Genomic DNA, 57671 nt, shown 5'->3' with positions numbered 1-57671 from the left:
CCACGACGACTCCCCTCCGAACGTCTGTGAGAGGGCCGAGGCCCCCGATCACGCTGCTATTCGACGAAGTACGAGTCGTGCCTGTCGAAGAACGCGGCACGCTCCTCCTCCGAGGCATGCGCCAGCTGCGACACCTGTTCGAAGTACTCCTCACGTGGTGCGCCCGGCGTGAACAGCAGCAGCATGTCGGCCGGGGCGTCGGAGTCGTTGCGGAAGGCGTGCAGCCCGCCCTGGGGCACATGCAGGAAATCACCCTTGCGCGTGTCGACCCACTGCACACCGTCGAACACCCGCACCGTGCCGTCCAGGATGTAGAACGACTCCGAGATCCGCTTGTGGAAGTGCTTCTTGGGTCCTCCCGCCCTCGGTCTCATCTCCACCCGGTACAGGCCGAACTCACCCCGCGTGGTGTCAGTGGTCGCCAGATAGTGAGTGGCGTCCTTGCCGGTTCCGCTCTCGCCGATGGCCGGAGGTGTGGTGGCAGGCCGGAAGACGGCGCTGACCTCGCCGTCCTCTCCCCAGTACTTCTGCTCCGGATACGGGTACGACATGTCGCGATTCCTTTCGTGCGACGGACACGCTGTGACGCGTCGGCGCGGGCCGCTGAACAGCGATCCTCTCAACAAAGAGACCGACCAACACCCACCGGTGTGACACAGGGCGCCCCGGGGGAGACGTCAGTCGACGACGTGGGGATGGGCGAACCGCGACACCAGCGGGGGCTCCATCAGCCAACTGTGCGCCCGCCCGCGCAACGGACGACGGGGCGTGTCGGCCTGCCGCAGCGTGCCGAAGGCCACCAACGCCCCGATGGCCAACAGGCCCGCACACAGCGGCATGGCCCGGCTGAACGACGCGTCGAATGCGGCGTCTGATCGGTAGGCGTCCGGACCCATCCCCACCAGCAGTGGCAGCGCTGCCACGGCGACCAGGCCGGAGGCGCGGGCCGCGGTGTTGTTGATGCCACTTGCCAGCCCGGCGTTCGCGGCCTCCACCGAGGACAGCAGAGTGACGCTCAGCGGGGCGACCATGATGACCATGCCGGTGCCCATCACCATCAGGGCGGGCAGGACGTCGTGGAGGTAGGACGTGCCGGGGCCGACCCGCAGCATCATCAGCATGCCGGCCCCGCACAGCAACGGGCCGACGGTGAGGGGGATCCTCGGCCCCAGCCGTTGGGCGAGCATGCCTGCGTGGGAGGAGAACAGCATCATCAGCACCGTATTGGGCAGCATGGCCGCGCCGGCTGCCAGCGCCGAGTACCCGACGACGATCTGCAACTGCAGAGCGGTCAGGAAGTAGAACCCGCCCGTGCCCGCGTACACGCACAGCGTGATCAGGTTGACGGAGCGGAACTGCCGGGACGAGAAGACCGACAACGGCATCATCGGGTCCTTGCTGTGTCCCTCCACCACAAGGAACGCGCAGGCCGCCACGACGCTGCCGACGGCCGCGGCCAGGACCACCGGTCCGCCGTCCCGGGCCTCGGTCAGTGCGTAGGTGGCCAGGGCGAGGGTCACGGCACCCAGCACGGCGCCGGGGATGTCGAAGCCGAGCCGCGCTCTTTCACCGGCGACGACTGCGAGCCTGTCCTGCCGGGGCGTGCCCACGGATTCCGGGACGTGGCGTAGCGCGACGGGCAGGCACACAAGCGCCGGCACCGCGCTGAGCAGGAAGGTCCAGCGCCAGCCGGGGCCGTCCACCAGCCAACCGCCCAGAAACGGCCCGAGGGCCGCGCCGATACCGCCGAATCCCGACCACAGGCCGATCGCGCGGGGCCGGTCGTCCGGGTGGAACGAGGCCTCGATGATCGCCAGTGAGCCGGGGGTGATCAGGGCGCCGCCGACGCCCTGCAGTGCTCGGGCGGTGATCAGCGTGGTGGTGTCGGGGGCCAGACCGCACAGCAGGGATGCCACCGCGAACCACACGATGCCGATGACGAAGAGACGACGCCGTCCGAAACGGTCGCCCAGCGAGCCGCTCAGCAGGATCAGGGCCGCCAGAGTGAGCATGTAGGCGTTCGCGGTCCACTGCAGAACACCGAGGTCGGCATCGAAGTCGGCGCCGATGTGCGGCAACGCGACGTTGGTCACGGTGGAGCCGAGCATCACCACGCTGGATCCCAGAACGGTGGCCAGCAGGGTCCACCGGCCGCGCGCGGTGGCGATACGGAGGGGACCCCGATCGTCCGGAGACGGAGCTGAAGTCATGTCGTGTCCTGGCGTCAGTTGGCGAAGCCGTCGTGTCCGGCGTGTTCCTGTCGCAGGGCGCGCACGTCACGCACGGCGGCTGCGAACGCCTCCGGGCGTTCCTGCGGGAGGTTGTGACCGGCGTCCGGCACTTGCCGGTGCAACCGGGGGCCGGTGAAGTGGTGAGCGCTGGAGGAACCGTCCGTCGACGGGAAGTTGCCGTCGGCCAGGCCGTCGAGGGTGATGGTGGGAACCGTGATCGCGGGCAGCTCGGCGAGACGTCTCTCGAGATCCACGTATGCCTCGGCGCCCGGCGCGAAGCCGAGCCGGTGCCGGTACGAATGGATGACGACGTCGGTGTAGTCGGGATTCCGGAATGCCTCCGCGGCTCGGGCCAGATCTTCTTCCTCGAACGGCCATCGGGGGGAGTTCCGTTTCCAGATGACCCGAGCGACACCCGCGGGATCGGCGGCCAGACCGGCCTCGCCTCGCTCGGTGAGGAAGTAGTAGAAGTACCAGAACCCGGCCTCCAGTTCAGGGGCCACGGGGGTCGTCGCCGCGCCGATGTCCTGGATGAGATAGCTGTTGACCGAGACCAGTCCCAGGATCCGCTCGGGCCACAGGGCCGCGGCGATGTTGGCGGCGCGTCCGCCCCAGTCGTATCCGGCTGCGTAGGCCCGCTCGACGCCCAAAGCGTTCATGAGCGCGATGACGTCGGCTCCCAGGGCGGCCTGCTGACCCGAACGAGGGGACGCTTCGGAGAGGAACGCGGTGGGCCCGTGTCCCCGTAGGTAGGGGACGACGACCCGGAAACCGTCCTCGGCGAGTAGCGGGGCCACGTCGACGTAGCTGTGGACGTCGTAGGGGAAACCATGCAGGAGCAGCACAGTGTCGCCGTCCGCGGGGCCCGTCTCGTAGTAGGCGACCTCCAGCACGTCGGTTCTGACTCGTCGCAGCGGAGCGAGTGCGGGGCGATCTGGCATGAGAGTCCTCTGGGTTCCGGTACGAGTGGGGTGGCCACGGTCCGCGGGCGTGCGGGACACCAGGGCAACATCGGCGGCCGCTCGGCGCGGCGTCCGTCTCCTGGCCGAGGACCAGGACGGCCAGGAGACGGACAGTTGCTACGCGGTGCGCCCCGAGCGGACGTCTCAGCCGAACATGCCGGGCTTGTAATCGCCCGCGGGCTGCTGGTTGATGACGTTGATGCGGTTGTAGGCGTTGATGACGGCGATCAGAGAGATCAGCGCGGCGAGCTGGTCCTCGTCGTAGTGCTTCGCGGCGTTCGCCCATGCCTCGTCCGACACACCGCCGGCGGCGTCCGCGATGCGGGTGCCCTGCTCGGTCAGCTCCAGCGCCGCACGCTCGGCGTCGGTGAAGACGGTGGTCTCACGCCAAGCGGCCACGAGGTTCAGACGCTGCTGGTCCTCGCCCGCGGCGATAGCGTCCTTGGTGTGCATGTCAGTGCAGAAACCGCAGCCGTTGATCTGGCTGGCACGGAGGTTCACCAGTTCCAGAGTGGCCGGCGGAAGTGCCGAGTGCAGCACACCGGCGGCCGAGTTCAGGTGCTTCAGGACCTTGCCCGCAAGGGCGTTGCCGAAGTAGTTGATACGTGCTTCCACGACGGGATCTCCTCGAATATGGGACCGTTACAACGCACTGACCGGGACCGCCCTCGATCTGTGACAGCGTTCGCCGACGACGCCCGGCTCCGCGGGGCAGGCCACCGGCCGGAGTCCAGTGCTTCGGACGGAGGAAGGCCCGTGCACGGGACGGTCGGGCCGGTAATCACCCGCCTTGGTCCCTTTACCTCGGTGTGTCACACATCGGCTCCTCACCCGGTCTGATGGTGTGGAAGTTCTGTGAAACTCCACCATCTCTGAAAGGAGCACACCGTGAGTGACATCATTCTCGAGCCCGCCGCGCAGGAGTTCGCCGACGCGACCGCCAAACCGCCACTGTTGTACGAGCTCGGTGTTGACGGTGCCCGCAAGCTGCTCGATGACGTGCAGGCCCAGCCCATCGAGAAGCTGGACGTGGACGAGAAGTGGATCACCGTCCCCGCCCACGTGGGTGACGTGAGGGTGCGAATCGTCAAGCCTGTCGGAAGCAGCGGTGTTCTGCCCGTGATCCTTTACGTGCACGGCGGCGGCTGGATTCTGGGCAACGCCGGTACACACGACCGTCTGGTGCGCGAGCTGGCAGTGGGAGCAAAGGCGGCCCTGGTCTTCGTCGAATACGACCGTGCACCTGAGGCGAAGTACCCCGTCGCCATCGAGCAGGCTTACGCCACCGCCCAGTGGATCACCACCAAGGGAAGCGAAGAAGCCCTCGACGGGTCCCGCCTCGTCGTCGCCGGTGACTCCGTCGGCGGCAACATGACCGCGGCCCTCACCCACATGGCCAAGCAGCGCGGTGACGTGACCTTCCTGCACCAGTCGCTGTACTACCCCGTCACCGACGCGGCCCAGGACACCGAGAGCTACAAGACCTTCGCCCACGGCCCGCACCTGACGGCGAAGGCCATGGAATGGTTCTGGGACGCCTACACCACCGACCCGGCCGAGCGCGCCCGGATCACCGCGTCACCCCTGCGCGCCACGCTGGAAGACCTGAGGGGTCTGCCGCCGGCGCTCGTCATCGTCGACGAGAACGACGTACTGCGTGACGAGGGCGAAGCGTACGCCCGCAAGCTCATCCAGGCCGGCGTGCCGACCACGAGCATCCGCTACAACGCCAGCCTGCATGACTTCATGATGCTGAACCCGGTCCGCGGAACCCAGGCCTCGAGCGCGGCGATCGAACAGGCGATCCACGTTCTGCGCAAGGCCCTTGGAACCAGCTGACACCCATCGAGTGGTGATGCCCCGCGGCCGCCCAGGTGTGCCGCGCATGCTGCACCAGTAAAGGAAAGGCCACTCTCGTGAGTGCACTCAAACCAACCATCGTCCTCGTCCACGGCGCCTTCGCGGACTCCTCCAGCTGGAACGGCGTCGTCGAAAGGCTCCAGGCCCACGACTACCCGGTGGTGGCCGCCAGCAACCCGCTGCGCGGACTGGCCGGCGACGCCGATCACGTCAGGCAACTCGTCGCCTCCATCGACGGCCCGGTCGTCCTTGTCGGCCACTCCTATGGCGGGTCGGTCATCAGCAACGCCGCGACGGGACTGAACAACGTCAAGGCGCTCGTCTTCGTCGCGGCCTTCCTGCCCGACGAGGGCGAGAGCGCGGGCACCCTGTCGGGCAAGTTCCCCGGCAGTACCCTCGGAGAGACGCTGCGCCCGGTGCCGATCACGCTGCCCGACGGGAGGCAGGTCGCGGATCTCTATATCGAGCAGAGCAAGTTCCCCCACCAGTTCGCCGCCGACGTCCCCGGCGAGACCGCGGCGGTCATGGCCGCCACCCAACGGCCCGTGACCGATGCCGCGCTGGCAGAGGGCGCTACGGCCCCTGCGTGGAAGGACCTTCCGGCATGGGTTCTCGTGGCCACCGAGGATCGGAACATTCCGCCGCAGGCGCAGACTTTCATGGCTGAGCGTGCGAAGGCCACGTTCGTGAGCCTCAAGGCCTCCCACGCGGTCAGTGTCTCGCATCCCGGTGATGTCGCCCGTCTGATCAACGAGGCGGCGCAGGCGACAGCCTGAGCGGGTGGTTCCCTGAGCACAACACGTCGGGCGGCCGGTCGCGCATGCGATCGGCCGCCCGACGTGTTGTGCTCAGGGAACCACCGATGGGTACCAAGACGAAGCGCACGCAGGTCGCTGTTGCTGAGAAACCGGAGCCTGGTAGCGAAGTTCGTCGTAGCCGAGCTGCGCGCAGCGGGACATCAGTCAGTGACCCTCGCCCGCTCGCAGTGCGTAGATCGGACCAGCGGCGTCGGATTGCAGGGTCTCCGTCGCTCGGCGAACTGGAATCAGTATGTGATCAACGGCGGGAATGGCACGGGAAGTCGCCGACCTCAGCAACTGGGCATGACCGATGTGGCGCGCCGTATCGTGTGCTCCCAAGGTCGGCACCCGATCGTCGTTCCTGTGGCGCTCCAGGGCATGGTTGGCAAAGCCATGTCCGGAGGGGGCTGCTGTCTCACGGGGACCACGACCAGGGCCCGTTGACGGTCGGCGACTACCTCGCGGCCTTGGAGCGGCCCATGGCGACCGGTCGGTGAACGAGCATCAGGAGTGCGGACCACCGTCTCGCCGCGGCGGGCCCGTAGGGAGGTCGCAACCGGACTGGCTGAACCGGCACCGCCGCCGCGACTGGCGGCGTCGTCCGTGCCGGTCCCGAAACCGGCGCTGCACATCGTCCGGGCCGTGTTCCTGTCGAAGCGCGTGCAGCGGCGTGTGAGACGGCGACCATGTTGCGGTACGCACCGGTGAACCGGGTGGACCTGTTGCCAGGAGCGGAGCTGCATCGTGAAGCTGCCGAGTGATGTGCGAGACGCCCGGCGAGCCCTGCGGCCGTTACGGAGTCCGGGAGTAGGCGCGCGCAATCGGGTGCGGCTCGCCTACTCCCGGAGCGCGGCAGCAGTCAGTTTTCACAGTCTCTCAGGGTCGGGTTTCGACGTACTCGAATGTCGGGCCGGCCGTCGTGTCGTCTCCGTCGGGCATCGTCATCAGATTTTGCGCCTGCGCCTTGAGCGCGTACATCGTGCCTGTTGCGGCTCCGAGCGTCTGCGGACTGCCGTTGAAAGCCTGCTCGAGTTGCTGGAGCAGTTGGCAGTATGTCCGGTTGAATTTCTCCTGAGCAATTCGGATGGGGCTGTCCAGGGGATGGTCTGCCAGCAGGGGATTGGGGCGCATCGGCAGGACGCCGTCCGGGTCGATCACGACGGCCTCACCTGTGGGTCCCGACTGCGGTGTGTCACCGCGCAGGTAGCGGCGTCCGAGCTTCAGTTCCTGGAACCGGTAGTAATGAGAAACCTCATCGCGGTCGGGATGGAAGATGTCCCGGTCGCCGTCCCAGACTTCGCCACGTGAGGTCCCCTCACCTTGTTCGACGATTTCCTCCAGAGCCGCGAGCGCTGAAGCAAGGTCCTTGACCGCGGTCAAGGTGCCGCCGGTATGGGCGAAAGGACCGGCTGTCACTTGGCGCGCCCCGTCACCGCAGAAGACTTCTGTCTCCCCGAGTTCAGCGCACAGGTGACGCAGCCCTTCTTCGATCGCGTCGTAGAACTGGCCGATCGTCTCGTAGTTGTCATCTTCCGGCGGAGCGCTGGGCGCTGCCGGCTGTTCAAGACGGAGGAACATCTCGAGTGCCTCCGTCCCGAAGGGGACAAGTGACAAGCGCAGGGAACGGTCGCCATGGGGGAGAGGGCGTGGATGACGCTGCAGTAGCGTCGCCGGCTCCAGTCGAGGCTGCCCGCCGACCGCGTTGAGCAGGTTCGCCGCCAGCGCCAGGTGGATCATCTCCTCGACGAAGACGCTGCCGACCGCCTGGGCAGCGTCCGGGTTGCGCGACGGGTCGAGGGAGTAGAGAGCGCAGAGATAGGGCGGCAGGGTGGCGTGTTCCAGCTCGATCGCCCATTGAAGGTGCTCTCGAAGGCTGTCGAGCGTTTCGATAGGTGCTGATCGTTTCCGGCTGACGTGCGACACTTCTTCGTAATTCACGGGTTTTCCCACTTCGGATGCAGGGATGGATGATGGGCGTGATGCCGGTGCTGCCCAGTGGCATCACCGGCTGGTCGGGTCCGTCGAATACCACTCTCTTCTCGGCACACTTCTGACAGGGCAGACGTCCGTTCTGTGACATCACTGGGTCCCGGAAGCCCTGGCTTCAGAGGGAAGCCGCAGACCTGCCCCGTTCTCAGCTGTCACAGATCTGCCATGTCCTCGGTCAATCTTGGGACAACGGGATTAGCAACCCACTTCACAACCATGTCTTCGGCCGCATCGCAGCCCGACGACGTGGTGAACATCATGGAAGGTGCGACACAATGCCGGATAGCGGACATCATGGGCATGGGCATGGGGATGGCGGTGTGGACGGGCCGAGTTGGACCAGGGCGGCGGAGCTGCTTCAGGATGCCGCGCCGATCACCGTTCCCGAGGGTGCCTCGGCCATGACGATTCATGTGCACTGGGAGCCTGGGGACCCCGGCACTCCGCCGCATCGTCACTCGGGTCCGGCGTTCGGCTACGTCACCAAGGGTGCGGTCCGTTTCGAGCTGGAGGGGGAGCCCGAGCGTGTGGTCGAGGCGGGCGGGACGNGCGGAGCTGCTTCAGGATGCCGCGCCGATCACCGTTCCCGAGGGTGCCTCGGCCATGACGATTCATGTGCACTGGGAGCCTGGGGACCCCGGCACTCCGCCGCATCGTCACTCGGGTCCGGCGTTCGGCTACGTCACCAAGGGTGCGGTCCGTTTCGAGCTGGAGGGGGAGCCCGAGCGTGTGGTCGAGGCGGGCGGGACGTTCTGGGAGCCGGGCGGTGACGCCATCCACTACCAGGACGGCAACGCGCTCGCCGACGAGACGACCGAGTTCGTGGTGACGATGATGTGTGCGCCGGGCAAGCCCATGCTCGAACTCGTCGACGAAGAGGAACTCAAGCAGCGCGCCCACCTCCGCGCCCCCCGACCCACCACCTGACCCAGCACGCACCTCCCCCCATCCGGGGAAGAGAGCGCGATGCAGCAGGATCCTCTGCACATCGGTGCTGCGTGCCGTTCGCGGTCACCGCGATCGCGGGTGCGCCGACGGCGATGTGCACGAGCACAGCACGAGGCTGACGCGCCAACCACCTACTGCAGCACCGCCGTCGCCGAACCTGGCGACGGCGGTGCTGCAGTAGGTGCGGGGAGATTGTTGTGCCGGTGAGGGCCGGCCCACGTCGCGCCCGAGGGCGCACCTGGTGCCTCCCACCCTGCGCCCCGCCCGTTACGTCGGTTCCGCCCGCGCTTCTGGACCGTGCCACCGGCCCGTCGTAGACCGCTACGCCCGTGACCGGTCCGGCACCCGGTGCACGTCGGCATCAGTGAATTGACAACATCCCCGATGACTGGCGGCCCTTAAAGTCCTCGGCCGGAACTGGCGGCCCTTAAAGTCCTCGGCCGGACCGTCAACCGCAACAACCGCGCCGTCACCGGCGACAGCTACCTGCTACCTGCACACCGTCGTCGACCGCCAGTCGGGCCTGGGTCCCCTGCCGGCCTACCGATCCGGGTGGTCACGATCCTGCCGTGGCGGCCTCATCGCCGGCTCCTGCTCGAGCAACTCGGCATCGGCCGAGACGTCGTACATCAGCTCAGCGATGTCGGTGGGGATGGGCGGGACGGGTTCGCGGCGTACCCCGGCCGTCGGGGACCACACCATGTTGACCTTCAGGTCCGGGTCGACACCGGGGTAGTCGGACCGGTTGTGACAGCCCCGTGTCTCCCGTCGTTCCAAGGCGCACTCAAGCGTCGCGCGAGCGGCGAGAACGGTGGACCTGAGGGCATAGGCGTACGCGAGGTCCTGGAAGCCGCCGATGTCGATGTGCACACCCACGTTCGCCATGCGAGCCTCGATCTCGTCGAGTTCGGCGAGTCCGGCGGCGAGCCCGGCCTCGTCCCGTACGACACCGGCGCGCTCGGTCATCAGCTGGCGCACTGACCGTTGCAAGGCGCGGACGTTCTGGTCGCCGTCGGCGGCCAGAAGTCGGCTCACGTCCGCCTCCGCGGCGCGAGTCGCTGCGGGCGACCGCTGTTGGCTGGCAAGCATGGCCGAGTACTCCGCAGCGGCCCGGCCGGTGATTCGGCCGTAGACGAGTAGTTCGATCAGCGAGTTCTCCTCCAGCCGGTTCGCGCCGTGCAGACCACTGGAGGCCTCTCCGATCGCGAAGAGCCCTTTGACATCCGTGCTGTGGTCCTCGGGCCGGACCCAGACGCCACCCAGGGAGTACTGGGCAGTCGGCGTGACCTCGATCGGGTCGCGGGTGATGTCGAGCCTCTGCGCGTCCAACAGGGCCTGATGGACCCGCGGCAGTCGCGTCAGGACCGTCTCACGCGGCAGGTGGGACAGGTCGAGCCAGACGCCGCCGGCCTGGGTGCCGCGTCCCTCCTTGATCTCGGTATAGGACGCGAGAGCGACCCTGTCCCGGCTGGAACGCTCCATGCGCTCGGCGTCGTAGCGCGTCATGAACCGCTCACCGAGGTTGTTGAGCAGGACCCCGCCCTCGCCACGTGCCGCCTCGTTGACGAGCATGCCGGCCGCGTTCTCCGGCGTGATCAGCCCGGCGGGGTGGAACTGCACCAGCTCGGGGTCACGCAACCGGGCACCGGCTTCGACGGCGAGGCGGAAGGAGTCGCCGGTGTTCTCGTCGCGACGAGAGGACGTACGCCGCCAGATGCGCGTGTGCCCTCCGGTCGCGAGGATCACCGAGTCGGCGTGCACAAGGTAGCGCGAGCCATCGACGACGTCGAAACCGTAGGCACCGAACACAGTCCCGTCGTCGACCAGCAGCCGTGTCACGTACACGCCCGACAGGACGGGGATGGCGAGCTGCTTCGCGCGGTCGCGGAGCGCTCGCTGCACCTCCAGGCCGGTGTGCTCGCCGGTGAATGCGGCACGGCGGTACACGCGGTCGCCGAGCTGACGCCGGGCGGCCCCGCGGTCGCCCTGGCGGTCGAAACGCATGCCGTAGCGCCCCATGTCGTGGAATGCCTGTGCGGCGTGGTGGGCCACGATCTGGGCGGTGCGCGGGTCGGCCAACAGGCGGCTCTCATACAATGTGTCCGCCGCGTGCCGCTCCCAGGCGTCGCCAGAGCCAGAGCGAGGGATCACCGGTGCCCGCTCGGAACCACCGGTTGCCACAACAGTGTGGATGTCGTCAGCCGTCCGTTTGTGTACCGAGATGACCGCGACACCCGCCTCGGCGACTTCGATGGCCGCCCGGAGGCCTGACTTGCCGGCTCCCACCACGAGGACGGACGTGGCGAGTTGATGACCGAGCGAAGACATGGGACCTCCTGCGACAGCGGACAGACTTCATCATGGGCAGTGGTCGACCGAATAGTGGCACCGTATGTGACAGCATTTGGGAATTCCTTGACGTGGAGTCAATCACAGCGGTTCGACACTGGCAGCGGGAACCACTGCAGGTATCGTGGCAAGGATCGTTCCGAACAAACGTTGTGTATGCCTCCCCCTGGATTCCTCGAAGGAGCCGGTCGCATGATCGCCAGCCCCCTTCCCAACCTGGTCGGCCGGCATCGGGAGTGTGCGGCGCTCGACGACCTGCTGGTCGGCTTGCGCCAAGGTGGCTCCCGAGTACTGGTGGTCCGCGGCGAAGCCGGCATCGGAAAGTCGGTGCTCCTCGAGTACGTGGCCGCGCAGGCGTCACGGATGAAGGTGACCTGGGCGCGCGGCATCGAGGCCGACATGGAACTGCCGTACGCGAGCCTGCACCAGCTGTGTGCGCCGTTCCTGGACGGGCTCGGAGAGCTACCGGGACCCCAGCGCGACGCCCTCCGCGTGGCGTTCGGGATGGCGGCCGGCGACCCGCCCGACCGCTTCCTGGTCGGCCTTGCCGTGCTTACGCTGCTCACCAGGGCCTCGGAGACCCGACCGGTGCTCGTCCTGGTCGACGACGCTCAGTGGCTGGACCAGGTGTCCCTGCAGACCCTGGAGTTCGTGGCCCGGCGGCTGCTCGCCGAGGCGATCGCGATGGCCTTCGCGGTACGCGACCCCGAAGGGCAGGCCGCACTCGGTGGACTGCCGGCGCTACGGATCAGCGGCCTCGACACTGCCGCAGCCGGAGAGCTCCTGGAAGGCGCCGTCGGTGGGCGGCTGGAGAAGCGGATCCGGGACCGGTTCGTAGCCGAGATGCACGGCAACCCACTCGCGCTGCTCGAATTCTCCCGCGGCCGCAGCGCGGCCGAGCTGGCCTACGGCCTGAACGCGTCGAGTTCTCCGAGTGTCCAGGCGCCGGTCGTGAACCGCGTCGAACGAGACTTCGCCAACCGGCTCGGTTCGCTGCCGCCGGAGACCCGGACACTGCTCCTGATCGCGGCGGCGGAACCGGTGGGTGACGCGCGTCTGCTGGTCCGCGCGGCTGCCTCTCTCAAGATCACCCCCCATGCCGCACCGGCCAAGGCGGCCGGTCTGATCGAGTTCGGTGAGTCCGTTCGGTTTCGGCATCCACTGGTCCGTTCGGCGGTCTACCACGGGGCCGAGCCCGAAGAGCGCCGGGCGGTGCACCGGGCGCTGGCCGAGGCCACGGATCCGGTCCTGGACCCGGACCGGCGCGCCTGGCATGCGGCCCAAGCCGCTGACGGCCCGGACGAGGAGGTCGCCGCAGGGCTGGAGCAGGCCGCCGATCGCGCGCGACAGCGGGGCGGCATCGCCGCCGAGGCGGTACTGCTGCAGCGCGCGGCGGAGGTGACGCCGGACCCCAGGTCGCGGGGGCGCCGGGCTCTCGCGGCAGCCGAGGCGCACTTCTCGGCCGCCGCGCCCGACCGGGCCACGGAACTGGCGACGGTGGCCGAACTGTGTCCCCTCAATGCCCTGGATCGCGCCCGCCTGGCCCACCTGCGGGCCAGGATCCTCTTCGCCCGCAGCCGCAGTGACGAGGCGGCGCCCCTGCTCCTGGAGGCCGCCGCACAGTTCACCGCAGCCGGGTCACCACTCGCGCGGGAGACGTACCTGGAGGCAATCAGCGCGACGATCTTCGCGGGCCGGGTCCACGGCCCGACAGGTGCCCGCGCCGCCGCGATCGCAGCCCGCGAATCCGGGGCGCCCCCCTCGGGCTCCAAGGCCGCCGACCTGCTCCTGGACGGTGTGGCCGCGCTGCTCGCGGACGGTTACGAGACCGGTGTCCCGGCACTGCGCGGCGCGCTGGATCTGCTCATGCACGAGGAACTCAGCACCCGGGAGGCGACCGTGCGCTGGCTTCTGCTGGCCCCGGTCGCGCTCGAGGCATTCATCCACTACGCCTGGGATCTTCACGCGTGGGACGCGTTGTCACGTCGCGCGGTGCGCCTGGCCCGTGACATCGGGGCGCTGGGCGCGCTGCCACCGGCCCTGATCTACGCCGGCGGAGTGCACATCCACTACGGCGACTTCGCCGAGGCAGCGCGGATGATCGACGAGGCCGACGCGATCGCCGCCGCAACCGGCCATGCTCCGCACAAGTACGCGACGCTCGTCCTGGCCGCGTGGCGAGGCGAGGCGGGCGTCGCCGCCGACATCATCAAAGAAGCCAGGCAGAGTGCCGTGGAACGGGGCGAGGTGTCCCTGCTGGGCGCCATGGGCTATATCCAGGGCGTGCTGTTCAACGGTCTGGCACGCTACGAGGAGGCCCTGGAGGCGGCTCGCACAGGCATCGAGCACGACGGGTTCAACTTCACCGGCCTGTCGCTGGTCGAACACATCGAGGCCGCGACCCGGTGCGGTGAACTCGACCAGGCCCGCGCGTCGCTGGCCCAGCTTGCCGAACTTACCCGCGCCGCCGATTCGGGCTGGGCCCGTGGCGCCGTCGCCCGCAGTCAGGCCCTCCTCGCCGACGGTGCCGAGGTCGATCGTCTGTACCGGACCGCGATCGAGGAGTTCGGCCGCGGCAGCGTGGCCGTCGAGGTGGCGCGGACCCACCTGCTGTACGGCGAGTGGTTGCGCCGCAGCCAGCACCGTGCGCTGGCCCGGAAGCACCTTCGCACGGCTCACCAAATGTTCGACGGAATGCGGGCGCACGCGTTCGCCGAGCGGGCCCGCCGCGAGCTGATCGCCACCGGCGAGCACGTCAGGTCGCGGGAAGCCAAACCGACAAGCGCCCTCACTCCCCAGGAATCGCAGGTCGCTGCGCTCGCCGCCGACGGCATGACGAACGCGAAGATCGGCGCGGAACTGTTCATCAGTCCCCACACCGTGGAGTGGCACCTGCGAAAGGTGTATTCGAAGCTCGGGATCAACTCACGTCGCGCGCTGCCGGCTGCCATCGCGAGCGCCCCGGCCACGGACACGACAGGTGCGGGCGCCGCGCAAATCGGCTGAGTTCGTGCGGGCCCGGGGCCCCCGGGCCCCCCGGTTTCCCCTGGGTCCCCATGGGGTCCCTACGGACTCGACCACGGGTAGCAAGGGCGCGGTGAGCAGTGCTGCGGACCGAGGGTGGAACCAACGCCCTCGATGGGCGCCACCCACGAAGAGGAGTCCTTGATGTCCGCGCCCAGCCCGGAGGCGACGACGCACGCCGAACCACCTGTCGCCCAGTCAGCCGAGGACGATCTGGAGCTTGCCCTCGACGACTTTCTCGCCCAGCGGCCACGGCTGTTCCGCATCGCCTACCAAATCCTCGGCGACGTCTCGGGAGCCGAAGACGTGGTCCAAGAGGTGTGGCTGCGCTGGCAGCTCACCCACCGCGCCTCGATCGAGAATCCGGCCGCCTTCCTGACCACGGCAACGACCCGCCTGGCGATCAACGTGATTCAGTCCGCGTCGCACCGCCACGAGATCCCGGACGAGACGCAGTTGATCGGCCTCGGCGACCGGGCCGCCCAGGATCCCGTGCTGCGTGCTGAGCAAGCCGTGGCCGTCGAGGCAGCATTGGCCCTGCTCATGGCGAGGCTGACGCCGGATGGACTGGCCGCCTACGTACTGCGGAAGAGCTTCGACTACGCCTACGCCGATCTTGCGAGGTTGCTTCGAATCAGCACCCCGAACGCACGGGTCATGGTCCACCGCGCGCAAGCACGCCTGGAACGCAACCGGGAGCGACCGGTCCCTGCCGAGTCACACCGTCGCCTCGTCGCCGCCTTCCGGACCGCGGCCGGCACCGGTGACCTGAAAGACCTCATACGACTGCTCGCCCCCGACAGCCACGTGCACCGACTACAGCCGCCGGCCCCCCGATCGCTTCGTCCGGCTCACCCATCGGTACGACAAGCGGCGTAAGCAGAGACGGAGAGGCGGACGGTGCGCGCTCGCTCAGCGCGTGGGCCGGATCCCGACACGATCCTCCCCGGAATCCAGGACCAGGAGCCCTGCCGACGCTGTGCGACAAGAACAGCATGCCTGTCACAACGACGGCCGCTGGCCTGTCTACTCGGTATAGGCAAGCGGCGGCGGCTCAGCACCGCTTCCTCCTGCTGGGACGTTATTCCGGCAGAAGCGATCGGACGCTGCGGACAGCAGGAAGGCCATCCCGGATGAGTGACGATTCCACGCTGATCACGCAGTGGAACACACTGACCCTTGTCCATCGCCGGATCGAGACTCGGATCGAGCGGCACCTGCATCAACATCTGGGCCTGGGGGTCAGCGAGTTCTACGCCCTTCGCGCCTTGTGGGAGGGCGTGCGGGCGGGTACGGGCTCGTTGTACCTCAACGACCTGGCCAACGGGATAGGGCTGAGCCAGTCAGCCACGAGCCGTCTCGTGGCGCGTCTGCGGGACCGTGGCCTGATCATCACGCACACCTCGTTGCACGACCGCCGGAGCGTCGAAACCGAACTCACCGCCGTGGCACACGACGTACTGCGGGTGGGTTCGCCGCTCCTCCACCAGGCGGTCGAGGAGGCCGTGCGGGAACTCGACGCCGGGGACACCGACGAATCCCTGCTCCGCTATCTCCGGGGGAGCACGGACGGCGTGCCCCCTCAACCGGACGAGGAACAGGTACCCGCACTGGGATGAGCGGCGGCCCGGTCTCCCACCGGGATGCCCATCCGGGATTGGTGGAGCCCGTCGGCTCCGCTGTCACAGATCGGGGCGCCGCTCGGTCTGGATGTACGAGCCGTTACTGCGAGGGACTACGCGGTCGCGCTTGGGGCGGACGGTATGGCGTCCGCTCGTGGACAGACTGGAGGGTGTTTCTCAGTGTCGGATAACGGACATCACGGGCATGGGCATGGGCATGGGGATGGCGGTGTGGACGGGCCGAGTTGGACCAGGGCGGCGGAGCTGCTTCAGGATGCCGCGCCGATCACCGTTCCCGAGGGTGCCTCGGCCATGACGATTCATGTGCACTGGGAGCCTGGGGACCCCGGCACTCCGCCGCATCGTCACTCGGGTCCGGCGTTCGGCTACGTCACCAAGGGTGCGGTCCGTTTCGAGCTGGAGGGGGAGCCCGAGCGTGTGGTCGAGGCGGGCAGAGGAACTCAAGCAGCGCGCCCACCTCCGCGCCCCCCGACCCACCACCTGACCTCGACTCCGCAGTCGTGACCCAGCGGATTGCATCGAGCTGGGACACCATGTGACAACAACCTGGTGACGCACCACCAGGCTTGGCCCACAGCATCAATGAGTGGATGTGTGGCCTCCTTCTCCTGCTACGCGTGGTCTTCGGGTCCACGGGCATCGGTGCGGAGGGCGCACAGCCGGCGAATCAACCAAGGTGATGACCATGGCAACCGAGAGTGTTCTGCATCCAAGCCTGATCGTTCCGATCGGGCACGTCGAGCCCGTGCCCCGCCGCATCCGCGGCACGATCGGTGGTCGCGTCGCCTTCGACACCCGCCGCGCCCTGTACGTGTGGGAATGGCAGGCCTACCCTCAGTTCAGCATCCCGATCGAGGATCTTGTGGACGGTGTGCTCCTCGACGACAAACACACGGAACAGCTCGGTGCCGGACCGGCACACCGGCACACTCTGCAGGTCGGCCCTCACGTCCGCGCAGGCGCGGCCTGGCTCTGGGGCGAGGGTGCTCCGCGACCCCTGCATAACACCGTCCGCTTCGAGTGGGAGGCCCTGGACGCGTGGTTCGAGGAAGACGAGCCCGTCTTCGTTCATCCCAGAAGCCCATACTCCCGTGTGGACGCCCTGCGTTCCACAAGCAGCGTTCGGGTGGAGCTGGACGGTGCGGTACTGGCGGAGGCCCCCAACTGTGTGAAACTGTTCGAAACGGGTCTGCCCACCCGTTACTACCTTGATCGCAGCCGCGTCGACTGGACCCGACTGCGGCATTCGGACACCGTGACCCGATGCCCCTACAAGGGGACGACGAGCAGTTACTGGTCCTTCGACAGCGACAAGGCCTCCCATGAGGACATCGCCTGGGGCTACGACTTTCCGACCATTCATGCCAACCGCATCGCGGGGCTGACTGCGTTCTACAACGAGCACGTCGACCTGTACGTCGATGGTGTCCGACTGCCGAGGTCCACTCACGGCTGACCAGTAGTGTTCTGGGTTTGGGATCTGCTGCTTAAGGGAGGCGGACGGCTGCAGGGCCGCGGATGCTGCTCTGCGGCTTTGTCGAGTCCTGACAACGCAGGAGTCGTCAGGACTGATCACCGGAGAATACGTGAGTTCGTGGGAGCGGTGCTCGATTCCTTGGCCCACTCTCGGCCGATCGTATGAGGCGAGGGCGAGCCGCTCGAAGCAAGGAGCTACAGGCCAAGGCTGAGGATGCGGCTTGCGAACACTCGTTGCCCTGTCACGTGGGTGGGGAACGATTTTGAGACGGCGCGTACACGGGGCCGGGGTACGGTGGCAGCCGGGAGGCTGCCATGGGGAGAGACAGAGCGCGGACCGGGCTCGTCGGGCGCCGGAACGAGTGCCAGTATCTCGACCACCTCTTGGCGGAAGCCAGGGCTGGGCAGAGCGGGGTCCTGGTGGTGCGTGGTGAGGCTGGCATCGGGAAGACCGAACTGCTGAACTACCTGATCGAGCGTGCCGTGGGTTGCCGCATCGTCCGGGCGGCCGGCGTCCAGTCCGAAATGGAGCTCTCCTACGCTGGACTGCACCAACTCTGCGCTCCGCTGCTGTCCCACCTTGACGATCTTCCCGAACCCCAGCAGAACGCGCTGCGCGCGGCCTTCGGGATGCGATCCGGTGATGCGCCTGATCGTTTCCTGGTGGGGCTGGCGACTCTCAGTCTGCTTGCTGGTGCCGTCGGTGACGAGCCGCTCGTTTGTGTCGTGGATGACGCGCAATGGCTGGACCGCGTGTCGGCCCAGACGCTGGAGTTCGTTGCTCGTCGGTTGCTGGCCGAATCGGTTCTGCTCGTTCTCGCCGTCCGCGAGTCGAGCCCTCGCGAGGCTTTCACCGACCTGCGAGAGCTTCACGTGCGCGGGTTGAGCGACAGAGATTCCCGCAAACTCCTCGCGCTCACCGGCCCGCTCGACCGACGCGTGCGGGACCGTATCGTCGCCGAAACCCGCGGCAATCCGCTGGCACTTCTGGAGCTGCCGAGAGACCTGACCGCAGTCGACTTGGCAGGAGGGCTCGCAGGACTCGAGCCTCGGCCACTGTCCAGCCAGATCGAGAACGGTTTCCTCCGTCGCGTCGGGTCACTCCCGGCAGAAACGCAACAACTGCTGCTCATTGCCGCTGCCGAGCCGGTCGGTGATGTGGCCTTGCTACGGCGGGCTGCTGAACTTCTCGGAATCTCTGTGAGCACTGCCGAGGCCAGCGCTGAAACGTCCGGACTCGTCTCATTCGGTGCGTGGGTTCGCTTCCGCCACCCGTTGGTACGGTCGGCGGCGTATCGCGCCGCCGACTTCGAACAACGGCAGCGGGTCCACAAGGCGTTGGCCGACTCGATCGACGCGCGAGTCGATCCGGAACCCCGTGTCTGGCACCTGGCGAGCGCGACGACGGGACCGGACGAGGCCGTGGCTGGCGAATTGGAGAGATTGGCCGGGCGCGCGCAACTGCGCGGCGGAATCGCCACGGCGGCAGCCTTCCTCCAGCGAGCCACTGAACTGACCTCGGACCCCGCACGCCGGGGGCCCCGGGCGTTGGCTGCGGCGCAGACCAAGTACCAAGCAGGCGCTTTCGACGTTGCGCGGGAGCTGGTCGACGCGGCCGAACTGAGCCACCTCGACGAAGTCGGGTCCGCGCAAGCCATGCTGCTCCGGGGGCAGATCATGTCTGTTTCCAAAAGCGCCAGTGCCGGAGTACCGCTGCTGCTCAGAGCAGCCGAACGGCTCCAGCCATTCGACGCCAAGCTCGCCCGTGAGACCTACCGGGATGCCATCTACGCGGCGTTGACCGCAGGCCGACTGGCCGCGGGGGACGTCCGCGACGTTGCGGAAGCGGTGCTGAGCGCACCGCCCCCAACCCGCCCTGCAACCCGTGAGGATCTCCTCTTGCAGGGTGTCGCACGGGTGATCACCGAAGGTTACGCCGCTGGAGCGCCTGTCCTCATGGAGGCCGTGGCCGCCTTCCGCACGGAGGAGGTCACGCCGGAGGACGGTCTTGGGTGGCTCCCGCTCGTGTGCCGTATGGCACACACGACTTGGGACTTCGACGCCTGGTCAGAGCTCTCCGCACGGCTGGTCGAGATGGGCCGCGGCACAGGAACCCTCGCTGTTCTGCCCTCGTCCCTCCTGCTCCGTTTGTCGAATCGGGCATTCGCCGGCGACCTGCGGGGCGCCGATTCCCTCGTCGCGGAGGCGAACGCGATCGGTGAGGCGACGGGCAGCAGTTTCTTCGCGCACTACGGGGCACTGGTTCTGGAACCGTTCAAGGGGCGGGAGTCCTCGACTTTTCAGGCGATCGAAGCGCTCACGCAAGACAGTCTCCTGCAGGACGAGGGAAAGGTGACGACAGCCACGCAGTGGGCCTTGGCAGTGCTCTACAACGGCCTTGGACGATACGAAGAGGCCTACGTATCCGCAGAACGTGGATGCGAGAACCCGCAGGAACTCGGCTTGTCCCTCCAGTCCAGGGTGGAACTCGTCGAGGCAGCCGTACGGTTGGGGCGAACAACCTGGGCGGCCGAAGCCGTGCGGACGATCGAAGAGATGGCCCAGGCCAGCAAAACCACCTGGGTACGCGGTATTTCGGCCGCTACCCGTGCCCTTGTGAGCGATGGAAGGGCAGCCGAGGATCTGCACCGAGAGGCCGTCGAACTACTCGACAGGACGCAGGCCCGGATGGACAGCGCCCGCGCCCGCCTCAGGCACGGTGAGTGGCTGCGAAGTGAAGGCCGACCAGCGGACGCTCGTGAACGGCTCAGCGAAGCGCACGAGATGCTCAGCGAGGCGGGCGCCGAGGAGTTCGCGGAGCGCGCACGACGCGAGCTCCAGGCTGCGGGAGCGAAGGTACGCAAACCTGTCTCAGTTGCGCCGGTGGTCCTCACGCCAAAGGAGTTCGAGATCGCGCGACTTGCCGAGGAGGGTTTCACGAACCCGGAGATCGGCGCACGACTGTTCCTCAGCCCCCATACGGTCGATTGGCATTTGCGCAAGGTGTTCGCGAAGTTGGGTATCTCCTCCCGCAAAGAGATCTCTTCGGTGCGCCCGGAAGGCATGACGGCCACGCACTAGTGCTGGATTCCTCTTTCACTGGGTATATGCCCTGGTGGCGGGGTAGTTGAGGGTGCTCGGGGGCGGGTGCTGGGCGATGGTTTTATGGGCACGACCGGAGCGTGACGAGGACGAGCGGGCCGTCGTCCGGCGCCTGTCACGGGCACGGAAGGCTCCGCGGGATGCGGTGATGCGGGCCCGGATGATCGAGCTGAGCTGGTCGGGGCTGCGGGTGCCGGCGATCGCCGTGGAGCTGGACTGCAGTCAGAAAACGGTCCGCTGCTGGCTGCACCGCTTCAACCGATCGGGCCTGCAGGGACTCGATGATCTGGGCGGGCAGGGCCGCAGACGACGCATCACCGAGCAGGAACGATCCCGGATCATCTCCCTGGTCAAGACCGTGCCGCCGGGGCGACTGCGGTGGGAACCCGTCGGAGAACTGTGGGCCTTCGACGAGTCCGGGCCGGCCGAGTGGACACTGGATTCTCTGGCCGCGGCCGCGCGGGCCGAGGGGATCGAGGTAGGCCGCTCACAGGTGCGCCGTATCCTGCTCGCCGAGGGCGTGCGCTGGCGCCGCACCCGGTCCTGGATGCGGTCGAAGGACCCGGACTTCGTCCCAAAAGGACAAGGATCATCGGCCTCTACACCCACCCGCCCGACGACGCGACGGTGATCTGCGCCGACGAGCTGGGGCCAGTGATCCCCCGGACCTTCCCGCCCGCACCCGCCTGGTCACCCGACGGACGCCGGATCAAAGCCGAGCTCGACTACAGCCGCGGGCCCGAGAAAACCTGGGTCTACGGGGCTTTACGCGTCCGGGACGGCCAGCAGATCACCATGACCGCTTCCTCCCGTAACAGCGTCTTCTACCAGCGGTTTCTGCAACAGGTCGAGGACGCCAACCCGACCGGGGAGATCTGGATCGTCACCGACAACTTGTCCAGCCACAACAGCCTGTCCACCCGGACCTGGCTCGAGGAACATCCCCGCATCCACCACGCTTTCATCCCCGTCGGCGCGTGCTGGCTCAACCTCCAGGAAGGCTGGTGGCGCATCTTCCGCAAGGCCGCCCTCGCCGGCCGGTCGTTCGCCAACCCCGACGACATCGCCCAGGCCACGACCCTCGCAACCGACCAACTCAACTCCCGCGCACGCCCCTGGGTTTGGGGCAGAGCGGCACCACCAACCCGCTCTCTACGACGCCGCTATGTGTACCTTCTTTGAGGAATCCAGCACTAGCCGTGTTCGGTCCAAGCCCGCAGCCGAGCGGGGCGCCCACGGACTCACCACTGCATCACCACGCACTTCCCCACGGGGTCCCACGGAGTCCTGAAGGCGCGGCTACGCCGCTTCGGCGCGAGGTTGGTCACAGCTCGAATTCCAGGCTGCTGACCTACCCAGCGGAGGAGCCGACCATGGACAGTCACATGCTCGATGCCAGAGGTTTGTCGATGGCGGGCGGCCACGAATCGCCCTTGACCATTGGCCAACTGGAGAATGCGGTATCCCTGTACGTGCGGAATCGGCCGGCACTGCTCAAGATCGCCTATCGCATCCTCGACAACGAGAGCGAAGCCGAAGACGTGGTCCAGGAGGTATGGCTGCGGTTGCAGTGCACCGACCGCACGTTCGTGCGAAGTCCGCAGGCGCTCCTGCGGACGATCACCGTCAGGTTGGCGATCAACTCGGTTCAATCGGCGTACAGACGCCGGGAACGCAGTACCACCCCTTGGTTTCCACAGGCACTGGACCCAGGCCCCAGCCCGGAATCAGGAGCCGAGCAGCAAGACGCCATGGAGCGAGCGGTCTCGCTGCTTCTGGAGACGCTGACACCTCCGCAGCGCGCAGCGTTCGTCCTCCGGGAGGGGTTCGGTTATCCGTACGAGCGGATTGCCGGTCTTCTGCATCTCAGCGTCGTCAACGCCAGGCAGCAGGTCGCTCGCGCACAGCGGCGACTCGGAGCGAAGCGTCACCGGCAACCGGTGGATTCCATTAGCCACCGCCGTCTTGTGCAGGCCTTCCTCGCGGCGGCACAGGGAGGTGAACTGGACCGCCTGGAGCAGGCACTCCTGACGGAGAGCAGCCCGGCACCCGTGTCGGACTTCGTGTGAGCAGGCAGCGCTGCGCCGAGGCGACCGCGCGCCGAGCACTCCGTCGTCCACGGCGAGCTAGGCCTGGAGCACGTCAGGGTCGACCTGACGGCCATCCCGTGTGATCGACACCGAGAATCTGCTGTACACCGACGTCGAGCGGGAGTATCAGCGGTCGGCGGTGGACGGCCTCGACGAGGACCGCCTCGCGCTCTTCAAACTCACCCGCGTCTGCCGCTCACAGCTGGCCCGCTGCGCCTGCTCGACGGGGACTTCCCCGACCGGGAGTTCTTGCGAGGGATCGCCGAGTATCACCTGAACGAGGCGCTGGCGCTCGCGGCGGTTTGAAGACGCGACCAGTGTGTTTGCGTCAGGTCGGATAATCTCGCAGATCGTCGACACCGTAATCCAAGACGTGCCCTCCGAAAATGACGTCGGTGCGTGGGACCGCCCGCCTTCAGTGAGAAGGATGGGTCGTCGAGACCGAACCCGCAGGATTCAGCCGGCCGTCGCGTGGTGCTTCGGCTTCGTCATCAGGGTCATCGGCGCCGTTTCTGGTCTACCCCATGGATTGATTACCGTCCCTTTTCATAGAGACCCGGGGCGTTTGCAGTGTCGACCGGACAGAGTCAGCAATTTTTCCTGTGGAGCTTCTTCACCTCGGCACCGCCCATCAAAGGGCGGCTCACATCAGGTTCATGCAGATAGGCACCTGCTCGCGCCCTTGACAAGCCGTAGGTGGCTTCGTGGTCACCTCGTGGAGAGTCCCTGGGGCAGGTCCGTCACGTCACTGGACTGTTGGTCCGGCGTCGGTCGGTAGCCGCGGATCAATCGCTTGAGATCAGTGCGGAGACGGTGGGAAGGCCCCCGCCAGTTCCGAGGGGGACTGCAGAGGCGTCGTATCGGTCAGAGCGCCGTGTGCAGATGCCGGCGAGAGGTGATGTTGAGTTTGGCGTACACCTTGCGCAGGTGCCATTCCACGGTGTGCGGGCTGAGGAACAGCTGTGCGCCGATCTCGGTGTTGGTGAGTCCCGCACGGGCCAGCTGCGCGATCTGCGCTTCCTGGGGGGTCAACGTGGCCGGGGCGGCACCAGTCCGCTGCTGAGTCACGGTCTCGCCGGCGGCCCGCAGTTCGCGGACGGAACGTTCGGCGAACGCGCCGGCGCCGAATCGAGTGAAGAGGGTGTGCGCCACACGAAGTTGCTCACGGGCATCGAAGCGGCGGTTCTGCCGTCGCAGCCACTCGCCGTACAGTAGGTGTGCTCGTGCCAGATCCGTCTTGACACGAGTACGTCCGAGTCGCTCGACAGCCTCGCGGTAGAGCTCCTCGGCAGAGCCCTCCTGGCCGAGAAGAGCCTGCGACCGTGCCTGAACACCCAAGGCCCAATCCGTGGCTGCGGCTTCGGTAGCCCGGGTCAGTCGGGCCAGTGCGGCTTCCGCTGCCTCGCGGTGACCGCTGCGTACTGCGGCCTCCACCAGTTCAGTCAGTCCCCAGTTGTATACGGCGAGATCCTGCGGGTGAGCGCTCGCCTGACGGGCGGAGTCGAATGCCTCCTCGTATCGGCCCAAACCGTTGTAGAGCACAGCTGCGGCCCGATGAGCCACGGACACGCCGGCGCCCTCACCGCGATTCATGGCGTCGTCCAGGCTGGTCCTGACAAGCGTGGCGGCCTCGCGTTCTCTTCCTTGCCAGGCGGCGAGGGCCAGCGGTCCGTAGGGTGCGAAGCTGTTGCCGCCGACGGCCTCCTGGACACTGAGACTCTCCGCGATGAGTAGTGCCGCCGCCTCCAGTTCACCGGCGTACGTGTGGACGACTTCCAGTGAGTTGAGCGCGAGTGGCAACTCTGTCAGCGCGCCGACGGTGCGGGCTGTCTGTACGTGCCGTGTCGCCAGCTCAGTCCACGCTTCGTCGTCCCACATCTCGGCAGCGAGGGCCGCGGCCAACCATGACCAGCGCAGGACCTGCTCGGGGTCGGTCTCGCGGCGGAGCGCGCTCACCGCGTCGCGCGCGCCGGCGACGGCGGAACGGTATCCACTGGTGAACCGGGTGGCCAGGGCGTCCACGAGAAGGTCGGCGTTGCGTGGCGGCTGTGTGTTGGACGGTGACGTCCTGCGCGCTGCTTCCGCCACCTCTCGCACAGTAGTCCCAACGGCGAGGCGCCCTGCGAACGTGGCTGCCGACACAGTGTCCAGAAACGTCTCGCGAGCCAGGCCGACGTCGAGCGGGACCAAGCGCTGCGCGGTGGCCAGCAGGAGGGGGAGCGCTTCGGCCCCGCGGCTGGTGGCGAAGGCGATTTGAGCGTGGGTGAGGTGCACGCGAGCGCGACCGACCTCGTCCAGGACTCCGTTCTCGGCGAGGGCCAGCAGATCACGCGCCGCGGCTGGTGCACCGGCGCGAAGCTTCGCTTGAGCTGCGGCGAGGGCACGCGTCGCTTTGCGCTGTGGCTGCGGAGTCAATACAGCCGCGTGAGCGAGAAACGCCGCTGCCGCGGCGGTGCCGCCGCGCGCCAGCGCCCGCATGGCGGATGACTCCAGCTCGGCGGCGATCTCCTCGTGGGGCCGGACCGTTGATCGCGCCAGGTGCCATGCACGGCGGTCGGGATCGTGGACGCGGTCGGTCACTTCTGCCAGCACATGGTGGATCTCTCGCAGCTCCGTAAGTCCGGCCGACCGGTAGATTGCCGAGCGCAGAAGCGGATGCCTGAAACGCACCAGAGCGCCGATGTCGAGCAGCCCCGCAGCCACTGCCGGGCCTGCCGCTTCAGGATCGATGTCCAACAGCGCCGCTGCGCGTCTGAGGAGGGTCACGTCGCCGATCGGTTCGGCGGCGGCTGCCAGCAGCAGCCGCTGCGTCGGGAGCGGTAGCGAGCTGACCCGCTCGAGGTAGCTCTGCTCGATGCGGCCGGTCACCGGTCCCGGGTCCGGGAGGCCGAATCCGTCAGTGGGTTCCGTCTCTTCCCGGCTGTGCGGAAGTTCCAGAAGTGCGAGGGGGTTGCCGCGGGCTTCTGCGAGGATTCGGTCGCGGACTCGTTCGTCCAACGGACCACCGGCCTCCGAAGCCAGAAGCGCGAGCGCGTCGCTGTTGTCGAGGCCGTCAATCGTCAGTTCAGGCAGTCCGGCGAACTCGTCACGTGCCTGCAGTTCACGGGTGGCGAAAACCAGTGCCAGGGGTTCAGCGAGCATCCGCCGTGCCACGAAGGCCAGCGTCTGTGCGGATACCCGGTCGAGCCACTGCGCGTTGTCCACCAAGCAGAACAGCGGCTTTTCGGCGGCCACTTCGGTCAGCAGTCCGAGCACGGCGAGACCGACCAGGAACCGGTCCGGTGGTTGGCCCGCGCTGACCCCGAACGCCGTGGTCAGCGCTTCTCTCTGCGGTTGCGGAAGGGAGGCGGTGCGATCGAGGAATGGTGCGCACAACTGGTGCAGGCCTGCGAACGGGAGTTCCATCTCCGACTCCGCACCCACACCGCGTGCGACGCGGTACCCCGCGACGTGCTGGCCCAGATGATCGAGCAGAGCGGACTTACCTATTCCGGCCTCACCGCGCAGAATAAGCGCTGAGCTCTGTCCGGCCTCGACTTTCGACGCCAACTCTTCAAGCGCATTGCACTCGCGGCTCCGACCGCGCAGTTGCTTGCGAATCTGTCCGCTCATCTTGGCCCCCGCACGGTGGGAGCATAACAACACCGCGGCCAACTGAGTCCGCAACGACGATGCGGGGAGTCGGCCAGCGCCCTCCGAGCCTCTGCAGCAGTGCGGCCACATTTCTCGCTCGTGCTACGCGAGTGCTGTCCTGCTCGGGTTTCTGGGGGTAGGCATCGTCCCCTTCGAGGGTGCCGTGAGACGGTGGGCAGCGGTTCCGGGACGTACAGGAAGTTCCTGCACTGGTCAGGGTGTCGAACTGCTCAACCCCGGATCGTCGGCCGGCGGATGTGCTGCCGACCGCTACGCAGGGGATGTCCTACCGTTCAGCGGCCAACGGCGGCTGACACCCACATGGAAAAGCACACCCGCGCCCAGGGCGTTCACGCAGACGTGGGACACCCATCCCTCGGCACTCGAGGTTGCCCAGGTGAGCGTGCCCGCATAGGTGATCAGCGCGCCGAAGAGCCCTGCACCCACAACCACCGAGGCAAAGAGAGTCATCGCCCGCTCCCACGTTGCGGACATCCGTGAGCGGAAAACTCCCTCGAAGAGCATGGCCACGAGCAGCCCGGCTGAGCTGAAACTGGTAACGGTGGCAAGGATGGTCGGTGCTGCCACGTCGAAGAAGCCGAGCAGTGCGAAGCTGAACGCCGTGCCGGCGAACACGAGCAGATTTCCCAGAGTGATCCGAAGCCATCGTCGGCCGAGTTTGTTCAAGGGCCAGCCACGCCAAACGATGAAGAACCAAACCTGCCACGCCCCGCACAGTGCGAACACGGCACTGAGGTCCTCGTGCGAGAAGGGACCATCCTGACTGATCAGGCCGGAGCCCGCCGGTGCGCGGAATCCGTACGCCGTGTACTGCACGAGGAGAGCCAGTCCCCAGGAGAGTGCCAGCGCTGCGAACCCCGCGACCAGCCTGGGCAGTTGTTTGAACGGCCAGCCCTCGCACACGAGGGTGAGTTGCAGCATCGCGGTGAAGACCGTGAGTCCCAGCGGCATTGCGGCGGGGTACAAGGGTGCGCTACCGCGTTCCGGTGTGGGGTCGAAGAGGCCGGACAGGTCGGAATGGCCCACGATCATCTGGCCGACGGCCGCCAGGGCGACACCCGCCGCTGCAATGAGAAGCGTGTCCACAAGGGCCGACCACCCAGGGCGCAGGGTCGAACCCGGCCAGTCCTCCCACCAGAACGCGACCATGGAGAGAACCGGCAGTGCGAAGGTCATCAGTGGCGAGAGGACGACCACTGCACTCTCGGCGCCGTCCGGTCCGAAAGCGAGCAGTGCGGCCAGCGGAACGACTACCAATAGCCCGGCAAATCCAAGTCCCGGCTGGGCGGCAAGGCGTGCGCGTTCGGCGTTGAGGAAGGCCTCGGAATGCCGGAGATAGGGGGTTGTTATCGTCGGTTGGTCGGGCAGCCTCTGGAACCAGGCGCGTCTCGCGAAAGCTCCGCGCCTGGATTTAACCTTTGATTTATCCATGAAACGCACCATGAGATGTTGTTCCGGGTGTCTCTGTCGTTGAGTTTCGGCGTGCCAGAGTAAATACGCAGTCAGGAACGGACTTTGAGCCCCGGCCGGGCGGCCCGACCATAGAGACCGAGTGCCTGCACCAGGTGTGACACTGTCCTGGCGAGCGGCCAGTCTTGCTGTTGCTCCTTGGAGTTCGCCCCTCCCGTCGCGGTGTCACAATCAAGTGCTCTGGCTGGTCCTTGTGTGAGGATGGCCAAGTGAACGCCGTCTCGCCGAGCGGACCACGGCTGCGCGCTGCTTCGACGGAGCGGATGCAGCCGGAGACGGCCGACGCAGCGAAGATGCTGTGCCTGGGCGGGAAAATGGCATGAACAAGGCCTCCTTGACCGCTGTCTGCGGGCACATTGAAGGGCGGTTTGAGTGCGTGTGGAGGCAGGTCCCATTTGGGCACTCCGTCCGGAGAGCTGCCGTGCGGTTGGCCGACACGTCGGAGGGACGGCATCGGCAGGCACGATCGCTCCCTGAACAATTTCTGAAAGCACTGCCCGGCGGCCTCGACTGCTCGGGTGGTTATTAGTGCTGTCCATCGCGTTGTTTCCGTTGAAGTGCATAAAGACGCCTGAAGCACGGGCTACGAGAGGAAGAGGGAACCGTAGTGATCGTTCCTGTGGAGAAGGAAGTGCGCATTGCGCTCGCCCAGTTCGCGCAAGCGCGGATCGAGTACGACGTCTGTCCCACAGGTCGGACCAGCCGGGCTCTGGAGGACGCGATGTACACGCTGTGTGTCATGACCGGAGTGCGCACTACCGAGCAGGCGCTGGTTGCGGCGGACACACTGCTGCAGCAGTACAGCACCCGCCGGGGGGAAGGTAATCGTCCCGACTGGTCCGATCGCTGAAGGTCGGCCCGTCACCTGTACCACTGGGTCGGCGAGTCGAAGTTACGGCACCTCAAGGGGGCGGTGAGAGCGGGCGGATGACCACCGCGGCCGGGAGCAGTCGAGAGAGTCGGTGGACCTTGTGGCTGGCCCTGGGCGTGCTGCAGCGCGGCACCATATCCGCCGGCCGCAGCCGCCTTCCACGCACCAGATCCATGCGCGCCGGCTCGCCACCAACACCCCGGCACACCAGCGTCCGGGCACTGGCGCCCCGTAGAAGTCGGTAGGGCCCCGTAAGAATGAGAAAGGGAAGCTGTGGCAGACAGAGCGGCACTGGCAGCGTTCCTGCGAGCGCGCCGAGAGGCACTGCAGCCGGAGGACGTGGGTCTGCCCCGCGGACGTCGCCGGCGAACGGGTGGACTGCGCCGCGAGGAAGTCGCGGCACTGTGCGACATATCAGTCGACTACTACGTCCAACTCGAACAACCGCGGGGTCCTCGCCCTTCTGAACAGGTGCTTGCCGCAACAGCCCGAGGTCTGCGTCTGTCGTTGGACGAGCGAGATCATCTGTTTCGAATCGCCGGCCACACCGCACCTCGCCGGGTGCGGCACGCTGACCACATCAGTCCAGGAATAATGCGCATCCTGGACCACCTGGAAGACACCCCCGCCCAGGTGATGAACCACCTTGGCGAGACCCTCAAGCAAACACGGTCCGCGGTTGCGCTCCTGGGCGACGAGACCGCCCACATGGGCTTGGCCCGTAGCGCCCACTACCGCTGGTTCACCGACCCGGCCTCCCGGCTCGTACATCCCGAGAGCGACCACGCTGCACTGAGCCGTCTGATGGCAGCGGACCTCCATGGCGCCTACACGCACGACGGCGAAGAGTCCCGTGCCGCGAGGCTCGTCGACACACTCAATCAGGAGAGCCCCGAATTCGCCGCACTGTGGCACAAGCGCCTTGTCCTGGGGCCCCACTGTGCCTCCAAACGCTTTCTGCACTCGCAGGTCGGCGCGCTCGAGCTGCACTGCCAGACGCTCGTGGACCCAGAGCAGTCGCAGCGGCTCGTCGTCTATACAGCGGTACCGGGCACGGAGAGCCACACCAACCTGCAGCTCCTGTCTCTGCTGCCCATCGCGGAGGGAACGGCGAGTTCCATCGACTTGGCCCGCCCCTGGTGACCAGGACTACTTGCACCCTTACAGCACAGACGGGGCAGCTCGCCCCGCCCTTACGACAAGGATCATCGAGCAGTCCCCGCATCGCTCCGGCACAGGCGTTGCGCCGAGGACGAGGACGAGGAAGGCGGCCGCCACGGCCGTGGGGTGCAGGCGCCGCTGTCACAAATGTGGTGGCGGTGCTGTCTATACGGATACCAACTGAGTCCTTGCCGATGGGAAGCACAGCCCGCATCAGTGACTATGTGGTCTACCGGCTCGAAGAAGCCCTCCGGTTGACGGAGCTTTCTTCGTCGACGCGCTCTCCTGCGAGACATGCGGGTTGAAGCGTGGCAGGCCTTCAGGCAGTCACGGCTGCTCGTCGGTTCGGCAGCATGCCCCGCAGAGGATCCCAGTGGCCGGGGAAATGCCAAGACAGGCAGGCGATGAAGCGTGATCAGCAAGCACAACAACGTCCAGGTCTTCCGGATCACTGCGGCGCGGCAGGGACTCCACGAGGACATCCGTGGCCGGCAGCGACGCTACGTCATTGCCATGTCGGTGCGCACGGTGTCGGTGATCCTGGCTGCCACGCTCTGGAACGTTGAACGGCCTGTTGCGCTTGTCGCGCTGGTCCTCGGTATCGGCCTGCCCTACATCGCCGTCATCATCGCCAACGGGGGCCGCGAGAAGGCCCCGGCACCCCCGGCGTCGCTCGTCCCCGCACCGTCCCCTTTCGTGATTGCTCCGCTGCGGCACGCGGGTTCCGCGGCGTCGGCCCCCGAGGACGTGGCCACCGGGTCGGGCACGACCTGGCGACCCGAACCGCATGATGCGAACTGAGCTGCAGCCGCCGCGGCACTCGTATGTGGAAGTTTGCCTGCATCCGCTCCCGATGGGAGACGAGATTCGGGGTAGCGATGGGTGATCGGCACCGTGAGTCAGCCGGGCGCTGCGGTAGCTCCGTTGATGAGATGATCGGCTGCCGCGTCGGTACGGGTGACGTCATGGGTCACAAGGCGGTCCTGGCACAATCCGCGCAGGCCGGAAACAAGCAGCGTGGCTGCGGCTCGTGCCTGCTCCGGTGGGTGGCCCAGCCGGACGTACGCGGCGGCGATGGGCGCGATCATGACCTCAACGGTGTCGGCGGCCAACTCGCCGTACTGCTGCGGGTCCGTGACGGCCAGAGTCAACAGCTGCAAGAGCATGCGAATCGGTCCGGACTGCTCCCCGACGGTCATCGCCTCCCACAAGGTGCGGGCGGCCCGACGCAGGCCGGCGGTGTCGTGGACGTCGTCGAACATCGCACGGGCATCAGGTCTGTTGGCCATCAGTGCTTGCGCCAGCAGATTCTCGCGACTGCCGAAGTAGTACAGAAGCATGCGTTTGGTGGTGCCGATGGACTCGGCGAGCGGGCTCAGCGACATCTGCGCGAGTCCGTGATCTTGAAGGTGCGTCACCACCTCCCGCAGCAACTCGGCGCGCTTTTCGACATTGACCGGTCGAGGCATGCCCTGGACTGTACCGGTCGGTACGCATAGGGTCGCGCACTGTTGACCTTCCAGTCGGTACATCGACCAGGCGACTGCTTCAACGAGTACAAAGGGACGTGAAGGAACCTCACCCTTCACTCCTGCATCATCACTGGCCACCGCCCGGCGCGCTGCCAGTCGAACCGCGAGCGAGCCTACGATGCGGTGTCCGGTGTGCGCCGACGCGCCCACTACGACCGCGTCCGCTTCGAGTCTTCGGCCACCCGGACGAGGTCCGTATGGGGTGCCCTCTATGGCGACGAAGTCCATGTTCATGCAGACCGTCGGAGTGAGGTGTGCTGTGAACGGTGGATGGTCAACGCGGGCAGGGATCAACCAGGCTCCTCCGCGGCGCGCAAGCCCTGTCGCGTAGGCGGCCGCCCGCAGTGACGCCGCCGAGCCGGCCACGCCGGTGACGATGTGCGCGGGCCGTTCCCGACGACGCCGAACACTGATTCTGGATCACTTGTGGTGCCGTAGTCACGGAAGGCCGCCACAACCGCGATCATGAACGGCTGTGGGTGAGATGTGGGACCAACAGCACTGCCTCGGCCCAGCCACGGCGCGCGTAACCCGGAGCACCCGACCCGAGCGCCGGGCCCCAGCCATGTCCACCCGCTGACAGCCACGATCCCTCCACGGGCGACCCAGCTCAGCCGAACCGACTGAAACTGAGGAGGCTGAGTAGCCGTGCCGGAGCCGACCATTGCCTCGATGACGGCGACTGGTTCGGTTGCTGTTGTCGCGGCTGCTGGAGACGTAGACAGGTTGCCATTCGCCGAGGGTCTCGGCGGGCGGGCCAGCGGCATCTGTGAGCCGAGCCGACCTGCTGAAGGTGGCGAACACTCTGCGCCAGTGTTTCGGCTCTCGGCGCCGGTGGGCCTAGGCACGTTTTGACTGTACCGATCGGTACGCGTAAGCTCCGCGAAGCGTAGATGTTCCGATCGGTACAGTAATGAATGTGTGCAATGACGGCAGTCAGGCGCGAGGAACGGAGAAGGTGTCATGGGAGCTGGCTCCACCACCGGGGACCGTAAAGCAGGGTGCTCGAATGAATGAACCCCCGCTCAGTTTGCGAAGGCCCTGCGACAAGCCCGCAACATTGCCCGTCCTCGCCACCATGGCGAAGCCCCTTCACGTAACGCCGGTACACATACATTCGGGGGACCGCACGGGACTGGTCAGCCGCCACGAGCAGCGAGGCCAGAGCAGCACCCCACGTCCGTTCAGCAATGAGTCCTGCGAGCACGGCATTCATCGACGTGTTCCGGGTGGGAATCTGTGAGACACCGGATGAAGCTCTCCCAGCAGGCTCACGTGGCCAGGACTTTGGCCGAAGCCTTGTGGTTCCCCACAACCCTCTTCCTTGGCCTGCTCTTCTGCTTGGCCCCAGCTTTGCACGCGCCTCAGCCCCACAACGCGAAAGTCGTAGTTGCTCACAGCGCACCCCACTCCGCGGGCGAGGCACTTCTGCAGCGACAGCACCCCGGCGGATTCGTCATCAGTGCCGTGGCCGGCCGCCAAGAAGCCCGCCGAGCAGTACTCGACCGCGATGCCGTGGCGGGCTATGTCCCCGGACGCGCACACGGTGTTCTCTACGTGGCCAAGGCCAACGGAGTGTCACTCGAACAGGCTCTCATCAAGGACTTCAGCACAGTTGCTGCGCATGACCGCGTCAAGCTGCAAGTCGAGGACGTAGCGCCCACTGTTGCAGAAGACCGGATGGGCACCACCCTGGTCTACTTCGGAGTTGCCTGGAGCATTCCTGGCTACATACTCGCGACTACGCTGCTGCGAGCGGTGACCTTCAACCGGCGCCGGAAACTGCTGACAATAATAGGCCTTTCCGCCCTCCTCAGCTCCGTGGGCTTCCTGGCCGGAGTGGGACTGGGCTATCTTCCCGACGACCCCTCGACCATGGTGGTCGCCTTCTTGCTCACCACAGCGGTAGCCACATTTTCCTCCGGCGTTGCGCCCTTCACCAAGCAGTTCTTCCCCGCGGTGGGCATGGGCCTGTTCATCGTGCTCAGCGTTCCCAGCAGTGGTGTGGCACCCGTCGCGATGCTACCGACGTTCTTCCAGTACCTGCACGACGTCATGCCGCTGGGGAACGCGGTGGACGCTCTGCGCGGATTCCTCTACTTCAGCGATGCCGGGGTACTCAGGCCGATCCTCGTACTCTGCGCATGGATCACGGTCGGCCTGGCTCTGTTGGGCCTTGATGCCTGGCGGCATCACCGCCAGTTTGCGCAACAGGGCCTGAACACCGAGGAGAATATCGAAGAGCCACCGGTAGAGGACCCTTCCGTGGAGACGCCCACGCCCACTGCGCTCCCAGTCCACCACCATCACCACTTTGGCGAGTCGGTGCCCATGCTTTTCGGCACCGTCCGCAACGTCCAGCAGCGACCCCTGCGCCATGCCGCAGTGACTGTCATCGACACTCGCGGCCGTCAGTTGGTTCGGACCACGACAAACGCGGAGGGAGAGTACGCCGTGACGGGACTGCCAGAGGGGTACATCAGTGTTGTGGTCTCCTCTTCCGGACAAACGCCGGTGGTGGACCAAAAGCTGCTCCAGTCCGGTGTAGCCGTGCAGGCTGACTTCGTTCTGCGCGGTCGCCCCGGCGGCACTCCATTCGGCGGCTCGTTCGACGAGGCTGACACAACGACGTGTCGTGGGTGAGTCAGGGCGGTGAGCCGTACTTACGGCAAACTCGGGTCCGCGCCACCGTCCCCACCGTATCGGTCCCGTGCTCGTCGCCGCATTCGCCAACTCCCCGATACAGGACGGATGGCCCACTGGGTGGCTTTCCACCCGGCAGGACGTCTGGCCCCGGACGGATGCCGGTCGTATCCACCCGCCCCGCTACCACTCCGACCCAACGTGTGGCCTGGACCCGCTAGGCGGGCACGAGGCGCGGCCGAAGCGCGCGAGCAAGGGCTGGTGGGCCAGTCTGGCGTGGTGCATGCTCGGGCACGCGGCGTTCGTGAGCGGCGACCCGCGCCGCGCCCAAGAGGCCATCATCGCGGCCGGCGGGGGCCGTGAACTTCCCCTGCTGCAACCGTCGATCCGCCCGGGCCAGCTGGACACCCTCACGGGCGCGGCCCTCACCGCCGGTGACGTCGACCAGGCCGGACGCTGGGCCGCGCAGGCCTCGCGCGAGGCCGACCGGCTCGGTCTCGACGGTCAGCGCGCAGGCGCCCTACGAGCCCAAGCCTCGCTGGCCGAGCACCGCGGCGACATCGACAAGGCTGTTCGTCTCCTCGAGGCGGCCGCGGAGGAATACGTCCGCTGCGGCCAGAGCCTGTGGGAGGCGTACACCCTGCTGCGCGCGGCGCCCTTGGTACAGCGCAAGGGGCAGGGCACGCGCGCCGCCGCCATGTGGCACCGCGCCCATCGGATCGCTGTAGGTGTCGGCGCACGCCTGTTCGTGGACCTTGCCGAGTTGACCCGCCCTCAGGTGATGTCCGACGCGCCCGCGCTCCCGGCGGAGCTGGCAGAACTGACGGCACGTGAGGTAGAGGTGGCCGGACAGCTGGCGGAGGGCCTGAGCAACCAGGACATCGCCGCCCGACTCCACCTCAGCCGGCGCACCGTCGAAACGCACCTGTCCTCGGTCTACCGCAAGCTGTCCGCACGTTCCCGCTCGGCTGACCCGCCTCATCACCCGCGTCGGGCTGGGAGTTGGCTCGTGAGTGGTCCGCTACGCCGTGTACCCACACGGAGCGCAGTGGAAGGCCGCGGCGCGGGCTTCCACTGCGGTCGATGGCAACGACAGCAGATCTTGATGTCGGAGGGCCCCCGCGAACGTAACGGCCGGCGTTGCTGGAGCGGCACATCGAAGTGGGGGCCGGGCCGACCGCTCCGCTTTCAACCGACCTTTCCAGTGGGACGACACCCATGACTGGTTCCTCACGGCCCGGGAGGTCATGAACAGGCCGGGGGTCGCGTAGCGGATCATCCGCATCCAGTTCCCGCCGTCCGCGCACGACGCGGCGGCGTGTCGGAGGGCGAGAGCGTGCGGGACTACCTGGAGGACGACGGACTGGCGTTTCTGGACGGCTCTTGAGGGCTGTCCCGTTACCCGGGACGGTCCGTTCATAGGTGGGCCCAGACAGGAAAATGTTGCGCTGCTGTCCGGAATCACGAGGGCGATGCCGAGCTCAACGTCGGGCCGGTGGACGAGTCCGGGGCGAGGTCGAAGTGGAGTTGGTGGCCTCGGATGTCCCTGGTGGCCAGCAGGCTGACCTCGACTGTGTAGCCGACGACATCCTCAAAGCGGCCTCCGGGTGTCAGCTGTGAATCGGAGAGCCGGAAGTGGAGGACGGTGCTGCTGCGCGGCTCCAGTGTGAGCGGGATCGCGGCGGAGACGGACGGGGAGTCCTCGGCTTCCTCCTGCATCCGGGTGGAGATCTCGCACCAACGGTCGCGGTAGTGGATCTGGAGGTCACCGCTGAAGGTGGGGACCTTCAGCGGACCGCTGATGGTGAAGGCGAGCGAGGCGCGACGGGTGGTCCGTGGAGTGGGATTGGTGATCGTGATGTCGAAGCGGGCCGGCCGCCGGCCGGGCGCGACCGCCTTGTCGAGGCGGGAGAGTCGCTCGAGGCGGGCCGGTGAGGCGACCTGGCCCGGCCAGGGGATGACGAAATCGCCCCGTGTTTTGGGGCAGCCGGCGGCGTCGACCTGGAGGGCTCCGGAGATGGTCGACGTCTTTGAGGCAGTGGAGTGATCGCAGCCGGTCAGGGCGGCGGCGAGCAGAAGCAGCGCGACGGCCGTCGTGGCAGATGCGCGTCGGCCACCCGTTGTCGATGCGAACTCGAGGGACACCTCGGCTACGTCCTTGGTCGGTGATGCATGGTCGATCGTTTTGATGAGGCCTCAGACGCCAGGTGCCGGCGGTTCGGTTCCGTCAAACAGAGACGGTGTCCTCTACTCCTTGTGGGTGTGGGGGACATGATCTTGCCGCGGTTGGTGCTGTCCCACGGTGGTGCACAGCACCTTGATGATCCAGAAGTACGCGGTGACTTCGGGCACCTTGTTCCAGCGTGACCGGCGGCCGGAGGGCACCGTGTGCGTGAAACCTGAACGCATCCTGACTGCCCGCGTGGCAACGGCTGCCCCATCCGCCTCGCCCGAGAACCATGGGCGCCGTGACCTCCGTCTTCCCCCGGTGGGTAGCCGCGCACGTCGGCGCGGTCGTCGATCGTGGCGTGAAGATGCTGGAGGGCTTCGCCGGTGTAGGCGATGCGGCGGTCGTCATCGCCGGTGGCGATGCCGTTCTCGGTCACCAGGATCGGCAGGCCGGTGGTTTCCCAGGCATGGCGGACGGCAATGCCGAGGGCGTCGGGTCGGTAGGCGGTGCCGACCCGGGTGTTGTCGGGGTGCGGCGGATGTGGGATGACGCCGTCGGCGTCCACGGACTGGGAGGAGTAGGACCGCACGCCGACGAAGTCGTCGCCGCGGGAGGCCTCCAGGTACAGGTCCTCCCAGGCGTAGCGGACCCTGGTGCAACGTCACCACCGGGGTGAGCCCGAGCGAGAACGCGGTCTCGATCATGCCGCGGTAGTGGGCGAGCTCGGCATGGGATATCTGTCCAGGCCGTGGCTCGATGCGTGCCCATTCGATACCGAAACGGTAGGCGTTCAGGCCGGAGTCGGCGAGCAGCCGCATGTCCTCGCCGTAGCGGTGGTAGCTGTCGCAGGCCTCACCGCTGGGCTGCATGCCGGGCAAAACGTCTTCCCTCGAACCCGGCCGTGCCAGCTCGTGGTCCAGAGGGGTGGGCCCGAGAGGGGAGGGGCCGTGATGAGAACGCGGGAGCCGGTCCGGATCTCGTGCGTCATGACCCGGCCACTCTCATCTGTCTCATCGCCGCGATGCGCTGCTGACCACGCTGACACCACCCGGACGCACAGCGCGTTGGGATCACCCTGTCCGCGGCCTGGGCGCCGTCGGCCATCGCTCCGGTCCTTGTCCGGATCGAGAAGCGGCTTTACTGGTCGTAGTGAGGGGGCTCCGATGCGGCCCAAGACCAAGGTCGATCTCTACGGGGCCATCGTCGACCGCCTTACCTTCGACGGCAACCTCATCCAGACCCCTCCGACTCCTACCGCCTCGCCATCACCCAAGCCGCCGGGCACAACGCCGGCAGTTGAGCTGCGACCTCTCCGTCCATGGCGGATGGAAAGAAGCTGGTGCCTGTCGGGGTCGTGCAGCCGGGTTACGAGGTCGCCTCCTGGAGGCCTGCGCGACTGTCGTCCGAAAGGCCGAACATCGGCAGACAGGGAGGCAGCCCGACGATCGACACCGGGACATGCCGGTGCATCTCCCAGCGGGCTCGCGTCAGTCTCAGCCGCCGCATAATCGCAGGTTGGCCACGGACCACATGCCGCTCGACCCCGTCGAGTTCGTAACCGTGTTTCATGGATACGGTGAACGAGGAGGCGTTGTCCTCGAAGGCTCCCGACATCGCTTCGAGTGCGTTCAGGCCGACGAAGGCCAGGTGCAGCACTGCGGCACGCATCTCGGTACCGATCCCTTGCCGCTGGAACCGTGCCCCGAGCCACGAGGCAGTGCTCACCTCCCGCAGCTTGGCAAAGTCCCGGGCCGCGATGGTCTGCAGGCCGACGACCTGGTCTTTTTCAAACACAACGAGGTTCAGGGCCCAGTTCTCAGGTGACCAGTTCCCTCTGCGCAACCAGTGGTGCTGCACCACCGAGCGCGCCCGGTCCGCTGGAGGCAAGTCGGTCCACGGCACGAGGAAGGGCATGCGGTCCGGCTCGTGGACGCCTTCTGCCGCAAGCTCGCCCAACTCGGCAAGCTCATCCTCGCTGGGCGGTCGCAACTCCAGGCGTGGGGTTCTCAGACGCAGTCCCGCCAAGGGCCAGTGGTCAATCAGCATGCATCATTGTCGAAGACGAGCGCAGCCCCGGTCATCTGATTTCCACGCTCGGGCAGACACGAGGTTCGACCTGTGAGTCACCGGCGCGGCGGGAGACGCACACCCAAGTGGTGTCTCTTCCGATGGACATTCCCGAGCGCGTTGATCAACAAGTGGTGTCAGTTCGGCGGAGGAATGTCGGCCAGTTTTGGCAGCACCAAAGCTCCGCCCGGCCTGCTCGCCTGGTGCGATGATCATCCTCGTGTCTTCGCTGCCCGCCATGGAATGAGAGGACGACAAGACGTGGATGTGTATGAAGCCGTGGACAGCCGCAGGGCTGTGCGGGCGTTCAGCGATGAGCCGATACCCAAGGAGGTGCTCGAACGAGTGCTGACCGCAGCGACGCGGGCTCCGTCGAGTGGCAACCTCCAGCCGTGGCGCGTGTATGTCGTGACCGGCGAGCCCCTGGCCGAACTGAAGAGGCGCGCGACGGCCAGGGCGCTGGCCGGTGACGCGGGTGACGAGCGGGAGTATCCGATGTACCCGGCCGGACTGGCCTCGCCGTATCTGGACCGCTTCGCCGCCGCGGCTGCCCAGCGGTACAAAGCGCTGGGCATCGAGCGCGACGCCCCCGACAGGCCCATGAAGATCGCCGCCTTGAACTCGGGGGCGTTCGGGGCGCCGGTCGTGCTGTTCTGCTACCTCGACCGGACGATGGGGCCCGGACAATGGGGGGACGCGGGGATGTATCTGCAGACAGTCATGCTGTTACTGAGGGCGGAAGGGTTGCACAGCTGCCCCCAGGTGATGTGGACCATGTATCGCAAGACCGTCAGCCAGATAGTCGGAGCCGATGACGGGCTCGTGCTGTTCTGCGGTGTCTCGGTGGGATTCGAGAAGGAAGGCATGCCACGGCTGCGCACCGGGCGGGCGGACATGACAGAGACAGTGAGCTTCCTCGGAGTGTGACCCGCTGACCGGTGATCTTCTCAACGGATGGGTCGTCAGTCCGCGCCGCTGCGCATTGCGGGCTCGGGTTTTGGCGAGGCGGAACGAGTCGGTGCCGGTGACCGACAGCGGCGTTGCTACTCACCCACACAGGCAGCACGGTAGGGCTCAAGCTTTCTGAGCTGTGCGTGGGTACGCCGGGTCCGCCGGAGGCGCTCGGGCAGCGGAGTGCGGTAGTCGGGCAGAAGGCGCTGAACGCGGAAGGCGGTCGTCAGGAAGAGGCGGACCACACGCTCGCGGCGGGGGCTCATCCAGCCGATCCGGTGGAGCCGGCAGACTCGCTCGCCGGCGAGGAAGCGGGTCAGGTCCCGGCCGAACGCCCGGAACGGGGCAGGAAACCAGCGCTCGGAGAAGAAGTTCATCATCGCAGTCGCCACGCGATGGCCGGACTCCGTCTGCTCGTACGGCCGGGAGTCGAACTTCAGGGCGAACTCGGTCATTGCGTTCCAGTCCTCGGGGAACGGCTCGCCGGCCAAGGGGCCGGACTCGCGTTCCAGGAGACGGAAGAGCCCCTGCGCCCAGCGGTGCCACGCGGTCTTCATGGGCTCGCTCATGCCGGGCAGGCCCAGCGAGGTCTGCAGACGGTCACCGAACGTGGCCAGCAGAACCAGGGGGTAGACGAAGTCGTCGACGTCGAAGTTGCCAGGTAAGTGGGGGGTCCTGCGGGCGAGGGCCAGGTGGATGCGGTTCAGCCGTGCGGCGGCCTGCCGACCCGCCGCACTGGACAAGCCGTCCACCATCCACGCCATCAGGAAGTCGTTGCCGTCCTGGAAACGCCGGTGGGGCCTCGTCTCCAGCTTCGCGGTGTGGGCCAGGGTGGCCGACCCCGCACCCGGTTGCATCATCCGCATGGTGCCCGGATAGAGCATCATCGCCAGGGCGAACTCGGGGACGCGATGGCCCACATAGAGCGAGATCATCCGCTCCCAATCGATCTCCGGGTCCATCCGGGCCAGTTCACGGTCGACCCACTTGTACTTGTGTCCACGGCGCAACGCCGGTTCCCCCTGTCTCGAAGCCACGCGCTGTGTCGCCGTGAATCCTGCTGGGATACGGGCGCCGATGCTCCTGACGCTCCGTCACCCTCCGTTCCCGGGAAGGCCTTTCCCCGAGGGAGACGCCCTGGCGGCCGTTTCCCGATGCCTCAGTCGTCGTGATCTGCATCACCCTGATCGTGGGACACGGCAGGGGCGCCCGATCCGGCCTCCGCGTTCCCGTGCGACACATCGACCACGGGCGGCCCGCGGGCGACGCTCATGGGGCAATCCCGTGGTCATCGCCATGGCGACCGCCCCCGATGACCGACCGCCATCGGAGTGAACTCCCCTTGTTGCGCGTGCAGTTCGCGCCCGAGGACATCGCGGGTGTGCGCGTCGCCGCCGGACCGGACCACCTCTGGGAGATCGTCAACAGTTTCCAGGGCCTGTTCGAGGGCGGCGACGCCCTGTCGTTCGGGCCGTGGCGGCAGCTGGTGCGGCCCCGCCTCGGCGGCCCGGCGGACAGGCTGCTGGCCGGACTGCTCCCCGGGCGCGACTGCTTCCCGGACTTCCTCGCACCCACCCCTGGCAATGGCCGCGAACTGGCCGCCGCCCTCGACACCGTGCTCGGCACGTCCCACACGGCCCTGCGCCGCGACCTCGTGCTGCTCGCCGCCTCTCCGCACCGGCGCCGCCCGTTACCGGACCTGGCCCGGTCGCTCGCCGACGGCGAACCCGAGGCTCTGCGCCGGCTGGGCACCGCCCTGCACGGCCACCACCGGCGGGCCATCGCCCCGTGCTGGCCGCAGATCCCCGCCCGGGTCGACGCCGACCAGGCCGCCCGCGCCCGTGCCGTTCTGGCGGGCGGCACCGACGGGCTGCTGGCGAGCTTCGGTCCCGTGCTGCGCTGGCGTCCGCCGGTGCTGGAGGCCGACTGTCGCGTCGACCGCGAAGTCCGCCTGGAGGGGCGGGGGGTGGTGCTGCAACCCTTCTTCTGCACCGCCCACCCATCACCCTGGCCTTTCCCGCGCCCGACTGGACGCCGGTGCTGGTCTGCCCGATCGAGCACACCCCGGACTGGGTGAGCGGCGGCAGCCCGCACGGTAGGGAGCTGGGCGCGCTGCTCGGCCGGACCCGGGCCGCGATCCTGGAGTGCGTCGTCACCGGCCGGACCACCGGCGGGCTCGCCGCGCGGTTCGGCATCTCCGGCGCCGCCGCCAGCCAGCAGACCGCCGTACTGCGCCGGGCCGGGCCTGCTGCTCAGCGTCCGGCACAGCAAGTACGTCGTCCACACCATCACCCCGGCCGGCATCGCCCTGCTCGAAGCCCGGCCCGGGCCGTCCGTGCAGCGGGGGCCGCCGGAAGCAGGAGTCGTCGCCTCCGGCGGGCAGGGCGGTGTCCTTCACGTGCCGGATCACCGGTAGGAAGGGCGACAGCCGACCCTGAAGCCACGGCTTAAACGTGTGGTGGGGGAGCGGCGGACGCGGACAGCCTGGTGGCGTCCAAGACGCCGTTTTTCACAGGGGGTTGAAGACAGAGTGCGTGACAAACGATCCATCATCGGGCTCCTCGGCGCGCTGGCGGTGGCGCTGGCGGCCCTGTTCGTCGCGGGGCCGGCCCAGGCCGCTCCGCAGCAGGCCGCGGCGAAGGGTGGCCACGTGCTGGTGCTGCCCGCGGCACCGGCCGGGGTGACGCCCAGGTCCGCCGCGGCGAACTCGCCGACCACCTCGCCGGCCGCCGGCAGGGTCGTCCACGTGGCCAGCGGCAGCACGGTCAGCTGCACCAGCGGCAGCCTCTGCACCGCAGCGTGGGATTTTACGACGGGTGACTGGAAGGTCTTCTTCCTCTACAACTGCGCCCGGTACTCGCTGTCGTACTGGAACGGCAGCGGCTACTACGTCGACTCGCAGACCGGCGGGGTCACCTCGTACTTCTACGGTCAGAGCGGCAACGTGCTCAAGCAGTTCACGCCCGACAACACCGTGTACAGCTACGACTGGACGCCGGTCTGGTCCATCCGCAACTGCTGACCCACGGGGGAACACGCGTACGCCCCGGCCGTCCACGACGGCCGGGGCGCCCGTGCGGAGTCCGCACGGACCGCCCTCCGCCAGTTCACAACTGCCCTGGAGAATCGGCGGGTTGCTGGCGCGCGCGACACCATGACGGTGAGATGGGGGCGGAACCGTGCCGGAGGATGTCGGGGACTTTGAGGACGAGGTCGTCACGCGACTGGAAGAAGCACTGGTGCTGTCGGGAACGGCTGCCGAGCCGATCACGTAGAGGGCGACTCCGATGAGCATCCGCAGGCGCTCGTCCTCGCCGTCGGAGACTCCGTGGACTTCGGTGATCGACAGCGCGCAAAGGGATCTCAGCTGACGAGACGAGACGACCTCGCCTGTCGAGGCGACTCCCGAGCCGCGGCCGGGCGCGACCGCACACGCTCCCACCACGACGCCCTCCCGGGAATTCCCTGACGTAGTTGCGCTCCACGTCGCGGATGATCTTTGCCGGTGCCGCCCTCGTGCGAGGCGGTGCGCGACCCCAGGATTCGTCAAGCACCTCAGTGCGAGGAACGGCAGGTGTTGTGGTGGGCGATGTCGAGGACGAAGCGCTCGGGGCGGTGTAGCTGCTTCGTCGTGTAGGAGGGCTTGCTGTCGAACGCCGCCCCGAAGGTGACGACGCCCTCGAAGTCGCCGGTCAGTGCGAAGCCCTTGAGTTTCGGCAGACTCAGCTTGATCAGGCGCGGGCCCTTGTAGACGTTCCTGCCCGCGTTGTTGTGGGCTGCGGCTGGGGAGAGCTTGATCTGCAGGAAGTGCTTCCCGGCCAGCGGGACCTTCTTCCCCGAGCTGTCGTAGCGGAGTTCCTTGACACGCGTGACGGTGGTCGGCGGCAGTTTGCCCTTGACATCGATGACGACCCGGTCGAAGGAGCAGTGACCGGCGATCCTGGCGTTGACGACCAGGCTCGTGGACGGTGCCGGGGACGTGGCGGCGGCAGAGGCCGACGCCGCGGTGCCGACCAGCAGGAGTGCGCTCGCGGTGATGGCCATGAGGCGATGGCGGGTGTACATGACGCCCCCTTATGAACGTTGGGGACAGGTGGTTACAGTATGAGACATATGTGAGGGTCATACGGTTGCACGCTTTGGTGATTGATTCTCATGTACTGAAGTACGACCGCCGACCTCGATGATCGCCGGCATAGCCGCGGTCGGCACAGACCCGGGTGATCTGCGGCTGGGTGAGGCGCAGCCGCCAGAACACGTCGCGGGCAGCGTCGCGGTCCAACCCTTCCAGGACGGCGCGCACATCCTGGGGCTTGTGCGGCATCGCCACCAGTACGAGAAAACCGCCACTTCCTATGAAGCGGTGGTCAAACTCGAGTCAATCCTGTTCTGGGAAAGATCTGTTTTCGTAGACGATCCCTACAGGACCGGCGCGGAGCAGGATCCCGCCGCACTGGCCCCGGACGCCCTGGCCACGCTCGTCATCGTCACCCTTCTGCAGGGGGCGGGACCGCGCGGGTGAGTCGCTACGGCCTGCAGCCGCCGGCGAGCGGTCGTCGTCCTGCCTGCCGGAGAGCCAGCCCATGGCGGGTGTTGCGGGGCCCTGTGGTGGGGCCGGTTATGCCCATTCGGCTCCGTCATTGGCGAGCAAAGCCGGCCGGGCGTGAGGATCACTGGGTGGTGGGTACGGAAGTCCGGTGGCTTCGTGGGGTTGTCGAATCCCGGCTCTACACGAGTGCCGGTGGAGAAGTGCGAGACGAGATGCTGTCGTCGCCGCTGATCATGTCCGTGCTCTGACCGTATGTGGCCGTCATGTCGCCCGCGCGAGGAGCCCGGCGGGTTCGGGGGGAGAAAGTTTGGCCGGCGGGGCAGTCGAACCTCCTTCCGCGCCCGTCTTTACAGGGGAACGAGGGAGGGCGCATTGAACGCCGACGAGGAACGCCAGTTCCGCGAGTTCGTGGCGGCACGGTCGAGATCGCTGCTGCACACGGCCTATCTGCTCACCGGGGACTGGGAGCAGGGCCGGGACCTGCTCCAGACCGCGCTTGCGGCCACCGCTCGGCGCTGGTCGAAGCTGCGCGACCGGGAGCAGCCGGAGATCTATGTGCGCCGGGCGCTTTACCACGCCCAGGTGGACCGCTTCCGACTGCTCAGCTGGGGCCGGGAGACGGTCACCGACACCCTGCCGGACCAGCCGTCCGCGCAGGCCGTCGACTGGGCCGACACCGTGGTCCAGCGGCAGGACATCATGGCCGCGCTGCGGCGGCTGCCCAAGCGCCAGCGTGCGGTGGTCGTGCTGCGCTACTTCGAGGACCGGCCGGACGCGGAGATAGCCGCGATTCTGGGTGTCGCCCAGGGGACGGTCCGCAGCCAGACCCACAAGGCCCTCGTTTCTCTCCGTACCGCCCTGGCCGAGGCGGGGCAGTCGGCCGCCTCCTCCACCGCCTCCGGAAGGGGCGTCGTCGCATGAACGACTCGACCGAACACCCGCTGCACGAAACGTCGTTGCACGACGCCCTGCACGCCCAGGTCCGGGGGAGCGGCGGTGACGCCGCCGGTGCCCATCTGGTCGGCCTGGCCGACGGCGCGTTGCGGATCGCCCGGCGGCGGCAGCGGCAGGCCCGTGCCGGTGTCGGCATCGTCGCCGCCGTCGCGGTCGCCACCGCCTGGATGGCCGTCGCGGACGGCGCGACCCTGCGCGCCCACGTGGGTCAGCCCGCCGCAGGGGGCGACACCACGAACACCGGGAAGGCGGCCCTGATCTCCTTCCTGCCGGTCACCTCGTCCAACGAGCACGCCTGCGCCCAGGGCAGCGGCGGCTACCCTGTGCCCGCGAGCGCGACCCACCCTGAGTTCTGCGTCCGGGCCGACCGGGCCAGAGGCATGACCGACGTCCAGACCGCCTCCGCGAAGGCGGACAAGAGCGGTGCCGACGGCACCTGGCGGGTCGAGGTGACCCTCGACTCCGCCGACCGGAACCGTTTCGCCGCGCTCACCGGCTCCATCGCGTCGGCCCCGGCCCCGCGCAATGAAATCGCCATCGTCATCGACGGCAAGCTCTGGGGCATCCCCTTCGTGAACTCGTCGATCACCGGCGGCCGTATTGAGATCGTCGGACCCTACATCGGAGACCTCACCGGCGCCACCGCCCACGACCTCGCCCACCGGCTGGACCCGAACTGACAGCCGGTGCAGGTCACTGAGTCACCCGGAGCGGGTCAACACGGGCCCGTCCCCGCCCTGCGCACCGGCCTGCCGGCGTCCAGAACGGGACGCTGAGGAGTGAATTCGAGCAGCGGGAGTGTCTCGGCCGGGAGGTACTTCACGCGCTCGTCGTGATGCCGGCCACCCGGCGCGTAGTCCCGGCTGAACCAGCGGTCGCCGAGGCCCGAGGCGACCAGCTGCCACCGATGCTCGGGCAACAACGTCGCGTCCACCGGGGAGGGGGCTTCCCCTTGATCGTGGACACCGATTGTCATGCAGCCTTGGTCAGCGTAATGGATCTCTGGTCGTAGGCGATCGGTCTGCTCTGCTGGGCGAGCGGTTCAGCGACGGACACGGTAGCGGATGTGGGTGGCCTCTGGCGTGTCGATCACCTGGGCGATCTCCAGCTCGATCTCCGAGGGCAGGACGTCGAACAGTCGTCGTCCGCGGCCGAGGAGTACCGGGATCTGGTGGATCTGCACCTCGTCCAGGACTCCGGCTTCCAGCGCTCGTTGCCCCGTGTACGCACCGCGCACCTGCACGTCCTTGTCGCCGGCGGCGGCCTTGGCCTGGGCCATCGCGCTTTCGATCCCGTCGTTCACGTAGGTCACCAACGGATAGCCCCAGCGGGCGGCCGGGCCGGGTGGGCGGTGACTGGGCACGAAGATCGGGAGACCTCCATGATCACCGCCCCAGTGATCCATGAGTTCGGCGGTCCGCCGACCCGCGAGTACCGCACCGGCCGCGTTCCATTCCTCCTGGAACCGCGCGGCGGTCCGAGCGGACTCGCCTTTGGCGTCGGCCCACTTGTGCAGCCGCTCGCCGTCCTCACCGCCGAGGAAGTCGTCAGGGTCGGCGATGTACCCGTCGAGAGACACCGACATATCGAGCACTGATGTAGACACTTCAATCTCCTGTTGTATCGATCCAGACGCGTTTCAATGCTGTAGACCTGGCATGGCTGCCTTACTCATCGGGCACAACGTATTGGATCTTTGCTCGTAGGCGAGGCGATGGCCAAAGCCGCTCCGTAAGTTGTTTGGCGGTCCGGAAGAGTGGGGTGTGGCTCTAAAGTCGCTTGCCCCCGGTGGCTCCGGTGGAGTGGCCGCCCCGCTCTTCGGGACGCCTGGCCGCTGATTGAGATCTGCGCATTGATCGCTGCTTACGGAGCTGACGGCTGGTGTTCCTCGGACCGAACCGGCACGCACCCGAAGCCGAGGAGACGCTCATGACCACGCGGTTGCCACGTTTCTGGGTCGGTATCGACGCCAGCAAGGCCCACCACTGGTGGGTCGCCGTCGACGACACCGGAACAGCGGTGTGGAACAAGAAGATCCGCAACGACGAGGCTGATCTCCTGGCAGGCCTCGATGAAGTCCTCCGCCTGGCCGACCGCGTGGACTGGGCCGTGGACATCACCGGCACCCCCTCCGCTCTGCTGCTTGCTTTGCTCGCATCGCACGGCCAACGGGTCGTCTACGTGCCCGGCCGGACGGTCAACCGCATGGCCGGCGCCTACCGCGGCGAGGCCAAGACCGACGCCCGCGACGCCTACGTCATCGCCGACACCGCCCGTCTGCGACGGGACTTCACCCCCGTCGAGGTGCGAACGGACCCGGTCGCAGACCTGGCCCTGCTCACCGCGCACAGGTCCGACCTGATCGCCGACCGGATTCGCCTGCTCAACCGCCTCCACGACGTACTCACCAGCATCACCCGGCCCTGGAAGCAGCCTTCGACTACGCCGACCACAAGGGCGCCCTCGTCCTGCTCACCGGCTACCAGACCCCCGCCGCCCTGCGCCGCTGCGGCCAAACCCGCCTCACTCGCTGGCTCGCCACCCGGGGCGTACGCCACCCCGACGCTGTGGCCACGACCGCTCTCACAGCCGCCCAGGCCCAGCGCATCACCCTCCCAGGCCAGGGCACCGCGGCAAGCATCACCGCGGACCTCGCCCAACAGGTCCTGGCCCTGGACGACCGGCTCAAGCAGCTCGACCGGCAGATCCGCGACGCCTTCCATGCCCATCCGCAGGCCGCCATCATCGAGTCGATGCCCGGCATGGGACCAATCCTCGGGGCTGAGTTCCTCGTCGCCGCAGGTGACCTGGCGAGCTACCCCGACGCCGGTCACCTGGCCTCCGCCGCCGGTCTGGTCCCGGTCGCCAAGGACTCCGGACGCCGCACCGGCAACCTGCACCGCCCGCAGCGCTACAGCCGCCGCTTACGCCGCGTCTTCTACCTCTCCGCCCAGACCAGCATCATCCGCAACGGCCCCAACCGCACCTACTACCTCAAGAAACGAGCCGAGGGCCACCAACACATCCCCGCCGTCATCGCCCTCGCCCGCCGACGCGTCGACGTCCTGTGGGCCCTCCTCCGCGACAACCGTCCCTTCACCACCACCCCACCAGTGGCCAGAGCGGCGGCCTGACTCAGCCCATTCAAGATTCCCCAGGCCTTGCTCTGCCCGTATCCGGTGGCCAGTTGGGTACTTTGAGCCGTCGACACAGGGGGCAGAACATGAGATACGTGATCATCGAACAGCAAGCTCACGGCACCTACTGGCACGATCCCAACCCATACCTTGCCGAGTTGCCCCGACTCGCGCCGGCCCTCCCGCCCGGGGCGCGCGCATTTGCCACACACCCTGAGCACTACGATTTCTCGGCCCCGCGGTGTGTGAAAGACCTCAGACCCACCGCGCTGCCCCCGACTGCCGGCGCCGCAGATCAGTTCCAGATCCATTTCACCTGGCCAGCCAGCCAAGACCACGTGCTGACAGTTCACTACTACGGCGTCACCAGCGTCCAGGTGGAAGCCGACGGGGGCGGCGTGCTTGAACTGTCTGACTTCAACACCGTCCGCCTGGACGAACTCCTGCCCCACGAGTCCGGATGCAGCCATGAGCTAAGACTCACGACCGGCAGCATCCGCATCCTCTGCCAGGACCTGGACGCCCAATGGGCACTGCCCAGCAGCGACCGAGCCCAGCCCGCTTGACCGGCCCATTAAGACTCCACCGTCGGCCAGGTCGATACCCCAGATCACCTCGTCGCCCAGGGCCAGGACATCGCCGAGGAGTTCGAGCAGTTCGGGTTCGTCGTGGGTGACGCGTCGCGACAGCAGCCGACGGCCGCCCTCGTCGATTGCGACGCAGTGGTGGTGAGTCTTGCCGGCATCGATGCAGGCCCAGGTGGCGGCCATGTGGTGTCCCCGGGCGGTGTGCTGCTGGTGCCTCCCGACGGACGACCTCGCTGTCGATTCCCTACGGAGCGATCATTCGCAATTCCTGATTGGCAGCCGAGTCGTCGTGGGGCGTCGGGCGGCCGGGCGCTGATCCCTGCGGTAGGTCGGTCGTATGCGGTACGCGCAAGGCGGCGGGTTGACCGCCGAGCGGTGAGAGGCTCGTGCGCGGATTCGGGATGAGGCGGGTGAGCGGTTCGCCCGCGGCGACATGACTCGATCATTGCGAGGGGTTTGGGGGTGAGTGAGCGGTCGCCACGGTTCCGGCGACAGCGCTTGCCTGGCTGCTGATCGTCACGGCGGACGACACGCTCAAGAATCCGGCGAGGACCCGTGATCCATGCACGACAGAGGCGCCGGCGGCTCGGAGGCGCTTCTCCCACAGGCGTACTGGCGCTACGAGGACGGCAGCACCCACGACCTCGCGACCGGCACCCAGTTCGTGTTCTGGGCACCCACGACCTCGCGACCGGCACCCAGTTCGTGTTCTTGGTCTGCTTCGCCATCAGTCTGGCGCTGCTGTCGATCGGCCTGTGGCAGGCTGTACGGCACCCGGGAACGCTGGTGCGTTCTTGCGGCTCGCCCTGACCGTAGCCGGCGTCGGCGGGAGTCAGGACCGGTCCGCATCGTCACCTGGGCCGTCCTCGGTGCAGCCGCCGTACTGCTCGCCCGGGCCCACGCCGAGATCCGTCCCGTGCCGCGGGTGCGCCGGCCAGAGGCGCAACTCCCGCGGCCGGGTGCCGGTGTGGGCGGCCTCTGCGTCGTCCTCATCACCGACGCCCACTACGACCCGCTCGAACGCGCCCGCTGGTCGGCGCGGGTGTGCGAGAGCGGTGAACACCCTGGAAGCGGACCTGGTCTGCCACACCGGCGACATCCCGGACGGCACGGCCGAATGCCGCCGCGCCCAGGCCGTCCTGCCGGCAACCGTGCGGCCACCCGAGCCCGTGTACACGCACCGGCAACCATGAGGACTGCAGCGAAGCCGAGGGCTGGATCGACTTGATGGACGAAGTGGGCCGGCAGCCGCTGCGCAACCGCCACCTGCTGCTCGGACGCCGAGGCCACACACTCGTCGTCGCCGGCGCGGACGACGTCACCGCCGACTCCTACCGGTCTGGCGGGCCACTGCGCCCATTTCGCCGGAGCGCTGGACGGCGCCGACCCCGCACTGCCCGTCCTGCTCCTGGCGCACCAGCCCGAGTTCGTCGACCGGGCGGCAGCCGCAGGCATCGACCTCCAGCTCTCCGGGCACACCGACGGCGGCCAGATCTGGCCATTGCACGACCGCGTCCGTCTCGATCAGCCCTTGCCGGGTTCAGCCACCACGGACCCCGCACCCTCCTCCGCACCACGGCCGACGCCTCCGCCGGGAGCGGTCCACAGGTCGAAGGACCGCGACATGGGACGAAGCCCAGGCCGACGCGTCTCGCACAGGGGACGATCCGAGCATCATGAGCCCGGCAGCTGGTTCCGGGCGGCGACGACCAGGCAGAACCGTCCGTTCCGGGTGCCGCCCATGGACAGACGCGCCCGTCCTTGCGCCCCAGCACCGAAGTGCCTCGCTGCCGCACCGAAGTGACGCAGAACCAGAACGCTTGAGCACCAGGAGTACGCGGGGAGCGGCGTCGGGCTGCCGGGCCCGTCACGCGTTCCGCGTCTCACGCGTTGCGGGAAGACCGGAATCGAATCGGTTCCGCGCAAGCGCTTCGACGAGATGGTACGGCCGGTGCGGAGCGGGGGCAATGGTGTGCCGCATGCCGAAGTACGCGTCCAAGGGCGGGGCGGGGACCGTCTCATCGGCCGGTGCGGTGCGCACTGACCCCTCGTCAACCGCTGTTCGGCGGCCGCGCCCCAGGTCAGTGGCATTTTCGGGGGGTGGCTGAGCGATCGCGGTCCGGCTCGGCGCGACGCGCCGAGCCGCGTCGGCGTGAGGGCGCACCGCGGCTCGTCCACTGTCACGGCCGGATCTGCTCGAGCGGGCCGGTCGACGAGGATCCGGGGAGATCGGCGATCGAACCGATTCGGAATCCAGGCCGGACGAAGGAGGTCGGGGCCCTTGACAGCACTGCGGAATCGGGAGCACCGTCTCCCCCCGAAACCTCTCTGCAATCCCACTGAAAGATCTGCACCTTCAAGCGCTACCGCAATTGTCAGCGCCACCAGCACAGAACCCGACTGGGTTCCGCCGGCACGGTAGGGAGATCGGATGGGAACGACAGGTACGAGACACCACGTGCTGTTCGGGGGTGGCGTCCAACGACTGCTCGCTGCGGTACGGCGCCGCGGAAGGCCGGGAAATGAGTGGGACCAGGCATCTGTCCGATCGTGGGAGCGCTCCCGCAGTTCTCGGCCGAAAACATTCGCCCGGGCGGGGGCCGCGGCTGTGCTCGCCGTCGGCGCGCTGGCCGGTGCCACGGCCACGACGGGGACGGCCCGGGCCGCCACGTCCGGACCATGCGATCTGTACGCGGCAGGAGGAACGCCCTGTGTGGCGGCCCACAGTACGACGCGGGCGTTGTACGCCTCGTACAACGGGCCCCTCTACCAGGTCCGGCGTGCCTCGGACAACACGACCCGCGACGTCGGCGTCCTGAGCGCCGGCGGCACCGCCGACGCCGCCGCGCAGGACTCGTTCTGCGCGGGGACGACCTGCCTGATCTCGATCATCTACGACCAGTCGGGTCGCGGAAACCATCTCACCCAGGCGCCCGGTGGCGGTGCCGCGGGCGGTCCCGACAACCTCGCGAACGCGACGGCCGCGACCACCATGGTGGGCGGTCACAAGGCCTACGGCGTCTTCGTGGCACCCGGTACGGGATACCGCAACAACCACACCAATGGCATCGCGACCGGGGACAACCCCGAGGGCATGTACGCGATCTTCGACGGCACGCACTACAACGGCGGCTGCTGCTTCGACTACGGCAATGCCGAGACGGACAGCAACGACGACGGCAACGGCACCATGGAGGCCATCTACTTCGGCAACATCAAGGTCTGGGGCTACGGCGCGGGCAACGGCCCCTGGATCATGGCCGATCTGGAGAACGGCCTGTTCTCCGGGGTGAACCAGCACTACAACGCGAACGACCCGACCATCAACTACCGGTATACGACCGCCATCGTCAAAGGCGGCCCGAACCACTGGGCGATCCGCGGCGGCAACGCGCAGTCGGGCAGCCTGTCGACGTTCTACGACGGTCCGCGGCCCAACGTCGCGGGCTACAACCCGATGCGGAAGCAGGGCGCCATCATCCTGGGCATCGGCGGTGACAACAGCAAGGGCGCCCAAGGCACCTTCTACGAGGGCGTGATGACCTCCGGCTACCCGTCGGACGCCACCGAGAACGCGGTCCAGGCCAACATCACCGCGGCCGGCTACAGCAACACGACCGGCGGGACGGGCACCGGCGCCCTGCACGCGGTGGGCGCGGGCAAGTGCCTGGACGTGCCGAACTCGTCCACCGCGGCCGGGACGCAGCTGCAGATCTGGGACTGCGGCGGCGGCACCAACCAGAGCTGGACCCGCACCTCCTCCGACCAGTTGACCGTGTACGGCGGCAGCAGCCAGCTGTGTCTGGACGCGTACAACAACCAGACCACCGCCGGCACCAAGGTGGTGACCTGGCCGTGCAACGGCGGCGCCAACCAGCAGTGGCGGCTGAACTCCGACGGCACGATCACCGGCACCCAGTCCGGACTCTGCCTCGACGTCACCGGCGCCTCCACGGCGAACGGCGCCCTGGCCGAACTATGGACATGCAACGGTGGCTCCAACCAGCGATGGAGCCTCGGCTGAGGGGAGTGGCTCCAGCCCGTGGCCCGTGACCGGTCTCACCATCGGCCATGGGTCGGGCGGGACCCGGAGCCGGGGCTTCGCCGCTCCGGTGCCCGGCGCACTTTCCGAGATCTTCCAACCGTCCGACCGGATCGCCACTGGGCGTCCGCATCGAATGCCCCCGCCGCCACTGGAGGATCATGATGTCCCGAGCCAGAGCGCTCAGCGGCCTCCGGGGCGCCCCCCTGGCTCTGCTCGCCTTACTGGCCGGGAGTCTGCCCACGGCCGGTGCCGCGTTCCCCGTACCGTCCGAGCGCCAGGCATCGGCCGCCGAGCTGTACGTGGCGCCGGGTGCGCACGCGGGCGGGAACGGCACCGTCGAGCAGCCGTTCGCGACGATCGACCAGGCGCAGCAGCCGGCGCACCGGCTCTCGGCCGACGCGGACGTGATGGTCCGCCTGGCCGGTGGCACCTACCGGCTGTCCAAACCGCTGACCTTCGGTTCCGGAGACGGCGGCCAGAACCGGCACACCATCACCTACCAGGCCATGCCCGGGCAGCAGCCGGTCGTGAGCGGCGCCCAGCAGATATCTGGTTGGCAGGTTCATGATCAGAGCAGCAACAGCTGGTTGGTCCACTTCGGTAGCGGCGACTACGCCAACCGGGGCACGTACAACTACCAGCCGGTCTACAGCGCTCCCACCACGCTGAAGAACAACACCGTCTCCCACAACCTGGTCTTCGACACCAAGAACGCGATGTTCGACGGCGGCAGCATCTACAGCCTGTCCGCGGCCCCCGGCTCGGTGATCTCCGACAACTACATGTACGACAACAACCGCACCACCGCGCTGTACCTCTACGAGGGCTCCCGGTACCTGAAGGTGTCCGGCAACGTGGTGCAGGACGCCGGCAACTGGGCGCTCACCAACGCCAACGCCAGCAACCACACCGACGACAGCACGTTCTCCGGCAACTGGTACAACGGCGGGAACACATACGTCGCCACCGGCCCTCCGCACAACAACGTCCTTAGCGGCAACGTCCTGGTCAGCGGCACCAACTGGCCGCAGGGCGCCAGAGCGGTCATCCAGCAGGCGGGTGTCCAGACCTCGGGCGACGGCGGCTTCCCCACGGGCTACCACCAGTTGGTGATCAGCAGCAACAGCCTGTGCCTCGAGGTGTACGGCAACTCCACCAGCGCGGGCGCTGCGATCGACCAGTGGACCTGCAACGGGCAGAGCAACCAGCAGTTCGAGTTCGTGCCGGTCTCGGGCGGCTACGGGCAACTGCGCGCGCAGAACTTCGGACAGGTCGTGGCGGTGTCGGGCGGATCCGCGACCGCCGGTACACCGAACATCGAGCAGCAGGCCGCCGACGGCGCGGCCGGCGCACTGTGGCTGCCGGTGCAGCAGTCCGACGGCTCGTATTCCTTCAAGAACCAGAACAGCCAACTGTGTATGGACGTCTACGGCGGCAGCAGCGACCCGGGCCGGCAACTGGACCAGTGGCCCTGCAAGAACGCACCCGGCACCAACCAGGACTTCACCCCCCCGCTGACCCATTCATGCCTCCGGAACACCCACACGATCCGGCAGTTCGGTCCCCCCACCCACGACCCGCACCCAGTGAGGAACGCTCATGAAGAAGTACTGGGCACCCTTGGCCGCGGCGCTGACGGCCACCCTCGGCATGGGCGCCGCGTGGCCCGGCGCGGCCACCGCCGCCGAGGCGCCGCCCCCCGCCACACGGGCCGCCGCGGCCACACCCCTGCGGCTGATGCCGTTGGGAGACTCGATCACCTGGGGCGTCGGCAGCCCGTCCGGGAACAGCTACCGGGGCTTTCTCGGGAACAAGCTGACGGCCGAGGGGCACACCCTGGACTTCGTCGGCTCGGGGCGCAATGGCACCATGTCCGACCCGGACAACGAAGGCCACTCCGGCTGGCGGATCGACCAGATCGCCGGCATCGCGGACTCCGTGCTGGCACGCTACCGGCCGAACGTGGTCACCCTGGAGATCGGCACCAACGACCTGAACGGCAACTACCAGATCCCGACCGCTGCCGACCGGCTCCACGCGCTCATCGACCAGATCACCAGGGCCGTACCCGACGCGACCGTCCTCGTCGGCACCGTGATCATTTCCACCAGCGGCAGCGAGGAGGCCAACCGGCCCGCGTTCAACGCCAAGTTGCCCGGGATCGTCCAGGCCGAGCAGGCCGCCGGCAAACACGTACGTCTGGTGGACATGAGCGCCCTGACCGCCGCGGACCTGTCCGACTCCCTGCACCCCAACGACAGCGGCTTCGGCAAGATGGCGGACGCCTTCAACGCGGGGATCCAGGCGGCGGACGCGGCGGGCTGGATCAAGCCGCCGGACTCCACGAGCGGGCAGGTGCGTTCAGGGATCGCGGGGAAGTGCCTGGGGGTGAGCGGCGGCAACAGCGCCAACGGGACCGCCGTCGAGATCCGGTCCTGCGACGGCTCCGCCGCGCGAACGTGGTCCGCGCGCTCCGACGGCACCCTGCGGGCGCTCGGGAAGTGCCTGGACGCCGCCGGCCGCGGTACCGCCAACGGCACCAAGATCGCGATCTGGGACTGCAACGGCGGAACCAACCAGCAATGGCAGCCGTACAACGGCGGCTACCGCAACCCCGTCTCCGGCCGCTGCCTCGACGACCCCAACGCGTCCACCGCCGACGGTACGCAGCTGGTCCTGTGGGACTGCAACGGCGGAACGAACCAGCAGTGGACCGCTCTGCCGGTCTCCTGAGCGCGTGACCCCGCTTCACCGAGGGCCCGTCCCGGTGCCGGCGCCCACTCCTCTTACTGCACAAGGAGGTTGATCCTTGATGTCCTGGTTCAACAAGGACCCCCTGCTCCGCAGAGCGCTGGCCTCGGCCATCGGCTTGCTGGCCGGCACGGCACTGGCCCTGGCCGGCCCGGCGAGCCTGGCCGCGCACGCCGCTTCCAGCACACTGGGCGCGGCTGCGGCCGACAGCGGCCGCTACTTCGGTACGGCGGTGGCCGCCGGGAGACTCGGCGACTCGACGTATGCCACGATCCTCGACCGGGAATTCAACATGATCACCCCGGAGAACGAGATGAAGTGGGACACCACCGAACCGTCCCGCGGCAACTTCAACTTCGGCCCGGCCGACCAGATCGTCGGCCACGCCACGGCACACGGGCAGCGGATGCGCGGCCACACCCTGGTGTGGCACGGACAGCTGCCCGGCTGGGTCAACTCCATCGGTGACGCAGGCACCTTGCGCAGCGTGATGAACAACCACATCACCACCGAGATGAACCACTTCAAGGGCAAGATCTACGCCTGGGACGTGGTCAACGAGGCGTTCGCCGACGGCGGCAGCGGTCAGCACCGCAGCTCGGTCTTCCAGAACGTGCTCGGCAACGGCTTCATCGAGGAGGCGTTCCGCACCGCCCGGGCCGTCGATCCCTCGGCCAAGCTCTGCTACAACGACTACAACATCGAGAACTGGAGCGATGCCAAGACGCAGGGCGTCTACAACATGGTCAGGGACTTCAAGGCGCGCGGTGTGCCCATCGACTGTGTCGGCCTCCAGAGCCACTTCGGCTCCGGCGGCCCGCCGTCCAACTACCAGACGACCCTGTCGAACTTCGCAGCGCTGGGCGTGGATGTCCAGATCACCGAACTCGACATCGCGCAGGCATCGGCGACCGCGTACGGCAACACGGTGCGGGCCTGCATGAGCGTCGCGCGCTGCACCGGCATCACGGTGTGGGGGATCAGGGACAGCGACTCGTGGCGGACGGGGGAGAACCCGCTGCTGTTCGACAACAACGGCAACAAGAAGCCGGCCTACGACGCGTCGCTCTCCGCGCTCGGCGGAGGTACGGGGAATCCGGGCGGAGGCATCGTCTCGGGACAGGTGTACTCGCTGACCGACGTCGCCGCGGGCCGGGTGCTGGACGTGCCGGGCGGCCAGACGGCGAACGGCACGCTCCTGCAGGTCTGGGACGCCAACGGGGGTGCGAACCAGCAGTGGCGGGCGAGTCAGAACAGCGACGGCTCCTACACGTTGACGAACGTCGCCAGCGGGCGGGTGCTGGACGAGCCGGGCGGCCAGACGGGCAACGGCACCCGCATGGAGATCTGGGACTCCAACGGCGGTGCGAACCAGCACTGGCGGGCGAGCGGTAACAGCGACGGTTCGTACACCCTCGTCAACGTCGCCTCCGGCCGGGCGCTGGAGATCCCCAGCGGACAGACCGGCAATGGGTCCCCGGTCCAGATCTGGGACTCCAACGGCGGCGCCAACCAGCACTGGAACTTCAGGTGAAGTGACCCGGCGCGCAGCGCGCGCTCCCGCCCCCGGATCGCTTCGGGGTGGTCGGAACGTACCCCCGCGTCCGGCACGGCGGCCCTCGCCGGACGCGGGCTCCGGCATGCCCTCAGAACGCCCTGACCAGGCGCAATACATGGGATGGATCAGAGTTCGATTGGGAGTCCCGTGTGTATTGACTCGGTGACGGACCTGTGGAATCACTAGGACATGGGATGTCTGAGTGGTTCCTGTGAGTGCTCTCGAGCGCCCACGCCGCCATGAGGCGTCCGGATCTCGCGGCCATGCCGGTGGCGGCGACGGTCCACGAACATCGCGTTCGACCAGGCACAGCACCCTCTGTCACCTTCCCCCACATTTCTCGAGGAACAGAATGCGGCCTTCACCCCTTTCCCGTCGGAGTCCCACGGCTCGCAGACGACGCTTACCGGCGTTCGCCGCCACAGGCGTGATGGCGCTGCTGGCCATGATGCTGGCGACTTCGCAGACCTGGTCCGCACCCGCACCCGCCCCGGCAGCGACGCCGGCACCCTTGGTGAGTTCGGCGTCGGGGCGGTGTCTGGACATCAAGGGCAACGTCGACACGCCGGGAACCGCGCTGGACATCCAGGACTGCGACAACCAGCCGAACCAGGCGTTCGAGTTCACCTCGGCGGGCGAGCTGAGGACGATGAGCGGCACCCGATGCGTGGACGCCTACGACAACCGGACGGCGCCGGGTACTCCGGTGATCATCTGGACGTGCAACGGGCAGTCGAACCAGGCGTGGCGGCAGAACGCCGACGGGTCCGTCACCGGTGTCCAGTCCGGCCTGTGCCTGGACGTCAACGGGGCGGGCACGGCCAACGGCACTGCGGTCATCCTGTGGACCTGCAACGGCCAGAGCAACCAGAAGTGGACCACGTCGACACCTCCGCCCGCGCCCGGCGGGTCCGGCCCGTGCGACATCTACTCCGCGGGCGGTACGCCGTGCGTGGCCGCGCACAGCACCGTGCGGGCGCTCTACGGGTCGTACAGCGGCAGCCTGTACCAGGTCAGGCGCGCCTCGGACAACGCGACCAGGAACATCGGCGTACGGGTGGCCGGAGGCTTCGCCGACGCGGCGGCGCAGGACTCGT

44 protein-coding genes and 11 pseudogenes (1 of these 55 only partly in view) are annotated in these 57671 nt (G+C 67.7%); 34 read left to right on the top strand and 21 right to left on the bottom strand.

Going from position 1 to position 57671, the window contains the following annotated elements:
* Positions 1 to 56: 56 nt before the first annotated feature.
* From BFN33_RS01520 to BFN33_RS01505, 4 genes are all read right to left on the bottom strand, one after another.
* On the bottom strand, positions 57 to 551 hold the full coding sequence (locus tag BFN33_RS01520) for a cupin domain-containing protein (RefSeq protein WP_069758003.1): 495 nt from the start codon (positions 549 to 551) through the stop codon (positions 57 to 59).
* 126 nt (positions 552 to 677) lie between these two features.
* Complete coding sequence (locus BFN33_RS01515; protein WP_069758002.1) at positions 678 to 2210, bottom strand: MFS transporter; 1533 nt, start codon at positions 2208 to 2210, stop codon at positions 678 to 680.
* A gap of 14 nt (positions 2211 to 2224) precedes the next feature.
* A complete protein-coding gene (locus tag BFN33_RS01510; protein ID WP_069758001.1) occupies positions 2225 to 3172 on the bottom strand; it encodes an alpha/beta fold hydrolase in 948 nt (315 codons plus the stop codon).
* 165 nt (positions 3173 to 3337) lie between these two features.
* Complete coding sequence (locus BFN33_RS01505) at positions 3338 to 3808, bottom strand: carboxymuconolactone decarboxylase family protein (RefSeq protein WP_069758000.1); 471 nt, start codon at positions 3806 to 3808, stop codon at positions 3338 to 3340.
* 273 nt (positions 3809 to 4081) lie between these two features.
* Here BFN33_RS01505 and BFN33_RS01500 point away from each other — a divergent pair, with 273 nt between their 5' ends.
* Together BFN33_RS01500 and BFN33_RS01495 are read left to right on the top strand one after the other, a co-directional pair.
* A complete protein-coding gene (locus tag BFN33_RS01500) occupies positions 4082 to 5032 on the top strand; it encodes an alpha/beta hydrolase (RefSeq protein WP_069757999.1) in 951 nt (316 codons plus the stop codon).
* A gap of 77 nt (positions 5033 to 5109) precedes the next feature.
* Complete coding sequence (locus BFN33_RS01495; RefSeq protein ID WP_069757998.1) at positions 5110 to 5829, top strand: alpha/beta fold hydrolase; 720 nt, start codon at positions 5110 to 5112, stop codon at positions 5827 to 5829.
* Between the two features lie 900 nt (positions 5830 to 6729).
* On the opposite strand, the gene BFN33_RS01490 is transcribed toward BFN33_RS01495, so the two are convergent.
* The gene (locus BFN33_RS01490; protein ID WP_069757997.1) at positions 6730 to 7791 is read right to left on the bottom strand and encodes a ferritin-like protein; all 1062 of its coding nucleotides are present in this window, start codon (positions 7789 to 7791) and stop codon (positions 6730 to 6732) included.
* A gap of 326 nt (positions 7792 to 8117) precedes the next feature.
* On the opposite strand from BFN33_RS01490, the pseudogene BFN33_RS55360 reads away from it, so the two are divergent.
* Together BFN33_RS55360 and BFN33_RS01485 are read left to right on the top strand one after the other, a co-directional pair.
* Positions 8118 to 8390 (top strand): annotated as a pseudogene (locus BFN33_RS55360) (cupin domain-containing protein); the annotation flags it as partial.
* Position 8391: 1 nt separating this feature from the next.
* Positions 8392 to 8769 (top strand): cupin domain-containing protein (locus tag BFN33_RS01485; protein WP_256122583.1); only part of this gene is annotated, 378 nt, incomplete at its 5' end.
* Positions 8770 to 9330: 561 nt separating this feature from the next.
* On the opposite strand, the gene BFN33_RS01480 is transcribed toward BFN33_RS01485, so the two are convergent.
* Positions 9331 to 11118 (bottom strand): FAD-binding protein, encoded by a 1788-nt coding sequence (locus BFN33_RS01480; RefSeq protein WP_069757995.1) that lies wholly within the window; start codon positions 11116 to 11118, stop codon positions 9331 to 9333.
* 213 nt (positions 11119 to 11331) lie between these two features.
* On the opposite strand from BFN33_RS01480, the gene BFN33_RS01475 reads away from it, so the two are divergent.
* From BFN33_RS01475 to BFN33_RS55355, 10 genes and pseudogenes are all read left to right on the top strand, one after another.
* A complete protein-coding gene (locus BFN33_RS01475) occupies positions 11332 to 14145 on the top strand; it encodes a LuxR family transcriptional regulator (RefSeq protein ID WP_069757994.1) in 2814 nt (937 codons plus the stop codon).
* Positions 14146 to 14307: 162 nt separating this feature from the next.
* Positions 14308 to 15042, top strand: coding sequence for a sigma factor (locus BFN33_RS01470; protein ID WP_069758886.1), 735 nt, complete (start codon positions 14308 to 14310; stop codon positions 15040 to 15042).
* 254 nt (positions 15043 to 15296) lie between these two features.
* Complete coding sequence (locus tag BFN33_RS01465) at positions 15297 to 15782, top strand: MarR family winged helix-turn-helix transcriptional regulator (RefSeq protein ID WP_069757993.1); 486 nt, start codon at positions 15297 to 15299, stop codon at positions 15780 to 15782.
* Between the two features lie 183 nt (positions 15783 to 15965).
* Positions 15966 to 16238: pseudogene (locus BFN33_RS49215) on the top strand (cupin domain-containing protein); the annotation flags it as partial.
* A gap of 253 nt (positions 16239 to 16491) precedes the next feature.
* Positions 16492 to 17262: a DUF427 domain-containing protein gene (locus BFN33_RS01460; protein ID WP_069757992.1), complete on the top strand. Its 771-nt coding sequence runs from the start codon at positions 16492 to 16494 to the stop codon at positions 17260 to 17262.
* Positions 17263 to 17597: 335 nt separating this feature from the next.
* Positions 17598 to 20363: a LuxR family transcriptional regulator gene (locus BFN33_RS01455; protein ID WP_069757991.1), complete on the top strand. Its 2766-nt coding sequence runs from the start codon at positions 17598 to 17600 to the stop codon at positions 20361 to 20363.
* A 169-nt stretch (positions 20364 to 20532) separates the two neighbouring features.
* Positions 20533 to 21015, top strand: a complete 483-nt coding sequence (locus BFN33_RS01450; protein WP_256122582.1) for a helix-turn-helix domain-containing protein — start codon at positions 20533 to 20535, stop codon at positions 21013 to 21015.
* On the top strand, positions 21012 to 21566 hold the full coding sequence (locus BFN33_RS01445; RefSeq protein ID WP_107487963.1) for a transposase: 555 nt from the start codon (positions 21012 to 21014) through the stop codon (positions 21564 to 21566). Before BFN33_RS01450 ends, BFN33_RS01445 begins: the two co-directional genes overlap by 4 nt.
* 191 nt (positions 21567 to 21757) lie before the next feature.
* Complete coding sequence (locus BFN33_RS01440) at positions 21758 to 22453, top strand: sigma-70 family RNA polymerase sigma factor (RefSeq protein ID WP_069757989.1); 696 nt, start codon at positions 21758 to 21760, stop codon at positions 22451 to 22453.
* 100 nt (positions 22454 to 22553) lie between these two features.
* Entirely contained in the window at positions 22554 to 22751 is a 198-nt protein-coding gene (locus BFN33_RS55355) for a hypothetical protein (RefSeq protein ID WP_069757988.1), read from the top strand.
* A 587-nt stretch (positions 22752 to 23338) separates the two neighbouring features.
* On the opposite strand, the gene BFN33_RS01430 is transcribed toward BFN33_RS55355, so the two are convergent.
* Positions 23339 to 26086, bottom strand: coding sequence for an AAA family ATPase (locus BFN33_RS01430; RefSeq protein ID WP_069757987.1), 2748 nt, complete (start codon positions 26084 to 26086; stop codon positions 23339 to 23341).
* Between the two features lie 291 nt (positions 26087 to 26377).
* Complete coding sequence (locus BFN33_RS01425; RefSeq protein ID WP_141757925.1) at positions 26378 to 27571, bottom strand: hypothetical protein; 1194 nt, start codon at positions 27569 to 27571, stop codon at positions 26378 to 26380.
* A gap of 634 nt (positions 27572 to 28205) precedes the next feature.
* Here BFN33_RS01425 and BFN33_RS01420 point away from each other — a divergent pair.
* From BFN33_RS01420 to BFN33_RS01410, 3 genes are all read left to right on the top strand, one after another.
* Complete coding sequence (locus tag BFN33_RS01420) at positions 28206 to 28448, top strand: DUF5133 domain-containing protein (protein ID WP_069757985.1); 243 nt, start codon at positions 28206 to 28208, stop codon at positions 28446 to 28448.
* A 294-nt stretch (positions 28449 to 28742) separates the two neighbouring features.
* Positions 28743 to 29612: a helix-turn-helix transcriptional regulator gene (locus tag BFN33_RS01415; RefSeq protein ID WP_069757984.1), complete on the top strand. Its 870-nt coding sequence runs from the start codon at positions 28743 to 28745 to the stop codon at positions 29610 to 29612.
* Positions 29613 to 30044: 432 nt separating this feature from the next.
* Positions 30045 to 30431 carry a DUF3099 domain-containing protein gene (locus BFN33_RS01410; protein WP_069758884.1) on the top strand — a complete coding sequence of 129 codons (387 nt, stop codon included), beginning with the start codon at positions 30045 to 30047 and terminating at the stop codon, positions 30429 to 30431.
* A 98-nt stretch (positions 30432 to 30529) separates the two neighbouring features.
* Here the strand turns inward: BFN33_RS01410 and BFN33_RS01405 are convergent, their stop codons facing one another.
* Both BFN33_RS01405 and BFN33_RS55350 read right to left on the bottom strand, forming a co-directional pair.
* Entirely contained in the window at positions 30530 to 31099 is a 570-nt protein-coding gene (locus tag BFN33_RS01405; protein WP_069757983.1) for a TetR/AcrR family transcriptional regulator, read from the bottom strand.
* Positions 31100 to 31215: 116 nt separating this feature from the next.
* Positions 31216 to 31576 (bottom strand): annotated as a pseudogene (locus BFN33_RS55350) (universal stress protein).
* 837 nt (positions 31577 to 32413) lie between these two features.
* Here BFN33_RS55350 and BFN33_RS01400 point away from each other — a divergent pair.
* From BFN33_RS01400 to BFN33_RS01395, 3 genes and pseudogenes are all read left to right on the top strand, one after another.
* Complete coding sequence (locus tag BFN33_RS01400) at positions 32414 to 33805, top strand: carboxypeptidase regulatory-like domain-containing protein (protein WP_069757982.1); 1392 nt, start codon at positions 32414 to 32416, stop codon at positions 33803 to 33805.
* Positions 33806 to 33872: 67 nt separating this feature from the next.
* A pseudogene (locus BFN33_RS55345) lies at positions 33873 to 33920 on the top strand (hypothetical protein); the annotation flags it as partial.
* Between the two features lie 168 nt (positions 33921 to 34088).
* Positions 34089 to 35027, top strand: a complete 939-nt coding sequence (locus BFN33_RS01395) for a helix-turn-helix transcriptional regulator (RefSeq protein ID WP_069757981.1) — start codon at positions 34089 to 34091, stop codon at positions 35025 to 35027.
* Positions 35028 to 35266: 239 nt separating this feature from the next.
* Here BFN33_RS01395 and BFN33_RS01390 read toward each other — a convergent pair whose 3' ends face one another.
* The 4 genes and pseudogenes from BFN33_RS01390 to BFN33_RS01380 form a co-directional block, all read right to left on the bottom strand.
* A complete protein-coding gene (locus tag BFN33_RS01390; RefSeq protein WP_069757980.1) occupies positions 35267 to 35950 on the bottom strand; it encodes a hypothetical protein in 684 nt (227 codons plus the stop codon).
* Between the two features lie 407 nt (positions 35951 to 36357).
* Positions 36358 to 36540 (bottom strand): annotated as a pseudogene (locus BFN33_RS53955) (glycoside hydrolase family 1 protein); the annotation flags it as partial.
* A 148-nt stretch (positions 36541 to 36688) separates the two neighbouring features.
* Positions 36689 to 36793: pseudogene (locus BFN33_RS53950) on the bottom strand (hypothetical protein); the annotation flags it as partial.
* Between the two features lie 547 nt (positions 36794 to 37340).
* Positions 37341 to 38021 carry a GNAT family N-acetyltransferase gene (locus BFN33_RS01380; RefSeq protein WP_069757978.1) on the bottom strand — a complete coding sequence of 227 codons (681 nt, stop codon included), beginning with the start codon at positions 38019 to 38021 and terminating at the stop codon, positions 37341 to 37343.
* Between the two features lie 282 nt (positions 38022 to 38303).
* Here BFN33_RS01380 and BFN33_RS01375 point away from each other — a divergent pair, with 282 nt between their 5' ends.
* Positions 38304 to 38969, top strand: coding sequence for a nitroreductase (locus tag BFN33_RS01375; protein ID WP_069757977.1), 666 nt, complete (start codon positions 38304 to 38306; stop codon positions 38967 to 38969).
* A gap of 116 nt (positions 38970 to 39085) precedes the next feature.
* Here the strand turns inward: BFN33_RS01375 and BFN33_RS01370 are convergent, their stop codons facing one another.
* Positions 39086 to 40003, bottom strand: a complete 918-nt coding sequence (locus tag BFN33_RS01370) for a DUF2236 domain-containing protein (protein WP_069757976.1) — start codon at positions 40001 to 40003, stop codon at positions 39086 to 39088.
* Between the two features lie 302 nt (positions 40004 to 40305).
* Here BFN33_RS01370 and BFN33_RS01365 point away from each other — a divergent pair, with 302 nt between their 5' ends.
* Together BFN33_RS01365 and BFN33_RS01360 are read left to right on the top strand one after the other, a co-directional pair.
* On the top strand, positions 40306 to 41070 hold the full coding sequence (locus tag BFN33_RS01365) for a hypothetical protein (RefSeq protein ID WP_256122581.1): 765 nt from the start codon (positions 40306 to 40308) through the stop codon (positions 41068 to 41070).
* 453 nt (positions 41071 to 41523) lie between these two features.
* Positions 41524 to 42015 carry a hypothetical protein gene (locus BFN33_RS01360; protein ID WP_069757974.1) on the top strand — a complete coding sequence of 164 codons (492 nt, stop codon included), beginning with the start codon at positions 41524 to 41526 and terminating at the stop codon, positions 42013 to 42015.
* A gap of 533 nt (positions 42016 to 42548) precedes the next feature.
* On the opposite strand, the gene BFN33_RS01355 is transcribed toward BFN33_RS01360, so the two are convergent.
* Positions 42549 to 43058 (bottom strand): hypothetical protein, encoded by a 510-nt coding sequence (locus BFN33_RS01355; RefSeq protein WP_069757973.1) that lies wholly within the window; start codon positions 43056 to 43058, stop codon positions 42549 to 42551.
* A 118-nt stretch (positions 43059 to 43176) separates the two neighbouring features.
* On the opposite strand from BFN33_RS01355, the gene BFN33_RS53945 reads away from it, so the two are divergent.
* The 3 genes from BFN33_RS53945 (at position 43177) to BFN33_RS01340 (ending at position 45176) form a co-directional block, all read left to right on the top strand.
* The gene (locus BFN33_RS53945) at positions 43177 to 43515 is read left to right on the top strand and encodes a hypothetical protein (RefSeq protein WP_069757972.1); all 339 of its coding nucleotides are present in this window, start codon (positions 43177 to 43179) and stop codon (positions 43513 to 43515) included.
* Positions 43516 to 43914: 399 nt separating this feature from the next.
* Positions 43915 to 44463 (top strand): SigE family RNA polymerase sigma factor, encoded by a 549-nt coding sequence (locus tag BFN33_RS01345; protein WP_069757971.1) that lies wholly within the window; start codon positions 43915 to 43917, stop codon positions 44461 to 44463.
* Entirely contained in the window at positions 44460 to 45176 is a 717-nt protein-coding gene (locus tag BFN33_RS01340; protein WP_069757970.1) for a hypothetical protein, read from the top strand. Before BFN33_RS01345 ends, BFN33_RS01340 begins: the two co-directional genes overlap by 4 nt.
* 35 nt (positions 45177 to 45211) lie before the next feature.
* Here the strand turns inward: BFN33_RS01340 and BFN33_RS01335 are convergent, their stop codons facing one another.
* Positions 45212 to 45472 (bottom strand): hypothetical protein, encoded by a 261-nt coding sequence (locus tag BFN33_RS01335; protein ID WP_141757923.1) that lies wholly within the window; start codon positions 45470 to 45472, stop codon positions 45212 to 45214.
* A gap of 66 nt (positions 45473 to 45538) precedes the next feature.
* On the bottom strand, positions 45539 to 46102 hold the full coding sequence (locus BFN33_RS01330; protein ID WP_069757968.1) for a dihydrofolate reductase family protein: 564 nt from the start codon (positions 46100 to 46102) through the stop codon (positions 45539 to 45541).
* A gap of 323 nt (positions 46103 to 46425) precedes the next feature.
* Here BFN33_RS01330 and BFN33_RS01325 point away from each other — a divergent pair.
* A pseudogene (locus BFN33_RS01325) lies at positions 46426 to 47630 on the top strand (IS110 family transposase).
* A gap of 98 nt (positions 47631 to 47728) precedes the next feature.
* Positions 47729 to 48199, top strand: a complete 471-nt coding sequence (locus tag BFN33_RS52975; protein WP_176742259.1) for a hypothetical protein — start codon at positions 47729 to 47731, stop codon at positions 48197 to 48199.
* Between the two features lie 6 nt (positions 48200 to 48205).
* Here the strand turns inward: BFN33_RS52975 and BFN33_RS49200 are convergent.
* Positions 48206 to 48403, bottom strand: a pseudogene (locus BFN33_RS49200) (transposase); the annotation flags it as partial.
* 602 nt (positions 48404 to 49005) lie between these two features.
* On the opposite strand from BFN33_RS49200, the pseudogene BFN33_RS49195 reads away from it, so the two are divergent.
* Together BFN33_RS49195 and BFN33_RS01305 are read left to right on the top strand one after the other, a co-directional pair.
* Positions 49006 to 49798 (top strand): annotated as a pseudogene (locus tag BFN33_RS49195) (metallophosphoesterase); the annotation flags it as partial.
* An 853-nt stretch (positions 49799 to 50651) separates the two neighbouring features.
* Positions 50652 to 52244, top strand: coding sequence for an arabinofuranosidase catalytic domain-containing protein (locus BFN33_RS01305; protein WP_256122580.1), 1593 nt, complete (start codon positions 50652 to 50654; stop codon positions 52242 to 52244).
* Positions 52245 to 52483: 239 nt separating this feature from the next.
* On the opposite strand, the gene BFN33_RS53940 is transcribed toward BFN33_RS01305, so the two are convergent.
* Together BFN33_RS53940 and BFN33_RS53935 are read right to left on the bottom strand one after the other, a co-directional pair.
* Entirely contained in the window at positions 52484 to 52831 is a 348-nt protein-coding gene (locus tag BFN33_RS53940) for a hypothetical protein (protein ID WP_256122579.1), read from the bottom strand.
* 251 nt (positions 52832 to 53082) lie between these two features.
* The gene (locus BFN33_RS53935) at positions 53083 to 53358 is read right to left on the bottom strand and encodes a hypothetical protein (RefSeq protein ID WP_256122578.1); all 276 of its coding nucleotides are present in this window, start codon (positions 53356 to 53358) and stop codon (positions 53083 to 53085) included.
* 16 nt (positions 53359 to 53374) lie between these two features.
* Here BFN33_RS53935 and BFN33_RS53930 point away from each other — a divergent pair.
* The 4 genes and pseudogenes from BFN33_RS53930 to BFN33_RS01280 form a co-directional block, all read left to right on the top strand.
* Positions 53375 to 53722: pseudogene (locus BFN33_RS53930) on the top strand (RICIN domain-containing protein); the annotation flags it as partial.
* A 142-nt stretch (positions 53723 to 53864) separates the two neighbouring features.
* Positions 53865 to 54998, top strand: coding sequence for an SGNH/GDSL hydrolase family protein (locus tag BFN33_RS01290; RefSeq protein WP_069757961.1), 1134 nt, complete (start codon positions 53865 to 53867; stop codon positions 54996 to 54998).
* A gap of 79 nt (positions 54999 to 55077) precedes the next feature.
* A pseudogene (locus BFN33_RS01285) lies at positions 55078 to 56547 on the top strand (endo-1,4-beta-xylanase); the annotation flags it as partial.
* 457 nt (positions 56548 to 57004) lie between these two features.
* Positions 57005 to 57671: the 5' end (the start) of an arabinofuranosidase catalytic domain-containing protein gene (locus BFN33_RS01280; protein WP_088245231.1), read on the top strand. 776 nt of this gene lie beyond the right edge of the window; only the first 667 of its 1443 coding nucleotides appear in the window; it begins with the start codon at positions 57005 to 57007; its stop codon lies off the right edge, out of view.

Source organism: Streptomyces sp. LUP47B (assembly GCF_001746295.1).
Classification (GTDB): domain Bacteria; phylum Actinomycetota; class Actinomycetes; order Streptomycetales; family Streptomycetaceae; genus Streptomyces.
The sequence above is the reverse complement of the archived record's forward strand: the minus strand, read 5'-3'. Positions and strand labels throughout refer to the sequence as shown.

Bases quoted from the DNA above. Each gene is read 5' to 3' on its own strand.
- BFN33_RS01520 (WP_069758003.1), bottom strand. From the start codon at position 551: ATGTCGTACCCGTATCCGGAGCAGAAGTACTGGGGAGAGGACGGCGAG.
- BFN33_RS01515 (WP_069758002.1), bottom strand. From the start codon at position 2,210: ATGACTTCAGCTCCGTCTCCGGACGATCGGGGTCCCCTCCGTATCGCC.
- BFN33_RS01510 (WP_069758001.1), bottom strand. From the start codon at position 3,172: ATGCCAGATCGCCCCGCACTCGCTCCGCTGCGACGAGTCAGAACCGAC.
- BFN33_RS01480 (WP_069757995.1), bottom strand. From the start codon at position 11,118: ATGTCTTCGCTCGGTCATCAACTCGCCACGTCCGTCCTCGTGGTGGGA.
- BFN33_RS01475 (WP_069757994.1), top strand. From the start codon at position 11,332: ATGATCGCCAGCCCCCTTCCCAACCTGGTCGGCCGGCATCGGGAGTGT.
- BFN33_RS01470 (WP_069758886.1), top strand. From the start codon at position 14,308: ATGTCCGCGCCCAGCCCGGAGGCGACGACGCACGCCGAACCACCTGTC.
- BFN33_RS01465 (WP_069757993.1), top strand. From the start codon at position 15,297: ATGAGTGACGATTCCACGCTGATCACGCAGTGGAACACACTGACCCTT.
- BFN33_RS01460 (WP_069757992.1), top strand. From the start codon at position 16,492: ATGGCAACCGAGAGTGTTCTGCATCCAAGCCTGATCGTTCCGATCGGG.
- BFN33_RS01455 (WP_069757991.1), top strand. From the start codon at position 17,598: ATGGGGAGAGACAGAGCGCGGACCGGGCTCGTCGGGCGCCGGAACGAG.
- BFN33_RS01450 (WP_256122582.1), top strand. From the start codon at position 20,533: ATGCGGGCCCGGATGATCGAGCTGAGCTGGTCGGGGCTGCGGGTGCCG.
- BFN33_RS01440 (WP_069757989.1), top strand. From the start codon at position 21,758: ATGGACAGTCACATGCTCGATGCCAGAGGTTTGTCGATGGCGGGCGGC.
- BFN33_RS01430 (WP_069757987.1), bottom strand. From the start codon at position 26,086: ATGAGCGGACAGATTCGCAAGCAACTGCGCGGTCGGAGCCGCGAGTGC.
- BFN33_RS01425 (WP_141757925.1), bottom strand. From the start codon at position 27,571: ATGGTGCGTTTCATGGATAAATCAAAGGTTAAATCCAGGCGCGGAGCT.
- BFN33_RS01405 (WP_069757983.1), bottom strand. From the start codon at position 31,099: ATGCCTCGACCGGTCAATGTCGAAAAGCGCGCCGAGTTGCTGCGGGAG.
- BFN33_RS01400 (WP_069757982.1), top strand. From the start codon at position 32,414: ATGAAGCTCTCCCAGCAGGCTCACGTGGCCAGGACTTTGGCCGAAGCC.
- BFN33_RS01395 (WP_069757981.1), top strand. From the start codon at position 34,089: ATGCTCGGGCACGCGGCGTTCGTGAGCGGCGACCCGCGCCGCGCCCAA.
- BFN33_RS01380 (WP_069757978.1), bottom strand. From the start codon at position 38,021: ATGCTGATTGACCACTGGCCCTTGGCGGGACTGCGTCTGAGAACCCCA.
- BFN33_RS01365 (WP_256122581.1), top strand. From the start codon at position 40,306: ATGACCGACCGCCATCGGAGTGAACTCCCCTTGTTGCGCGTGCAGTTC.
- BFN33_RS01355 (WP_069757973.1), bottom strand. From the start codon at position 43,058: ATGTACACCCGCCATCGCCTCATGGCCATCACCGCGAGCGCACTCCTG.
- BFN33_RS53945 (WP_069757972.1), top strand. From the start codon at position 43,177: ATGATCGCCGGCATAGCCGCGGTCGGCACAGACCCGGGTGATCTGCGG.
- BFN33_RS01340 (WP_069757970.1), top strand. From the start codon at position 44,460: ATGAACGACTCGACCGAACACCCGCTGCACGAAACGTCGTTGCACGAC.
- BFN33_RS01335 (WP_141757923.1), bottom strand. From the start codon at position 45,472: ATGACAATCGGTGTCCACGATCAAGGGGAAGCCCCCTCCCCGGTGGAC.
- BFN33_RS01305 (WP_256122580.1), top strand. From the start codon at position 50,652: ATGGGAACGACAGGTACGAGACACCACGTGCTGTTCGGGGGTGGCGTC.
- BFN33_RS53940 (WP_256122579.1), bottom strand. From the start codon at position 52,831: ATGAACCTGCCAACCAGATATCTGCTGGGCGCCGCTCACGACCGGCTG.
- BFN33_RS01290 (WP_069757961.1), top strand. From the start codon at position 53,865: ATGAAGAAGTACTGGGCACCCTTGGCCGCGGCGCTGACGGCCACCCTC.